Source organism: Thauera sp., from assembly GCF_034003485.1.
In the GTDB taxonomy this organism is placed as follows: Bacteria; Pseudomonadota; Gammaproteobacteria; order Burkholderiales; family Rhodocyclaceae; genus Thauera.
Map to the genome: position 1 here is coordinate 1 of NZ_JAVEYL010000028.1, position 50,101 is coordinate 50,101.

Sequence of the window (50,101 nt, forward strand, 5' to 3'; positions counted from 1 at the left end):
ACGTTGAGGCTGGAGCTGAGCGGCACCGGCCCGCCGCTGCCGTCGGGGTTGATGATGGGCGGCGCGTTCTCGCTGCCGGCGCGCAGGTCGATCTGCAGCGGCGCATTGCCGCGCCGGCCGGGCATCCAGATGCCGCCGATGGCCGCGCCGCCGGTGGCGTTCCAGGCCAGCCCGACCTCGCGCAGCATGTTGATCGGGAACTCCACGATCTGGACGTCCATGACGATCATCTTTTCCCAGCCGACCGGGTTGGTGAAGTTGATGATCTGCGGATAACGCCTGGCGAGCTCTTCGATGCGCGCCTGGTCGCGGTTGCTGAGGCTGTCGCCTTCGACCACGACCTTGTCGCCGATGACCGCGCTGCGCGCGTTGGGGATGTTGGCGAGGAAGGCGGCGATCTCGCGATTGACGCGCGGGGTCTCGGCAGGGACCACGTTGACCTTGACCCGGCGGTTGCGGCCATGGGCGGTCCAGATGTGCAGCGAGGACACGCCGACGTCGTTGGCGATGAGCAGGACCTCGCGGTCGTCGAGCACCGCGGCCGACAGCACCTTGCCGTTGCCCACCGCCAGGCGCCCGGCGTTGGGTTCGGCGAGGACGCGGGTTTCGCCCTGGAACATCGTGAGCTCGGGCATGGCAGCAGCGAGGGTGGCGGGCGCGAAGCACAACGCGAGGAGGGGGAGCAGGGTTCGGAGCAGGCGGCGCATCGGGTCGGTCGGGATGGGTGGAGGAGGGCTCGGGGAGGAGGGCTCGGGGAGGCGCGGGATGGTCGTGGTCGCGGGGCTGGGCGAAAAAACTGAATCAGTCTTCTGGCGCCTCGGCGCGCGACATCATCTTCAGCCCGCTGGTGATCGGGCCGCCGCCGTAGATCACCGGCACCGAGCTGATGCCCTTGCCGTCGCCGGCCGGCAGGCCGAGCAGCTTGCGTGCGTCCGTGATGGCGCCCGATACGGCGGCGAGGTCGCCGGGCGCGCGCAGCAGCGCGGTGACGCGGCCCACCTCGCGCGCGGCGATGACGCGCTTGGCGTCCTCGGGCGAGGTGTCCAGCGTGATGGTGGTGTAGCTGCGGACCTGGCCTTGGGCATCGCGCGCCTCGGGGTCGGCGTGGCTGCCGGTGGCGAGCACGGCGACGTTCTGCAGCAGCGTGAAGGTGAAGCTGCGCGTCTCGTCGCGCGCCGAGACGACGATGTCGATGCGGTCGCCCGGCTCGACCATGCCCGACAGCGAGCTGATCTCGTCCACCGGCACGGTGACCGCGCGCTGGCCCGATTGCAGGCGGGCCGAGAAGGTGGGCGCGCGCCGCCCCTCGAGCTGCGCCCACAGGATCGGCTCGCCGGCCGCGGCGGGATAGGCGAGCGCGAGGCTCTCGGCGCGGCTGTACTGGTCGGGCGCGATCGCGCCGGAATGCGCCCAGGTGCGCGGGATCTCGCGCACGGCCACGGAGTCCGCCGTGATCGACGTGCCCGCCGGCAGGCTGGTCTTGGCGACGACGACCTGCACCGTGTCGACCTCGGTTGCGCGTGCGTCGATCTCGGCCATCCGCTCGGACAGGTAGTTGCTTGCGGCGTAGGCGGCGAGCCCGCCCAGTGCGAGCGCGACGGCGAGGACGAGCCAGTTCTTGCGCGTGTTGCGCGTGTTGCGCGTGCTGGGCGGGCTGGCGGGGTTGGGCGTGTTCGTGGCCATCTTGTGTGCTTACAAAGGGAGGGAGATGAAGCCGCTCTGGCGGTCGAAGGCGGTGCGAACGGCGGCGAGCAGGGTGTCGACAACCGAGCCCTCGTCGCCCAGCCCGAAGCCGATGAGCATCGCCAACACCAGCAGGGCGGCGAGGTATTCGGCGAGCGCCTGTCCGCGCGCGAAGATTTTGCGGTGGTGTGTCATGGCTGCCTCGAGAGCAGGGTGAGCACGGCGCTGGTGGTGCCGTCGCGCCGCACGAGGACGAGCTGCGCCTCGCCCGCGGCGCCGCTGAAGGCCTGCGCGAGCGCGTCGTCGTCGTTGGCGAGCGGTGGGCCGTCGGGACGCAGTCCGCGGTCTGCGAGGCTTGCGGACAAGCGATCCAGGTTGGTGCGCAGGCTGTGCGGGTTGATGAGCACGAGCTGGCGCGAGGCGAGGCCGCCGTCGATCGACTCCATGTCCGAGAGCAGCTCGGAGCCCGCAGGCAGGGTGAGCCCGAGGGGCCGGCCGGCGCCCTCGCGTGCGGCTCGGCTGTCGGCGACAGCGGTCAGCACCTCGCTGCGCCCGTCCGGCAGCGGCGCGATGCTGACCGTGATGAAGAGATCGCCGCGCGCCTTTGCCAGCACCTGGGTGTGGCCCGTCTGCGAGCTCGCGACCGGGGCGCCCAGCGCGCGCTGGTAGTGGGCGGCCGCGGCGTCGGCCGGGAGCGCGGTGATCACTCGCGTGAGGCGCATCGGCACGCCGTTTACGCGGACGCGCTCGCCTATGGGTTCGATGTGGGCGTCTCGCGGGTGAGCGAGTGTCGGCCATGTGCTGGCGAGGGCGACGGATGGGGCCGCCGCGGCGAACAGCACGAGCAGGGCGAATGTGCACTTCATCGGATGCGATCCGTCGGGACGAAATCGGGGTCGACGCGGCCGATCTCGGGGAGTTGGGCGCCTTCCAGCACGAGCGGGATGAGTTTCAAGGGCGAGACGGTGGCTTCCAGCAGGCCGAACGGGAAGTGGCTCTCGAGGCTCCAGCGCTCTCGGCGCAATGCGCTTCGCACCGCCGCCGGTCCGGATGCGGACCATGGATCGACCAGCACCGTGGTGTGGCGCTCGATCGACAGGCCGAGCGCATCGAAGGGGGCGAGGCCGGCTACGTCTGCGACCTCCACCCGCACCAAGCCGGTGTGCAGGTTATGTGCATCCAGGCCCATGCCCGACGCGAACACCGCGCCCGTCGGCTGCGTCAGGACAGTGCGCTGACTGGCGGCGCCGACATGGGTGGCGAACGACGGCAGCAGCGCATCGCCACGGTGATCGGACCACAAGGGGTTGCGGTGGGCAGCAAAATCGCCCGCCACGTCGCCGGTCTTGACCGGCGCGGCGCTGGCGCTGAAGAAGCGCCGTCGCACCTCGTCGGCCAATTGGGCATCGGATTTCCACGCCTGCAGGCTGCTGCCGTGGTGGACCATGCCCTCGAAGGCCACATAGCGGCTCGCGCTGGCGGTCGTCTGTGCGATGTCGAGCTGCTTGCCCAGCAGCGGTACGATCATAAACAGCGGCAGCAGCACCAGGGCCAGTACCAGGAATTCGACGGTGGACTGACCGCTCACGCCTTGCGCGGTTGAGGGCCGCCTAGTCACGGGTGCGTGCATGGCTGCCTCGTTCGCATCGGTTGACGCCGGTGCGGGTCGCCTCTTCTGCGCACCACGCGGCCATCGACTGGCGGATTCGGGGGTCGGAGAGACCGGGGCCGTCCGCATGGCAGGGGGTGCCGCCGCTGCGTTTGGCCTCGACGGCGCACCATTCCTGGATCAAGGCATTGAAGTGGGTGACGAGCGCGTCGTCGCCGTCCTCGAAGGCGGCGTCATCGACATCATCAAGCCCGTCGTCCGCGTCTGCGCAGGGGTTCGTGCCCGTGCGCGCCGCCTCCTGCGCGCACCATTTCGTGGTCGCGTTCGGGGGCGGATCGTCGAGCGAAGTGTGTTCGCCGGGCTCGAACACGCTCGACGGAATCGCGATCGGACCGTCGAAGCGCACCACCTTCGACCGGATGAGCACGATCGGGCGCCCGTCGACCACGCCGCCGTATTCGGCGCTCAGACTCTCGTTGATCGGCATGCCGATGCCCTCGCGCAGCATGCAGCTGTGGCTCTCGAGAGGGGGCGGCGTGTGGACCCAGTGGCATTCCCGCCCTGCAATGCGGTCCTTGTCGAGGCCGGGTGCGGTTGCGACGGTGACGTCCCCCGCACGCAGTTCCTGCGGAACGAGGTTGTCCAGCGAGAGGGCTTCGCGTAGCAGGTCGATCGTTTCGCGGTCCAGATGGGGATCGGTGCGACGACCCCAGGGCCGAGAGCCGACTCTGGGGTCGATCTCGTGCGTGAATACCGTTCGGGCCTTTTCGCCGTAATGACTGATCCTGGTGACCTGGCGTTGGCGCACTTCCAGGTGACACAGTGAGAGATGGGTGAGCTCCGTCCTGCGCGTGACGATCGACGACTTGCGCAGGCCCGGGTGGTGATGCTCGATGATTTCGAAGTTGCCTACGGTGTCGAGATCGCCACTGAATCTGAACGGGATGCCTTCGCGAGCGCAGACCCCCTGGGCGCCAGGGACTTGGAGATGGGCGACTTCACGCGCCGTCGGCACTTCGCCCTGGCGATGAATCTCGTAGCCGCCTTCGATGGCATCTGTGGCAGTGGCGCTGGTGGCCGTCGTCAACAGCGCAGCAGCGATGTGCAGGGTCAAACGGCGGCGAAAACGGCAGCGAAGCGGGCGCCATGCGCGGCGGGGCAGCGAGTGCATGTGATCGAAGTGATGCGTCATGGGAGCTGGACACCGCCCTGGCGCAACTGCGCCTGGGCGCGAGCCGCGGCGGACACCGGCGCGAGGCGTGCCTGCCAGTAGGGGTTGAAGAGGCTGCCGAGCTCGTTGCGCCCGGGATGGCGGGTGTTGCCGGCATCGGGACGTTCGAAGAAGACTTCCACGCTCGAGATCGCCGCACTGACCCCGCCCACCATCGCGCCGTCGTAGAGTTGCAGCTGTCCGGCCGGCTTGACGCTGCTCGCGCCGCCCGAGAAGCGCTGTGCGGCGGCGGATTTGGTGACACGGATGGTGAGCCGGGTCGTGGGGTCGGCCATTGCCAGCGCACGGTGCGACAGTTCGCGGAAGGTGGGGATGGCGCCGCCGCCCGAAGGGGCGGGTGATGGGTCGAAACCGATGGCGACGCCGTCGGGTGACTCGGCGCGCAAACTGGCTCGCGGATTGGTGTTGCGCGAGCCGGCGTAGCTGTAGGCGCCATCGGTCAGTTCGTCATCGGACATGGCCGAGCCGTAGCCGATCGGCCGCTCGCTGCGCCGGCAACGCCAGCGGCGCACACGGTGGTGATGCGCAGAGAGCGTATCCATGGACTTCCAGCCATCGATCAGGTCGATCAGCTCGGTGCTGCCGCGCTTGCGCAACTCGATGCCGTGGCACAGCACGACGAGGCCGAAGTTCCAGTTGCGGCTTTGCAGGAAGGTTTCGCGGCTGTCATGGACCAGCGTGCCCATGCGGCGGCGCTCGTCGCGCGTGGCGTAGGAGCGGGTGAAGCTCACGAGGTCGTCGCCGATCGGTAACGGGTCGACGACCACTTGCGGGTCGTTGTCATGGGCGACGCGTTGCATCAGGGCAAGGCGGCTTGCCACGGCAGGTGCGTCTCCAGGGCCGTGCATGAACTGTTGCGACAGCGCCAGGGCCTGTATTGCTGCGTCATGGCGCCCGACCGCACCGGCCAGCGCAGGGGTGAGCGTGTCCATGATCGACTCGAAATGCGCCATTGCCTGCGCGAGTGCGTTGCCGACCCCGGGGATCAGATGCAGGTATGGGCCGATCGTGCTCGCCGAGGTGCCCATGTATTTCGCCCACGAGGCCAGCCCCACCGCCTGCCCGATCGCGATCTGGTTGGCGATGATCGCGCGGTTGGCGTAGGCGTCGTAGTTGAGCAAGCGCGCCTCGAACACGCCCGCGCTGTAGGCGACCGCGTCGGCGGTATTGGTGAGGCGCAGCTTTTCCTGCACGAGCTGGCCGATGTTGAACATGTAGAAGAGGGTGGCGGCAACGGCGATGAGCAGGACGAGCGCGAGGGGCAGGATTTGCCCTCGTTGTGGTCTCAAATCGTTTTCGTGCATCGCCCCCGTCGCTCCCATCGCGTCCATGTCCACCCTGCAGCGGTCCTGCCGCAGGGTGTTGGTCGGCCTGCCTACTTGCCGACCTGGTTCACATAGGTGTCGAGGGTGTGCTTCTGGTCGCCGACTGTCCTGGCCTTGTCGGAGGCGGTCTGCGCCGCGGTCTTGGCCGCGGTGCCGTCCTTGCCGGACAGCTCCTGCGCAATGGCGGCGGTCTGGTTACGGACGGTCTGGCCGAAGTATTGATACACCGCGATCGCGGCGACCGCGATCATCGCGACGATGATGATGTACTCGGTCATGCCTTGACCGCGCTGGGTCTGGTGCCGGGTAAGGTGCCGGATGCGCTGCTTTGCGGGTGCTGACATGATCGTGCCGTCCGTGGATGAAGTGGGCATGATGATGTCAAATGAGAAATGCATAGTCAATATGCAAATTGCGTTATGGCGCTCCCACGGAAAGCTGCCCCCACTGGCTGTGCGACGCCGGGAACGAAAAAGCCCGCTGCAGGATCGCTGCAGCGGGCTTCGAGGTGGGATGACGCAGTAAAAGAGGCGGTCAGCGTGCGATCGGCTTGTAGCGGATGCGCTTGGGCTTGGCACCTTCCTCGCCCAGGCGCTTGCGCTTGTCCTCTTCATACTCCTGGTAGTTGCCTTCGAAGAAGAACCACTGCGAATCGCCTTCGGCTGCCAGGATGTGGGTGCAGATGCGGTCGAGGAACCAGCGGTCGTGCGAGATCACCAGCGCGCAGCCGGCGAACTCGAGCAGCGCATCTTCGAGCGCGCGCAGCGTTTCCACGTCGAGGTCGTTGGACGGTTCGTCGAGCAGCAGCACGTTGCCGCCCTGGATCAGGGTCTTGGCCAGGTGCAGGCGCCCGCGCTCGCCGCCCGACAGATTGCCGACGATCTTCTGCTGATCGCCGCCCTTGAAGTTGAAGCGGCCCAGGTAGGCGCGGCTGGGCATCTCGAAGCGGCCGACGGTGAGGATGTCGGCGCCGTCCGAGATCGTCTCGAACACGGTCTTGTCGTTGGCCAGGCCCTCGCGGGTCTGGTCAACCGCGGCGATCTTCACCGTGGCGCCGATCTCGACCTCGCCCGAATCCGGCGTGTCGCGACCTTCGATCATCTTGAACAGGGTCGACTTGCCCGCGCCGTTGGGGCCGATGATGCCGACGATGGCGCCCGCCGGAATGCTGAAGCTGACGTTGTCCATCAGCAGCTTGTCGCCGAAGGCCTTGCTGACGCCGTGGAACTCGATGACCTTGTCGCCGAGGCGCTCGCCGGGCGGGATGAAGATCTCCTGGGTCTCGTTGCGGCGCTGGTATTCGACGCTCGCCATCTCCTCGTAGCGCGCCAGGCGCGCCTTCGACTTGGCCTGGCGTGCCTTCGGGTTGGAGCGCGCCCATTCCAGTTCGGTCTTCATCGCCTTCTGGTGCGCGGCTTCCTGCTTGGATTCCTGCGCCAGGCGGTCGCCCTTCTGCTCCAGCCACGACGAGTAGTTGCCCTTCCACGGGATGCCGTGGCCGCGGTCGAGTTCGAGGATCCACTCGGCGGCGTTGTCGAGGAAGTAGCGGTCGTGGGTGACGGCCACCACTGTGCCGGGGAAGCGGGTGAGGAACTGCTCCAGCCACTCGACCGATTCGGCGTCGAGGTGGTTGGTCGGTTCGTCCAGCAGCAGCATGTCGGGCTTGGACAGCAGCAGCTTGCACAGCGCCACGCGGCGCTTCTCGCCACCTGACAGTTTGCCGATCACCGCGTCCCAGGGCGGCAGGCGCAGCGCGTCGGCGGCGATCTCCATCTGGGTCTCGACGTCGCTGCCGGCGGTGGCCAGGATGTTCTCGTACTTCGCCTGCTCCTCGGCGAGCTTGTCGAAGTCGGCGTCGGGCTCGGCGTAGGCGGCGTACACCGCTTCGAGCTTCACGCGCGCTTCCATGATCTCGCCGAGCGCGGACTCGACCTCTTCCTTGACGGTCTTGGTGGCGTCGAGCTCGGGTTCCTGCGGCAGGTAGCCGATACGCTGGCCGGCGAGCCACTGCACCTCGCCGTCGTATTCCTTATCCACGCCGGCCATGATGCGCAGCACGGTGGACTTGCCCGAGCCGTTGAGGCCGAGCAGGCCGATCTTGGCGCCGGGGAAGAAGGAGAGGGAAATGTCCTTGATGATCTGACGCTTGGGCGGAACGATCTTGCTCACGCGCAGCATCGACATGACGTATTGGGCCACTACGGGTACCTCGTTGGCGGTGTTCGGTAAGGCAGAAAAGGCTGGAGTTTACCCGACTGGACGGCCGCAGGCACGCATGGAACTTGCGGCTACCTGATAGGGGTATTACGCTTCAACTGTTTGTAAGAAATGCAGGATGGAGGGAATCGACATGCGCACCACACTGACGAGCAAGGGGCAGGTGACGATCCCCAAGCACATCCGCGACGCGCTGCACCTCGAGCCCGGCTGCGCGATCGAGTTCCGCATCAACCGTGAAGGCGAGATTGTCTTGACGCGGCCCGGTGCGTTGCGCGAAGAGAACGGTCGCTTCGAACGCTTGCGCGGCAAGGCCGACGTCAAGTGGCGGACGGACGAACTGATGACATTGTTGCGTGGCGACGACTGATGCTGTTGGTCGACACCAACGTGCTGATCGATGTGCTGGAAGACGACCCGCATTGGGCGGATTGGTCCATCGCCATGCTGCGCCAGCAATCGCAACTGCACCGATTCGCGATCAATCCGGTCATCTATGCCGAACTTTCCTTGACCTTTTCGACGGTCGAGGCGCTCGATGAGGCGGTAGGGGGCTTCGGTGTCGATGTCTGCGAGATCCCCAGGCCGGCGCTCTTTCTCGCAGGGAAGGCGTTCGTGGCGTACCGCAAGAACGGTGGCCAGCGCCCCAACGTGCTGGCGGATTTCTTCATCGGCGCCCATGCGGCAGTGGAAGGCTGGCCGATCCTGACGCGTGATCCGCGCAAGTACCGGCAGTATTTCCCTTCGGCCGAACTCGTGACGCCTTGAATCGTGTCGGGCGCGTGCGCCCTTCGCGTTGGCGCACGCGCATCCGGGCCTGCGCACGCGGTCTCCTTCGCTACAGCATCGCCTCGATATCCTTCACCAGTTCCTCCGGCGTGGTCGTCGGCGCGTAGCGTTCGATGCGCTCGCCGTCGGGGCTGACGAGGAACTTGGTGAAGTTCCACTTGATTGCCTCGGTGCCGAGGATGCCCTTGGCGTGCTGCTTGAGGTGCTTGTACAGCGGATGGGCGCCGTCGCCGTTGACGTCGATCTTGGCGAACAGCGGGAAGCTGACACTGTAGTTCTTCGCGCAGAAGGCGCCGATCTCTTCTGCGCTGCCCGGCTCCTGGGCGCCGAACTGGTTGCACGGAAAGCCGAGCACGACCAGGCCGCGGTCCTTGTAGGTCTGGTACAGCTTTTCCAGGCCAGCGTAATGCGGGGTGAGGCCGCACTGGCTGGCGGTGTTGACGATCAGCAGCACCTTGCCGGCGTATTCACCGAGCGTGGTGGTGCCGCCGGCAAGGCGTTCGACTTCGATGTCGTACAGGCTGGAGCTCATGAGTTTTCTCCGGAGGCGGGGCGGGCGGTGGAAAGGCGCGTTTCGATCTCCGCAGCCGGCACCGGGCGGCTGATGAGGTAGCCCTGCAACTGGTGGCAACCCTGGGCGGTCAGGAAGTTGCGCTGTGCCTTGGTTTCCACACCCTCGGCGATCGCTTCCAGGCCCAGGCTGTGCGCCATGCCAATGATGGCGGCGGCGATCTTGCCCTCGGTGCCTGCGGTGCTGATGTCGCTGACGAAGCTGCGGTCGATCTTGAGCGCATTGACCGGGAACTGGCGCAGGTAGTTCAGCGAAGAGTAGCCGGTGCCGAAGTCGTCGATCGACAGCCGCACGCCCATGTCGCGAAGGCGGATCAGGGTGTGAATGGTGCGATCGATGTCGCGCATCAGCATGGTTTCGGTCAGCTCGAGCTCGATCAGGCTGCGCGCGAGCCCGGCGCTGTCGATGGCTCGGGCCACGCGCGAGACGAAATTCAGCTGAGCCAGCTGTTGCGCAGACAGGTTCACGGCGATCGGCACCACCTCCAGCCCCGCGTCCAGCCACGCGCGCTGCTGGCGGCAGGCCTCGTCAAGCACCCAGTCGCCGATCACGTTGATGAGGCCGGTTTCCTCGGCCAGCGGGATGAAGCGCCCGGGCGCCACCATGCCGAGCTCAGGGTGCTGCCAGCGCAGCAAGGCCTCGAGGCCGAGCAGGCGCCCGCTGCGTGCGCACACCTTGGGCTGATAGTGCAGCAGCAATTCGCCGCGATCGGTGGCGCCGCGCAACTGGTTCTCGAGCAGCAACTGGCCGAGCGAGGCGGTGCTCATCTCCGCCGAGTAGAACTCGAAGCCGTTGCGGCCGGCTTGCTTGGCACGATGCATGGCGGCATCGGCGTTGCGCAGCAGGATCGATTCCGTGCCGCCGTCCTGGTCGTAGAGCGCGATGCCGATGCTGGCGGTGACGGTGATGCGGTGCTCGCCGAGCTGGCAGGGCAGGGCTACCGCATCGAGGATCCGGCGCGCGACCGTGGCCGCATCCTGCGCGTTGCCCGCATCGGGGAGCACGAACACGAATTCGTCACCGCTCAGGCGCGCGAGCGTGTCGGTTTCGCTGATGGCGGCGCGGCAGCGCTCGGTGATCTGCAGCAGCAGGCCGTCGCCGCTCTCGTGGCCGAGCGTGTCGTTGATGGTCTTGAAGCGGTCGAGGTCGAGCAGCAGCACGGCGAGGCCACACTTGTCGCGCCGGGCCTGCAGCAGGACTTGGTGCAATCGGTCTTGCAGCAGGGCGCGGTTGGGCAAATTCGTCAGTGGGTCGTGGTGCGCCAGATGCAGGATGCGCGCCTCGGCTTCCTTGCGCTCGGTGATGTCCGAGAAGATGCCGATGTAGTTGAGCGCCTCCCCCTCGGCACTGCGCACGGCGGTGATCGACAGCCACTCCGGATAGATCGAGCCGTTGCGCCGGCGATTCCAGATCTCGCCCTGCCATTGGCCGCGGCTATCGATCGCGGTCCACATGCGGCGATAGAAGCCGGCGTCCTGGCGCCCGGAGTTGAGGATGGCCGGCGAATGGCCGATGACGTCGTCCAGGCTGTAGCCGGTGATGCGGGTGAATGCAGGATTGACCGCGATGATTACCGCCTGCGCGTCGGTGATCAGCATGCCCTCGCTGGAATTGGTGAACACCGTGGCATAGCGCCTGAGTTCGCCTTCGGCATGCTTGAGGGCAGTGATCTTGTGAGCGAGATCCGCATTGGTCTCGGACACGGCGAGCGTGGCCTTGCGCAGGCGGATGGCGGTGACAAGCAGGTAAAGGCCCAGACTCAGTGCTACCAGCAGAAGAAGCACGCGATGCGTCTGCATTCGCGCCGTCGCCGCTTCGTAACCCGCCGTGTAGGTCGTGACCAGCAATTCACCCTGTCGTGCCGTAGCCAGCCCGAGGAGCTCATGTGTGATGGCGTCCAGGTGCCGGCGACGCGCGAGCGCCGCAGCCGCATCGTCTTCCTTGGCCTCGGGGCCTGCGCGCTCGGTACGCTCGTTCGCGCTGGCGCCGAGTTCCTGGCGCAGCGTGTCGATCAGGGCCTGCTTGCGGTCCTGCAGTTCTACGTAACGCTGGATCTGAACGAGCACCCGCATCGTGTCTGCACTGTCCAGGAAGGTGGGCGTGGCGCGCAGCGCCTTGATCAGCGCTCGGATGCGCACGGTGCGTGCATCGACCTCGGTCCAGCCCGGATCCGCATCGCCCAGGCGCCGGGCGACGGCGGCGGTGTCGAGTTCGGCGTCGAGTTGGCGAATCTCGCGCAGATCGCGGGCGTAACGCAGATGTTCGCGCGTGGTGACCGCTCCCGCTTCGATGAAGATCCAGCCGATGAAGGCGAGGCCGAGCAGCACCAGCACCAGCACGCGGATGCTGGTGGAGGTTCTCAACAACTGGGCGACGGCGAGGCGCGTCATGAGGCGCGCTCAGCAGTCCGGACGGGCGAGGAGGCGTGGGAGAGGAGGAGGTCGGCTTGAATCACGGGCCGCGATGCTATCGGCAGCCGATCTTCGAGATTTGATCTAGATCAACAAATTCCGGATAGGACATGTGCGTTTGCGGCCCGCGTCTGCATTCATTTCTCCACAAACGCGCGCTCGATGACGTAATCGCCCGGCACGCCGATGCGCGGCGACATCGCAAAGCCATGCGCGTCGAGCAGGTCGCAGCAGTCCTTGTTCATCGCCTGGCTGCCGCAGATCATCACCCGGTCGTGCGCTGGATCGAGCGCCGGCAGGCCGATGTCGGCAAACAGGCGGCCGGACTCGATCGCGTGGGTGATGCGGCCCGTGTTGCGGAAGGGCTCGCGGGTGACTGTCGGGTAGTAGATGAGCTGCTCGCGCACCTGCGCGCCGAAGAACTCGTTCTGCGGCAACACGCGGGTAATGAAGTCGGTGTAGGCTAGTTCCGACGCGAAGCGCACGCCATGCACCAGCACCACCTTCTCGAAGCGCTCGTATGTCTCCGGGTCCTGGATCACGCTAAGGAAGGGCGCGAGCCCGGTGCCGGTGGCGAGCAGGTAGAGGCGCTTGCCGGGGTTGAGGTCGTGCAGCACCAGCGTGCCGGTGGGCTTCTTGCTGACCACGATCGGGTCGCCCTCGCGCAGATGTTGCAGGCGCGAGGTCAGCGGGCCGTCGGGCACCTTGATGCTGAAGAACTCGAGGTGTTCCTCGTAGTTCGGGCTGGCGATGCTGTAGGCGCGCGTCAGGGGCTTGCCCTCAACATCGAGCCCGATCATCACGAACTGGCCGTTCTCGAAGCGCAGCCCCGGGTTACGGGTGGTGCGGAAGCTGAACAGGGAGTCGTTCCAGTGATGGACGCTGAGGACGCGTTCGGTGACGAGATTGCTCATGGTTTGGGTCTCTGCCGGAGTGGGCCCCGGGGCCGTTTGACGATGGGCAGATTCTAGGCAGCTTCTCTTAGTGCTAAGGTGGATAATTCTTCTATCGCTTACCTATCGAGTCGATATGCGATTCACCCTTCGCCAGATGCAGGTCTTCGTCGAGATCGCGCGCAGTGAGAACGTCTCGCGCGCGGCCGAGGCGCTGTCGCTGTCGCAATCCGCCGCCAGCGCGGCATTGGCCGAGCTCGAGAACCAGTTCGACCAGCAGCTCTTCGATCGCAAGGGCAAGCGCCTGCGCCTCAATGACCAGGGCAGCCTGCTGCTGCCGCATGCGGTGGAACTGCTCGACCGCGCTTCCGAGATCGAAGCCTTGCTGCGCGGCGAGCGCGGGCTGGGCAGCCTGCGCGTGGGCGCGACGCTCACCATCGGCAACTATCTGCTGCCGCTGATCGTGTCGAATTTCCTGCAGGCTCACCCCGAGAGCCGCGTCCGACTGCAGGTGCACAACACGGCCACCATCGCCGGCATGCTGCTGCACCACGAGATCGACCTCGGCCTGGTGGAGGGGCAGGTGGTCGATCCCGAGCTCGAGGTGGAAACCTGGGTTGAGGACGAGATCGTCGTGTTCTGCGCGCCGGGTCATCCGCTGGCCGGGCGCGGCAGCGTCGCCTTTGCCGAGATTGCCGACCAGTCGTGGATCCTGCGCGAGCGCGGCTCGGGCACGCGTGCCACCTTCGATGCGGCACTGCGTCACTGGCCCGGCGGCATCGTGCCCCGGCTCGAGCTCGAACATACCGAAGCGGTGAAGCGGGCGGTGGAGAGCGGGCTGGGGCTGGGCTGCCTGTCGCGCCTTGCGCTGCGCGACGCCTTCCGTCGCGGCAGCCTGGTGGCGCTCGAGACGCCGGAACTCGACCTGCGCCGGAGGTTCAGCTTCGTGTGGCATCGCGGCAAATATCACAGCGCGGCGATGCGGCGGTTCCTGGAGGACTGCCGCGCCTTCACCGCGGGCGCCAGGCGCAGCGATCAGATCCCGCTGCCGCCGGTGGCTTGAACCGATCAGGTCGTCCCGCGCCGGCGGAAGTCGCGCAGCCGGAAGCCAAGTGCAAACAGGGTCGCGAAATACGCCATCGCCCCCGCGCCCACCACCAGCGCCAGCCGACCGGCGCGCTCGAGCCCGCCGATCTCGGTCCACAGTGCCGCCGGCCCGCTCGCAAACCACAGCACGCCGCCCATCACCACCAGCGCCGCCAGCAACTTCAACGCGAACACACCCCAGCCCTGCTGCGGCATATACACCTGGCGCTTGCGCAGCCCGCGGTAGAGCAGCGCCGCGTTCACGCACGACGCCAGCCCAATCGACAGTGCCAGCCCCGCGTGGCGCAGCGGCAGGATGAAAGCGAGGTTCATCAACTGCGTGGCGATCAGCGTGATGATCGCGATCTTCACCGGCGTGCGGATGTCCTGGCGGGCGTAGAAGCCGGGCGCCAGCACCTTCACCAGGATCAGCCCGGTCAGGCCGACGCTGTAGGCCACCAGCGCGCTGCGCGTGTGCATCACGTCGGTGGCGGAAAACGCCCCGTAATTGAACAGCGTCGCCACCAGCGGCACCGCCAGCAGCGCCAGTCCGAGCGCCGCCGGCAGGGTCAGCATCAGGGTCAGGCGCAGGCCCCAGTCGAGGAGCGACGAGAATTCGTCTGCCTTGTCGTCGGCGTGCAGCCGGGACAGGCTCGGCAGCAGGATCGTCCCCAGCGCAACGCCCAGCAGCCCGGCGGGAAACTCCATCAGGCGGTCGGCGTAATACAGCCACGACACGCTGCCGCTCTCCAGGAAGGACGCGAAGATCGTGTTGATCAGCAGCGAGATCTGGCTCACCGACACGCCCAGGATCGCCGGCGCCATCAGCTTCATGACGCGGCGCACGCCGGGGTCGGACAGGTTGAAGTCGAAGCGCGGCAGCATGCCGATCTTCATCAGCGGGCGGATCTGCAGCGCGAGCTGCAGCAGCCCGCCCAGGAACACCGCCCACGCCAGCGCCAGCACCGGCGGATCGAAGTACGGCACCGCCAACAGCGCCATGCCGATGAAGGCGAGGTTGAGCAGCACCGGGGTGAAGGCTGGGATCGCGAACCGGCTCCAGGTGTTGAGCACGCCGCCGGCCAGCGCCACCAGCGACATGAAGAAGATGTACGGAAAGGTGATGCGGGTGAGCTCGACGGTGAGCTCGAACTTGCCCGGGTCGCCCGCGAAGCCCGGCGCCGATACATAGATGATGAACGGTGCCGCCAGCGCGCCGAGTGCCGCGACCACCGCCACCACCAGCCCGAGCAGGGTCGCCACGCGATTGACCAGCGTATGCGTGGCCTCCTCGCCCTGGCGGTTCTTGTACTCGGCGAGGATGGGCACGAAGGCCTGCGAGAACGCGCCTTCGGCAAACATGCGCCGCAGCAGGTTGGGCAGGCGGAAGGCGACGAAGAAGGCGTCGGTCGCCATGCCGGCGCCGAAGGCGCGCGCGATCACGAAGTCGCGCACGAAGCCGAGAATGCGGGACAGCAGCGTCATGCCGCTGACGGTGGCGAGGGCGCGCAGGAGGTTCATGCCGGTCGGGGGCGGGCGCCGGTCGGGCGTCCAGAAAACACGAAGCGCGCATCATAGCCGCCCGCCGGCGTGCCGATAAGCGCGGTATAAAGCAGGAACTCGAGCAGAGCGCCAGAACGCGCTTGCATTCCTCGGCTTGGGTTCATATAATCACGGACTTTTCTAGAACCACCAATACGGAATTCAAATTTATGGCCAACTCGGCACAAGCTCGCAAGCGCGCCCGTCAGGCGACCAAGGCCCGCGGACACAACGCCAGCCTTCGTTCCCGCCTGCGTACCGCGATCAAGGCCGTGCGTAAGGCCATCGTGGGTGGCGACAAGGCGGCGGCTCAGTCGGTCTTTCGCACCTCGATGAGCACGATCGACACCATCGCGGACAAGAACATCATCCACAAGAACAAGGCTGCTCGTCACAAGAGCCGTCTGTCGGCTGCCGTCAAGTCGATGGCTGCCTGATTCTTGCTGCACGATGTCGGCGCTTCGGCGCCGAAGCAAAAAAAGCGACCTGCGGGTCGCTTTTTTGTTGCCTGTCGCGGATAAAGGGCTTCAGGTCGAACTCGTCGGCGCAGTCTCAGAGCGGCGTGTCGCCGACCCACTCGATCTGCAGGTTGTTGTCGTTGGCGAAGTTCACCATGAACTTGTAGGCCAGCGGCTCGACGTCGTAGAGGCGGGCGTCCACCAGTACGGTCTTGTCGCCCTTGAGCGTGCAGCCCGGGCGCACATACGGTGAATACATCATGCGGTGGTCGGCGCCGAAGGCGGACATCACGCCGCACAGGCGGTCTGCCCAGTCGCTTGGACGGAATTTCTTCCCCTCCCTCGTGACCCCGACAATGATGAAGTTTTCAATCTTCTGGTTCATGTGTGATGCCTTGGCGGCTTCGGGGATGTCCTTGTTCCGGTTCTTGGCTGCCAGAATCAAAACGCGGCGGATTCTAGCAGAAAACCGTATGCCGGCGCCCGCTGGCGGAATGTGAGAGCGCGGCTGTTGGCGAGCCTGTCCCCGCGGCGCTTATGTACAGGGCGCTGGGTTTTGGCTTAACATTCAGCACTGTTCCTGCACGGCGGCACCTGCCGCCGTGCGCGTTTCCTGGCTTCGTTCAGATCGAGGTACCCCATGTCCCATGTCATGAACACCTACGCGCGCTTGCCGGTGGCCTTCACGCACGGCGAAGGCGTGTGGCTGTACGACGAGACTGGCAAGCGTTATCTCGATGCCCTCTCCGGCATCGCCGTCAGCACCCTCGGCCACAACCACCCGCGCCTGGTCAAGGCCATCGCCGACCAGGCTGCGCGCGTCCTGCATACTTCAAACCTTTACGGCATCCCGCTGCAGGACAAGCTCTCGGACCGCATCGCCGAGGCCTCGGGGATGGACGAGGTGTTCTTCTGCAACTCGGGCTGCGAGGCCAACGAGGCCGCGATCAAGCTCGCGCGCATGTACGGCCACAAGAAGGGCATCGACGTGCCGCACATCATCGTCATGGAGCAGGCCTTTCACGGCCGCACCATGGCGACGCTGTCGGCCACCGGCAACCGCAAGGCGCAGGCCGGTTTCGAGCCGCTGGTGCAGGGCTTCATCCGTGTGCCCTACAAGGACATCGAGGCGATCCGCAAGATCGGCGAGCACAACCACGGCGTGGCCGCGGTGATGGTCGAGATGATCCAGGGCGAGGGCGGTGTCAACGTGGCCGACGAAGCCTTCCAGCGCGAGCTGCGCGCCCTGTGCGACGAGAAGGGCTGGCTCATGATCTGTGACGAGGTCCAGTGCGGCATGGGCCGCACCGGCAAGTGGTTTGGCTGGCAGCACGCCGGCGCCATGCCCGACGTCATGACCCTGGCAAAGGGCCTCGCCTCGGGCGTGCCGATCGGCGCCTGCGTCACCGCGGGCAAGGCCAAGGGCCTGTTCGGGCCGGGCAACCACGGCTCCACCTTCGGCGGCAACCCGCTCGCCTGCGCAGCCGCGCTCGCCACCTTCGACGCCATCGTCGACGACAAGCTGATGGACAACGCCGTTGCCGTCGGCGAGGCGATCCGCAAGGGTATGGCCGAGGCGCTCGCGGGCGTCGCCGGCATCGTCGATATCCGTGGCCGCGGCCTCATGATCGGCATCGAGCTCGACCGCCCCTGTGGCGCGCTGATGGGGCGTGCGGCCGAGCAGGGCCTGCTGATCAGCGTGACCTCCGAGCGCGTGGTGCGCCTGCTGCCGGCGCTCACCTTCACCGCGGCCGACGCGCAGACCCTGGTGGCCATGCTGGCGCCGATGATTCGCGACTTCCTCGCAAACGGCTGAGGACTGCCTATGACCTCGATCAAGCACTACCTGCAGTTCAACGACTTCACGCGCGAGGAATACGACTACCTGTTCGCGCGCGCCAAGTGGATCAAGGACAAGTTCAAGCGTTACGAGCCTTACCACCCGCTCTTCGACCGCACGCTGGTGATGATCTTCGAGAAGGCCAGCACGCGCACGCGTCTGTCATTCGAGGCCGGCATGCAGCAGCTCGGCGGTTCGGCGATCTACCTCAACACGCGCGACTCGCAGCTCGGTCGCGGCGAGCCGGTCGAGGACGCTGGCCAGGTCATCTCGCGCATGAGCGACCTGGTGATGATCCGCACCTTCGAGCAGGACATCGTCGAGCGTTTCGCGGCCAATTCGCGCGTGCCGATCATCAACGGGCTGACCAACGAATATCACCCCTGCCAGATCCTCGCCGACATCTTCACCTTCATCGAGCATCGCGGCTCGATCCAGGGCAAGACGGTGGCGTGGATCGGCGACAGCAACAACATGTGCAACACCTGGCTGCAGGCCGCCGAGGTGCTGGACTTCAATGTGCATGTGTCGACCCCGCCGGGCTATGAAGTGGAGCCCGAGCGCGCCGGCCTCTACGGCACCGACCACTTCGAGCAGTTCGCCGACCCGATGGATGCCTGCCGCGGCGCCGACCTGGTGACCACCGACGTGTGGACCTCGATGGGCTTCGAAGCCGAGAACGAGGAGCGCATGAAGGCCTTCGCCGACTGGTGCGTGGATGCCGAGATGATGTCGGTGGCACACAAGGATGCGGTCTTCATGCACTGCCTGCCCGCGCACCGTGGCGAAGAAGTGACCGCCGAAGTCATGGATGGCCCGCAGTCGGTCGTCTGGGACGAGGCCGAGAACCGCCTCCACGCGCAGAAGGCGCTGATGGAATACCTGGTGCTCGGCCGCATTCAGGACTGATCAAGAGAACCCCGCTCCCACGAAACATCGAACACTCACGGCACACACGGGCGTGCGTGCCGGCAACACAGCAGGAAACAGGAAAACAGCATGAGCGACGTCAACAAAGTAGTGCTCGCCTACTCGGGCGGGCTGGACACTTCGGTCATCCTGAAGTGGCTGCAGGACACCTACCAGTGCGAAGTGGTCACCTTCACCGCCGACCTCGGTCAGGGCGAAGAGCTCGAGCCCGCGCGCATCAAGGCGCTCAAGTTCGGCATCAAGCCCGAGAACATCTTCATCGACGACCTGCGCGAAGAGTTCGTGCGCGACTTCGTCTTCCCCATGTTCCGCGCCAACACCGTCTACGAAGGCGAGTACCTGCTCGGCACCTCCATCGCCCGCCCGCTCATCGCCAAGCGCCAGATCGACATCGCGCGCGCCACCGGCGCCGACGCCGTGTCGCACGGCGCCACCGGCAAGGGCAACGACCAGGTCCGCTTCGAGCTCGGCTACTACGCGCTGATGCCGGGCGTGAAGGTCATCGCCCCGTGGCGCGAATGGGACCTGCTGTCGCGCGAGAAGCTGCTCGCCTACGCCGAAAAGCACGGCATCCCGATCGAGATGAAGCACAAGCAGGGCGGCTCGCCCTACTCGATGGACGCCAACCTGCTGCACATCTCCTTCGAAGGCCGCCACCTCGAGGATCCCGCCGCCGAGGCCGAGGAATCGATGTGGCGCTGGACGGTTTCGCCCGAAGCCGCGCCGGACGCCGCCGAATACGTCGACCTGGAATTCGAGCAGGGTGACCTCGTCGCCATCAATGGCACCCGCATGAAGGCGCACGAGCTGCTCGCCAAGTTCAACGAGCTCGGCGGCAAGCACGGCATCGGGCGGCTGGACCTGGTGGAAAACCGCTACGTCGGCATGAAGAGCCGCGGCTGCTACGAGACCCCGGGCGGCACCATCCTGCTCAAGGCGCACCGCGCCATCGAATCGATCACGCTCGACCGCGAAGTCGCCCACCTCAAGGACGACCTCATGCCGCGCTACGCCAGCATGATCTACAACGGCTACTGGTGGAGCCCCGAGCGCCTCGCGCTGCAGGCCCTCATCGACAACACCCAGCAGAGCGTCAACGGCTGGGTGCGCCTCAAGCTCTACAAGGGCAACGTCATCGTCACCGGCCGCGACTCCAAGACCGATTCGCTGTTCGACCCCACCATCGCCACCTTCGAGGACGACGCCGGCGCCTACAACCAGAAGGACGCCCACGGCTTCATCCGCCTCAACGCACTGCGCATGCGTATCGCCGCCAACGCCAAGACCAAGCGCGGCTAATTTTCGTGGGAGCGGGCTTGCCCGCGAATAGCGCTCGCGAGACCGACATTCGCGGGCAAGCCCGCTCCCACAGCACACGCTTTTGCGAGACGAAGCTCACCCGGCCAATTCGACGCGATGAACAACGAAGACCTTATCCTCGGACTCAGCTTCACCGAGTTCGAGGACCTTGCCCTCCAGGTCGGCCTCACCGGCCTGATCCTGTTCATGTTGTTCATCATCTGGAACCTGGGCAAGGAATCCAAAGCAGGCCGCTACGGCATGATGTGGATGTTCCTCGGCCTGGGCATCGGCTTCGTCGGTTTCGTCGCCAAGGCCATCATCCAGAAAGTGCTCGGAATCGAATAAGGAATCTGTACCTCATGGCCATCACCGCCAAGATCGACGGCGTCGCCGTCGCCACCCAGGCCAACGTCTACTTCGACGGCAAGTGCGTCAGCCACAGCATCCAGTTCGCCAATGGCACCAAGAAGTCCGTCGGCGTCATCCTCCCGGCCACGCTCACCTTCAACACCGGCGCGCCCGAGATCATGGAAGGCGTGGCCGGAAGCTGCCGCGTGCGCATGAAGGGCGAGGCAGAATGGAAGGCCTACGGCGCCGGCGAATCCTTCAACGTGCCGGGCAATTCCAGCTTCGACATCGAAGTCGTGGGCGAGCCTTACCACTACATCTGCCACTTCGGCTGACCGGGGGAGGGGAGCCATGCCGTCTTTCGACATCATGTCCGAGGTCGATCAGCCCTCGCTGCGTAACGCCGTCGAGCAGGCCAACCGCAAGATCGAGGGCCGCCACGACTTCAAGGGCACCAGCGCCAAGATCGAACACGCCGAAAAGCTGCTCACCCTCTACGGCGACAGCGACTTCCAGCTCGACCAGATCAAGACCATCCTGCTGCCCGAGATGACGAAGAAGAACGTCGACGTGCGCTGCCTGGATTACGGCGACGTGCAGAAGATCTCCGGCAACAAGGTCAAGCAGGAAGTGAAGGTCCGTGTCGGCGTTGAACAGGACCTGTCCAAGAAGATCGTCAAGCTGCTGAAAGACAGCAAGATGAAGGTCCAGGCCGCCATCCAGGGCGACGCCGTGCGCGTCTCCGGCGCCAAGCGCGACGTGCTGCAGGACGCCATCGCGCTGGTCAAGAAGGAGATCACGGACTTTCCGCTGCAGTACGGGAATTTCCGCGACTGAACCGTTGGTGCCTTGATGAGGGAGTGGCTATGCGGGTCGTTCAGCCCTGCATGGCCACTTTTGCTTTCAGGACGAGAACCCGAGCTAAGCGCGTCAGCGGTCTATTTTTTCGTCAAGCAAACTTGCCAAGATATACAAAAGTTTGTATTTTTCAGCCATGACTGATCCAAAACCAGTGGAGTTCCTGGGTAGTTCGCTTGACGACCTTCGTGCATTCCCAATGGCGGCCAAGCGAGAGGCGGGTCATCAGCTAGACCAGCTGCAGCATGGTCAGGAGCCGGACGACTGGAAGCCGATGAACACCGTGGGCCAGGGCGTGAGAGAGATCAGGATTCGGGATGCGGCTGGGGCGTTCCGGGTCATTTACGTCGCCAAGTTCGCTGATGCCGTCTATGTGCTTCATTGCTTCCAGAAGAAGACGGAGAAGACTCCCAAGACCGATCTGGACTTGGCTGCCAAGCGTTACCGTGACTTGTTGAAGGAACTAGCCCAATGACAAAGCAGCGATTTGCCAACGTCTGGGATGCGATCGAAGACACCCCGGAAGAGGCGGAGAACATGAAGTTGCGCTCTACCTTGCTGACGGCGCTGAAGAATCACATCACGCGCAGTGAAATGACCCAGGCGCAAGCGGCCAAGCTTTTTGGCGTGACTCAGCCGCGTATTTCCGACCTCATGCGCGGCAAGATCAACCTGTTCGGCCTCGATGCGCTCGTGAACATGGCGACGGCTGCCGGGCTTCGCATCGAAATGCAGGTGCTCGACGCAGCCTGAGCTCGGCGGATTCAGTTACCGGATTCCTCCGCCCAAGACGCCCGACACAATCTGCTTGAAGCCCGACAAAAGGCGCGACAAAATGTTGTCGCGCCTTTTGTTTCGGGCGCGCCATTTAATGCAGCTTCTGGCCAGCAGGAACACACCCGATGCCGCGCGCCACGCCGACCGAAGACCTCGAGCTGATCGAATCCATCGTCACCGCCCACGCAAGCGGAATTCGCATTGCCGACCTCGGAGCGGAACTGGCGCAGCGTGGCGGCGTCAGGCTCAACCGTCGCACGCTCCAGCGCCGCTTGCAAAAGCTCATCGATCAGCAGCGCCTGACCACCGAGGGTGAAAGTGTCGCCCTGGTGTACAAGGCCGCCGCGGGCGCCAGGACCTACGCCAGTCGCCCCGCAAACGCCACGGCGATGCTGGCCGCAGAGCCCGAGCTGTACGTGCCGGTGTCCCCCGAAGGCGCCGTCATCCGAGACCTGGTCAGGCGCCCCCTGATGCACCGTCACCCGGTGGGCTACCAGCGCGAATTTCTCGACGCCTACCAACCCGGGACGAGCTTCTACCTGCCCGAAGCGCTGCGGCGCCAACTGCACGAGATGGGTCGCACCTCGGTCAGCGAGCGCCCGGCCGGCACCTATGCTCGAGACATCCTGGGCCGGCTGTTGGTGGATCTGTCGTGGGCGTCATCCAGACTCGAGGGCAACACCTACAGCCGGCTCGACACGCAGCATCTCATCGAATTCGGCCAGGTCGCCCAAGGCAAGGACGCCATCGAAACCCAGATGATCCTCAACCACAAGGCGGCCATCGAGATGCTGGTCGAGGACGCCGACGAGGTCGGCTTCGACGCCTTCACCTTCAAGAACCTGCACGCCGTCCTGGCGCAGGACCTGATGCGCGATCCCACGGCCTGTGGCCGCTTGCGCAGGCGGCCGGTCGAGATCTCCGGCACCGTATTTCATCCGGTCGCCATGCCGCAGGTCACCGAAGACTGCTTCATCGCTCTGCTGGCAAAGGCCGCCGCCATCCCTGACCCCTTCGAGCAGGCCTTCTTCCTGATGGTGCAGTTGCCCTACCTGCAGCCCTTCGAAGACGTGAACAAGCGCGTCTCGCGCATCGGCGCCAACCTTCCGCTGATCAAGCACAACCTCTGCCCCCTGTCCTTCATCGACGTGCCCGAGCGCGCCTACGTCGAGGGCACCCTGGGCGTGTACGAACTCAACCAGATCGACCTGCTGCGCGACGTGTTCGTCTGGGCCTACGAGCGTTCGTGCCAGCGCTACCTCGCCATCAGCCAGACCCTGGTCGCGCCCGATCCGCTGAAGATCAAGTACCGGGAGGCGCTGATACAGGCCGTACAGACGGTGGTCAGAGGCCTCCGGCAAGTGGACCAGCCCCTCCTTGCAGCGCTGGCGCGCGCGCACGCCGACACAGCCGACCAGGCCGCCTTCACCCAGATGCTCGCCACTGCGCTGGATCAACTACACGAAGGCAGCATCGCCCGATATCGCCTGCGCCGCTCGGAATACCAGGCCTGGCAGCAGGCGCGGGCACAGCCGTGAGGCGAAACGCTTTCTCGCGGACAATCCGCGCCTCGATTACACGCAGCAAACCGCCGTCGAACAGCAAGGCACACCCGCAAACCTCAAGTCCGCCCCCCACGCGTCGTTAACCCACACAGTCCCCAACGCACCAAGGATTTGTCATGGACGTCGCATCCATCGCCGCCGCAGCCAGTTCCAATGCCATGGCCGAAGTCCAGCACGAGGCTGCGATCTCGGTGCTCAGGAAGACCATGGACATCCAGCAACAGAGCGCCATGCAGTTGCTGCAGGCCATCCCCCAGCCACCCGCGCCGAGCGTCGGCACCGCGGGCGGCTACATCGACACCTGGGCCTGATGCGGCGGCTCGCGCTCGTCGTCCTGCTGGCGATTGCGCTGCCGCTGCAAGCGGAGGTGCCGGCCTGGACCGACGAGCCGATCGAGCTCGTCCGCCTCATCGAGCGCGCCAATCGCGCCAACACCGCCGGCAACCGCCTCGTCGCCGCACGGCTCTACTGCTCCGCCGCCGCACACGGCAGCCTCGAAGCCCAATACCAGCTCGGCCGGCTCTACCTCGGCCCGCTGCGCGCACGCCGCGGGCACGACACCGGCCACGTGCTGCTCGCCCTGGCCGCCCAGCGCGGCCATGCGCGCGCCGAAACGCTGCTGTCGTCCATCCGTCGACCCCTGCCGGGCGATCTCGACAGTCACCTGCCACCCTGTCTTTACGCCGCAGGGGCGCTCCCGTCCGCAGAGGGCGAGGCGGTCGTGCCGCACGAGGTCGTCGAGCACTACATCGCCGGCCTGCCGCGCAATCACCGCGCGCACGCGCGCCTGGTGCAGCGCCTGGCGCCGCGCTTCGACGTCGATGCGCGGCTGGCGCTGGCCATCGTGCGCGCCGAATCGAACTTCAACCCCAGCGCGCGCTCGCCCCGCAACGCCATGGGCCTGATGCAACTGATCCCGGACACCGCCGAGCGCTTTGGTGTGCGCGACGCCTTTGACCCCGAGCAGAACGTGCGCGGTGGCCTTGCCTACCTCAAGTGGCTGATCGCCCGCTACGACGGTGACATCGCGCGGGTGGCGGGTGCGTACAACGCGGGGGAGGGGGCGGTGGACCGCTTTGGCGGTGTGCCGCCGTATGCGGAGACGGAGGAGTACGTGAGGCGGATTTTGGCGTTTTATAGGGCGCGGCGGCATGTGGCGGGGGGGTAGGCGAGTGCTCGGGGTGAGACCTGACTCGGGACCTAACGCGATCGAGGCTTGATTGATTGTGTGACTGATTTCGCGACCCCGTATGCCCTTGCCCGAGACGGGGCGATTGTTTGTGCCACCATTTGGCCAACTCCTTGAACGATCCGAGTCATGCGCCTTACAAACTGGATTCTCCCTGCCGTCTGCGTTCTGCTTTTTCATCCTTTAGGCGCGTTTGCTGCTGAAGTGGAACTGGCAGGCATCTTTGGCCGGCGTGCAGTGGTTGTCGTCAACGGTGGTGCTCCGCAAACCTTGGCCGTGGGACAACGGACGTATGAAGGCGTCACACTGGTCGACATTCGAGACGCAAGTGCAGTGATTGATGTCGATGGCACGCGCCGCCAAGTCTTCTTTGGCGGCGGGCCGGTCCGAATGGGGGATGCATCCTCGGCGCAATCCGGGTCACCGACCATGCGCCTGGCGTCCGATTCGCGTGGGCACTATTGGGCGCAAGGGGCGGTGAACGGCGCATCGATTCGATTCATGGTGGACACGGGGGCGACGCTGGTGGCAATTAGCGCGGACGAGGCCAAGCGCGCTGGGGTGGATTATCGAGCGGGGCGTCCGATTCAAATCAGCACTGCGAACGGCATCATCACGGCCTATCTGGTCACCCTGGACCGGATCAGCATTGGCGGGATCGTATTGCACGGGGTCGAAGCGAGTGTGCACGAGGGCGGCTTGGGCGTGGCATTGCTCGGGATGAGCTTCATCAAGCGGCTGGAGATGCGCCGCGAGGCGGACCAGCTGGTCCTGCACAAGCGCTATTGAGCGGTCTTGGGGCCTACCTGCCGGCATTGAGCGGGGCAAGGCGGGGCGCGTGAACAGTGCGCCGGTTTCGCGAACAATTCGCAGCGCGCTGGATTGTCGGAAATTCTTACAGTGATGCTGGCCCAGCGCAAATGTGTTCTCGGAAAAGCGCGATAAATACATGATTGCGCAACGTTATTTTTTGTCTTATGGATTAGGCACAAAAAATGCTTCATGGGAAGTTGCGCCGATAAGACTTCACGGCTTTTCCCTTCCGAGGATGTATTCATGTTCAAGAAAAAAATGCTGCCCGTAGCCTTTGCCCTTGCCTCTCTGATGGCTGCAAGTGGCGCTTCGGCAGCGCTGATCACGCCGAGTGTTTCGTTTACCGCTGGTACGTCCTACACGACGGGCGCAGTTGCGGGCATCGTGACAACCGGCTACGACATGGCTGCGGCGCTCGTCACTGCGACCTTCGCCGATCGTCCCGCCGAGAGCCTCTCCTGGGCGGCCATCAACTTGGCGGCGGGGCAGGGCGGTGCGATTTCGACCAACGGCTGGAGCCTGAGCATGAGCGGCAACAGCAACGTGAGTCCCTGGCAGCTCGAATTCGCCACGGACTTCCAGGGGGTCATGGTGGGGCTTTCGATCGACTTGCGTCCTGCGAGCGCGCTCTTCGACGTGGTCGTGACGCCGGAGCGAACTCCCGGTTCGGATGTCGGCAGCAATATCCTTGAGTCGAATGGGGGCATCGGGTCGGCGAACTGGATGGATGGTCCGAACGGACTGATCGTTGCTGGCACCTACGGCAATCGGGTCGGTATCCGCGAAACCACTGGCGACACTTTTTACGGCGATCTGTACCTCACGCTGGACCTCAGTTTCTCGCGGACGACAGGGCGCAATGGGCTCGGGGCGGGCGATCTGCTCGTCTTTCGCAGCGACACCGACCGACTCGCCACTGCCGGGGATCTCGTGATCCCTGGAGAAAACGGTAATGGCAATGGCGGGAATCCGGTGCCGGTGCCGGGGACGCTCGCTCTCCTCGGACTCGGACTCCTGGGCCTGGGCGTTCGGCGGCAACGCAAGTAAACGAGCTGGGTAACACAAACGACTTGGCCGGCTCCACGGAGCCGGCCAAGTCGTTCTTACAGCGCAGCGACCTTACTCGTCGATCTGCTTGAAGCGATACACCGGTTCGCGCGTCGGCTCGACCTTCGGCACCAGCTTCTGCGGCAGGATGGGCGTCTTGCCCTGGCCACCGATCACGAAGGGCACGCGCACGTCGTCAGTGTCAGGGCTATTGTCATCGTCGATCAACACCGTGCCGCCTACCGGCGAGGGCGGGAATCCCGGCGAGATGAAGCTGCTTTGCAGCGGATAGCCCGGAAGGCGGGTGCCGGTCTGGAAATTGATCCGGTAGCCGCGCGCCGTGCCGAGGTCCAGGCAGGCATTGGCCGAAGCGGACTTGGCCTGGAAGGTGTTGAAGAAGGTCTCGCCGGCGATCGTCAGCGGGGTTGTCACCACCTGCTCATAGGGCTCAACGGAGGTGGACAGGTTGAGATACCAGCCCTTGTAGCCCGCCAAGGCGGTCGGGTTGATCGGATCGCTGCCGGTGACGTCCATCATGTTGTCGCTGGCACCCACCCCGTTGGCCACGGTGATGGTCGCAGTCGTCACCTTGGACACGTCGTCGAAGATGCCATAGAAGCGATTCACCACCTTGGCGGCGTTCGACGTTGCCGACGGCTTCTCGCGGTCGCCGGAGCCGATCAGGACCACAACCTGAGCGATGCCGGAGTTTTGCGACGCTAGCGTCACCGTGCTCGGTGCATACAGGAATTTGCGCCACTCGCTCTTGTCGCCGCTGAAATTGCCGACCGCTGCCACCTTGTTGACCGGCCAGTCGGCCACGCCGCCGGTGTAGGCGCCGAAGCTGTTGTTGGGGTCGCTGGTGTTGATCCGCCAGACGTTGCCGCGGGTATCGGCCGCGTACAGCACGTCGACATAACCGTCGCCATTGACGTCGATGCTGGCGATGTCGGCGACGAAGCGGCCGGCGGAACTGTCGAGCTCGCCCGAGCCGACGCCGATGAAGCGGTAGTTGCGCGCCTTGCCTTGCTCAGCGTCGAGCACCACGATGCCCTTGCCCTTGGTGACGCCATCGCAGGTCGCGGGGGTCTCGCTGTCTTCGCAGGCGTCGTAGCCGGCGCCGAACACCACCATCGGCTCGGCAATGCCCTTGACGCGGATGGCGACCGGGGTCGACCAGCTCTGTCCCATCCTCGATTCATCGGCGTCGCTGTAGCGCCACAGCAGCGTCGGCTGGGTCGTCGAGGGCCGGCTGGTGACGTTGAAGGCATAGACCGCATTGCCGCCACGCCGCATCGTGGGGTAGATCCACACCTTGTCGATGGTGGAGGCGTTGCGTTCCAGGTAGCCGCCGATCGAGCCGTCGAAGAACCACGACCGCGGTTCCGGCGTAGGCGTGACGTTGCTCTGATCCATGTGGGCGTATTTCACCAAGGGGCTGTTGGTGCGCAGCCGCTTGAGCTTGCTCCAGTGCTCGGGCGCGACGAAGGCCCACAACTCCTTGCCCTCATCGGCCAGGGTTGCAGCCGCGTCTTCCTGGTTGCCGTCGACCGCCCGCAGCATGCCGTCCCCGGAGCCATAGAAAACGACTACGTCATCGCTGCCATTGGTGCCGTAGTTGACCGCCAGCGGGCGCGAGTGCACCACGTCGCCATGAAGGGTGGGGCGTGGTACGTCGGCCGCCAGTCCGAACTGCTGCCAGCTCGTGAAACCGGTGGCGTTGGTCGAGCCGTCGCCTAGGTTCGCACCCCGCACCCAATTCACGAGGTCGGTGCCTCCGTCGTCCTTGACTGCGGCGCTCAGCCCGGCCGATGTGCTGGTTCTGAAGTCGGTCAGGTCGCCGCTGCACGCACTCGACGAGCAGGTGCGTATGTTGCGCTCCGTATCAGGGTCAAGTTGGCGAAGGCGTTGGGCGGCTGCGCCGCGCTCGACGATCGGGCCGTCCGGGGCGTCGGAGAAGGGCGAGAAGTCCGAGGTCGTACAGTTCGAAGGGGCGCTGAAGCCGGTCACGGTCTGCCAGTAGGTGCCGCTGTCGGTGGTCCAGAAACTGGTTGCGCAATGCTGCAGGAAGCCGGTGTTCTGTGAATCCACGGCGATCTTGCCAGCCTTGTCGGTCAGCGCCAGCAGGTCGCCGCTGAGTGCAAAGCGGAACTGCTTGAGGTTGCCCATCCAGCGCTGCTGGGAATTGCCGTCGGGGCGGAACACCCCCATGAAGACCTGGTTCAGGAAGCTGCCCTGGGTGTTGACGCTGACCGGCAATGAAGCCGCGGCGAAGACGCTGTTCACCGAGGCGATCTGGGTGAGGATGTCTTCGAAGGCCGAGATCAGACGATAGAGATCGCCGCCGACCGTGAAGTAGCCACCAGGGCCGCTCTGGTCGGCCATGGATTTCAGCAGGGCGGATTGCTCTGCGTCCGGCTTTGCGTTGTGAACGTCGACGGTGAACATCCGGATGTTCTGGATGTCGGGTTCAGGGCTGACGTCAGTCTGGTACAGGAAGGCCGCCCACTCGTCTGCAAAGCGCACCTTGTCGGACGACTTCAGGGGGACGGGGTAAATCTGCGGGGGGCTATAACCGAGCCGGAAGAGCGTCTGAGTGGTCGGCCGAGTACTCGTGCCACCACTATTCGCCTCCAGATTCGGAAAAGCGTTCCCGATCAGCACGATGAAATTGTTTCCACACAGGTTGTCCCCGGTGAGCGGGCTCTTGTAGGTCGTCTTGGCGCCGTCGACGAAGGCGCCGCTATCTTCGCGGTTGAGTGGGTTGGAGTAGCGAACCGGGCCGAAACTCGTGTCCCCGGGGTCTTTGCCTGGGGTGCCGGCTGCTGCCCCTGCCGGGTTTGTCCATCCGCCGAAGTACTTGAAAGCCTCGTAAAGGGCGAGCCCATATGAGGCGCTGGATGGGCCCTTGAAGTCGGGCGTGGTGATCTTGGCGTCGATGTTCGTCAGATCGTCGAGCAGGGTCTTGCAGTGCGCGGAGTCTTTGTCGAGCAGCGCGATGCGGTGCCGGATGTAACCCGAGGCCGCAGAGCCCTCATCTTTGGGCCCTTTCGTGCCCTGGTCGTTGAACAGCATGAGCCCGGCATTGACCTTCATCTTCCCGTTGGGGCCGCACACGAGTTCGTTGAGGACCAGCTTGAGGGCGCGCAACTCGACCTGGCCCTGTGTAAGGCTGCAATCGTTCGTCTTCTTACATTCACCGGGCCCGAAGATCTTATCGGCGTAATCCAGGCATTTGGTTGGATTGGCGGAGGTTGCGCACTTGGCCCGGGCGCCCAGCTTGTTCCAGTCTTGTTCGTTGGTCGCCCAGTTCGAGGTGTTGTCGATGAAGAACAGCACATTCGGTGCGCCAACCGTCCCGCTAACCCCGGCATAGAGATCAATGTCCTCGGCGTGAGCGAAAGCGCCCAGCAAGGCCAGGGCGAGTGCCGAGCGGCGCAGGATCGAAGGGAGTAATTTCATTTTTCCGACTCCAGGGTCTTCAAATAGGGGTGTCGAACAGGGCTCAGTCGCAGCTGTCGAGCTCAAGCACCGAGCGCCTGACATTGACGCCTTGCGTGATCACCGCATTGGCACCAAGGAGGCGTGCGTCGGAGGTCTGCGCCTGAACCTCGTACAAGGCCGACGCACAGAGGGAGTCCCCCGAACTGCTGGCGCCGCTGCCGGTGTCGACGATCGTCATCTGGGTCTGGCCGCCGCCGAAGCAGGAGGCGTTGATCGCGGAAACGAAGTTCGTGCCCCCCTGGCTGCTGATCAGTTCCTCGTTCTTGAGGACACGGATCCGCTTGCACTGCAACTGACGGACGGTGACGTCGATCGCGGTGGTGGAGGCGGCCACCATGTCGTTGAGGCCGATATTGACCTTCTCGATCCGTCCCGCGCCTTCGTAAACTTTCCAGGTGTTGGCAGAGTCGTTGAGGACGAGGTCAAGCGCATAGTTGGCCGCGGCCTCGGCTTCCACCCGTAGCTGTTCGTTATTGACCACCTGGGTGTGGCGCGTGCCGAGGCGGATCATGGTGATGGCAATCAGGCTCATCATCACCAGCATGACGATCGAGGTGATGAGCACGATCCCCTGCTGTGCGGAGATGTTGCGATTCGAGGTGTTCATCATTTCGCCTTGCGCAAGGTGGGGCTGACGAAGGAGATGTAGCTGGAGCTCACGCTGCGTCGATAGGCCTTGGTGAGATCCAGGCCGTCGGTAGCCATGTCGTCGAGTTCAAAGCTCTGTGTCAGGCCGCTCGGGCGTCGATCGCTTTCGGTCTCGGAACGAGCGACGAGCCAGACGCGCACGCCAACCACATCGGCCCATTCTGCTGCGGTAACGGCAGAGGCCGGCTCGAATCGATCGGGCGAGCCGTCACCGCTCGTGTCGACCGCGTAGGCGAGTTGTATTTGTTCGATGTTCTCTACGAGCGGCACGGTCACGTTCCCGCCAGGCCTGATCTCGAGGTAGCTCAGTACGTCGTTCTGATTTACGTAATAAACCCGCCGGATGAGCTCCCTCGCTGGCGCGGTGGAGGTGCAGTTCTTCGCCCTGAGGGTCAGTTGTGCGATTCCGGCTGCATTCCCCTGTTTGAGCCGGTAAGCATCGCCATCGTCAATGCATTCTGCGACCTGAAGGTACGCCCGCGTGCTCAGCACAGCTGTACAGCCGCCCGCACCGGCTTCGCAGGTGCTCGCGCGCTGCACGAAGATCGCGTCTGTCCCGGCTTTCCTGCCTGCCAAGCACGTTGCGTCTGCTTGCCCTTGGTTCCATCCGTAAACATGCCCACCGCCAACAGCAGCGGCCGCACAGGGCGCGCCTAGTGTGGACGTCGTACTCAGATCTTTTGTCCAAGTGCCATAGAACCCCGCCTGCGACAGCTCCCGCGTCAGCAGATCCATCGCGTAGCGCGCATTCTCAAAGGCGTCGGCGCTGGACTGGACTTCGCGCCGAGCCCCCGAGGAGCCGATGAAGAGCGTGCCGATGGCGCCGATCATGATCAGGCCGATGGTCAGCGCCACCATCAGTTCAACCAGGGTCAGGCCGGCCTGCGTGCGTGCGGGGCTTGCCGCCGCGCGATGGGCGCGAAGGTGCGTCATCGTCTTCCCTTCACGCTGGCTCGAAAGCGCGCCCATGTCGCCGACGGGATCGCTCGTCGGCACAGCGAGCCACGGGGTGGATGTTCGCAGTGGCCTGGCTGTGCGCCACGATTGTCCGCGTTTCGTCTCGAATCGCATGATGTGGTCCGCCGTCATTCGGTGAAGATCGGCCCACCGGCCGTCGAGTCCTTCTTCAGGTCTGGAATCAGAACCCGAACGGACAAACCGCGGCGGAGTCCGGTGCCGTAGTCGACGCCCGACGCACAGCGCCCCGCGGGAGAGTCGGCGGCCGGTTCGCTGCCTTGGACCACGCCTCGCCAGACGACGGCCACATAGATGTCGGCGAGTGCATTCCCTTCTGCGGGCTCGACACGGATCAGGCAGCCGCGGGCGTCGGTCATCGCACCGACGCCACGTTCGCCTTCAACGGCTGCGCTGCCCTTGAGCATTTCACCCCAATCACAGAGGTTGCGCAGCGCGTCCGAAAAGTCCGTGCACGTGGCGTCCTGTGCGAATGCGGTTGAACCGGTACCCATGAAGACGCTCCCGTCCGTCGAGCTCCGGTTGCTGCCGGTGACGTATTGGGTGACGTCGCCGCGGGCGTTGAGCAGGCGGTTCTGCATCTCGCGCGCCAAGGCGAGCGCCTGGCCGCGCTGATAGGACTCGAACTCAGTGGTCGTGGCCTTGGTCTGCATGCCGAGGACGCCGAGCAGACCGACCACAACGATGATCATCGTGACGAGGACCTCGATCATCGAGAAGCCGCCCTGTAACTTCGTCGCCTTCATGGTTATGGACATGCTTGCTTCTCCATGCTGAGCCGCCCCATCCCATTGATCGAAAGGCAGTGCTGGATGGATGTCCCGGTGGCCTCAATTTCGAGCTTGATCGTGGTGCTTGGATCCAGACGGCCATATGCATTGAACTGAAAGGTTTCGCCGGCCGATGCAACCCCAGATATCGGTTCCTGGACGAGTATCTCTAGTGCGCCGACCGCGGTGCTCACGCTCCAGCCTTCCGCAATGTCATCGAACTCGAAGCTGACGGCAGTGTTGCGCTTGATCGCCTCACTCCGCGCCAGCCACAGGGATTCATTGAGCGCCGAAGTTGCCGCGCTCAGTCGTTGTGACGCGAGCATGTCCTGAAACGAGGGCGCCGCGATCCCGGCCATGATGGCGACAATGGCGATCACGATCATCAACTCGACGAGTGAGAAGCCTGCTTGATCCCGGCTTCCGTTCGACGCTGTGGTGCGTGTCGGCAACACGGCTATTTACCCCAGTAGCCTGCAGCGGACGGTTTCTTCTCGCCGAGTTCGTTGATCTCCAACTCTTGCTCCTTACCACCTGCGGCCTGCGCGCCAGCGGGCGTTGCTTTCACCGAAAAGGTGGTGGCGGAGGGTGCTTCAATGGTGAACGTGTAAAGCCCGTTCAATTCCGGGGGGGCGGAAAAGCCGAGATCGGTCTCGCTGGCTGTAAAGGTGCGGCGCGACAGCAGATAGGTGTGTTGCTTGCTGGCAATGTCCATCAAGGCCGACTCGGCGGTCGCCCGCCTTGCCTTGCGAACGTACTCCGTATAACTCGGGTAAGCGATGGATGCCAATATCCCGATCACCGCGACGGCAATCATTAGCTCGATGAGGGTGAAACCTCGGACGCGCTGGGTCAGCTTTTTCATGCTGGCATGGTTCCTCGTTGCGCTGCAGGGGTGACTATCAGTTTTCGATTGAATTTTGAACGCTGCCGGCTGCGGCGGATGTGAACTGTGCAGCACTGCCTGCGAGATTCTTCTGCTTCGCGGCCGGCGGTCGGGCCTTGGTACGGCGTGTGCTTGCCGGAGCAGATGTCGCAGGTGCGTGCATGCTTTGTGTGCAGCCTATCGTCTTCAGGACTCGGCGGACCAGTGTGGCGGGACCAGCGGTCACTTGGCAGGGTTCAGTGGTCGTCCTCCCTGAACGACTGGCGGAACCGTATGTCTCCAGCGCTATTGGAAGCATATGGGTGAGGCAGTTTGGCGCGCTCAAAGGGCAGGCCAAGGGCGCTGGGGAGGAGTTTTCTGCCCCGTCGCACCGAGCCTTCTCCGATCGGGATAGACTCTTGCGCTTCGCGTACTTGGATTACTCGAGAAAACTTGAGGGCGTGGGATTTGTTGCAGCGGAGCTATCAACTACAACTGCAGGAACTCAGGCGCGGTCTTCTCATGCCCGAACGGCATCCGACGGCGGACTGGCCCGAGATTCTGGAACGTGAGGCGCACAAGCCGGCAGCGGTCCTGCTTCCGCTGGTGTTGAGGGACGACGCTCCGTCGCTGCTGCTGACCAAGCGCACAGACCACCTCCACCATCACCCCGGCCAGATCAGCTTTCCGGGCGGCCGGGTGGAAGAGGCCGACACCTCCCCAATCGACACCGCCCTGCGCGAGACCGAAGAAGAGATCGGCCTCCACCGCCGCCACATCGAGCTGATCGGCACCTTGCCCGATTACCTCACCGGCACGGGCTTTCGCGTGACGCCGGTGGTCGGTCTGGTGACGCCGCCGTTTGAATTGACGCTCGACGCCTTTGAGGTGGCCGAGGCGTTCGAGGTGCCGCTGTCGCACTTCCTCGATCCCGCGAACCACGAGCAGCACAGCATCATGCACGAGGGGCGCCTGCGGCACTTCCACGCGATGCCGTATCAGGGCTACTTCATCTGGGGCGCGACGGCGGGGATCATCATGTCGCTATATCGGGTGCTGCGGGGGTGAGTCTCCGTGCGTGGTGGAACCACCCGATCGGCGTGCAGTTCAGCCGCGAAAGGCGCGCAGTGGTGCGCTTCGAGGTCGAGACGCTTTGATGGTCCGCATGACACGTCCGTGTTGCCTTGGCTTGCGGGGCTTTGTGTTATCTTGCCGGCAGCTTTCGCGCGCCCTGTGGGGCTGTTTTCCACCGCCACTTTCCCGGTTTGCATGACGCTTTTTGCGCTGATCCTCGCGTTGATTCTCGAGCAGGTTCGTCCGCTGGGTGCTGCGCTGCGCGTGCTGGCGCCGGTGGGGGCGATTGCCGACGGCATGTCCCGGCGCCTGAACGACGGCAGCGTAAGCCACGGCCGTGTTGCCTGGCTGCTGATCGTGGGTTTAAGCACCTTCGCTACGGCAATGGCGTACTGGCTGCTGTGGGAACTTCACCCGCTGTTCGCCTTCGTGTTCAACATCGTGGTGCTTTACCTGTGCATGGGCTTTCGCCACGAGAGCCATTCCTTCACCGAGATTCATCTTGCGCTGCGCATGGGCGAACTCGACCGTGCGCGCACCCTGCTGGCGGCGTGGCGGGGCGGGCGTTACGACGAGGCCAGTGCGAGCGAGATTGCGCGCCTGTCGATCGAGATGGCGCTGGTGGCGGCGCATCGCAACCTGTTCGGGGTGGTGTTCTGGTTCGTGATCCTGCCGGGGCCGAGCGGCGCGGTGATGTATCGCGTGGCGCGTATGCTGGCCGAGACCTGGGGCAGGTGCCGGGATGCGGAGTTCGGTGCATTTGGCGTGCCGGCGCAGCGCGCGTTCGATGCGCTCGACTGGTTGCCGGCGCGCATTACCGCCACGGTGTTCTCGGTGGTGGGCAATTTCGAGGATGCGGTTTATTGCTGGCGGTCGCAGGCGGTGCTGTGGCCCGAGAGGTCGTCGGCTATACTGATTGCAAGTGGCGGCGGCGCCTTGGGCGTCAGGCTCGGCATGCCGGTTCATGAGTCCGGCGGAATCGTCGACCGCCCCGAGATGGGGCTGGGAAGCGAGGCGGGCGTCGATCACATGCAAAGCACGGTGGGCCTGGTTTGGCGGGCACTGCTGGTGTGTTTGTTCCTGCTTGTCCTGCTCGCGGCTGCGGGTTGGGTGGGTCGGTGACATGTTTTGATTTCAACAAGGGAGTGGGTTATGGCAAATCGTGAAGTCGTTGTTCTGAGTGCTGTTCGTTCGGCCGTAGGTGGTTTTGGTGGCTCGCTGAAGGATATGGAGCCGTCGGACCTCGGTGCGGTGGTGATCAAGGAGGCGATCGCACGCGCTGGTGTGGACCCGTCGGCAGTGTCGTTCGCATCCGTCGGCCACGTCATCCCGACCGACTCCCGCTATGCCTACGTGTCGCGCGTCGCCACGATCAACGCCGGCATGTCGATGGATTCCGTCGCCTTCCAGGTCAGCCGTCTGTGCGGCTCGGCGCAGCAGGCCATCGTGAGCTCGGCTCAGGCCATCATGCTGGGCGATGCCGACTTCGCCATCGGCGGCGGCGTTGAAGTGATGTCGCGCGGTGCTTACCTGATGCCGACGCTGCGCAATGGCGCGCGCATGGGTGACACCAAGGCGATCGACTCGATGGTGGCCGTGCTGACCGACCCGTTTGGCGTTGGCCACATGGGCATCACTGCCGAGAACCTGTGCACCAAGCACGGGATCACCCGTGAAGAGCAGGACGCGTTTGCGCTCGAGTCGCAGAAGCGCGCCGCCGCGGCAATCGCCGAGGGCCGCTTCAAGAGCCAGATCGTTCCGATCAGCTTCGAGACCCGCAAGGGCACCGTGGTGTTCGACACCGACGAGCATCCGCGCATGGCCACCATGGAAGCGCTGGCGAAGATGAAGCCGGCGTTCAAGAAGGACGGTTCGGTGACCGCCGGCAACGCGTCGGGCATCAACGACGCCGCCGCCTTCCTGGTGCTGGCCGACGCTGCCAAGGCTGCTGCCGGTGGCCACAAGCCGATCGCCCGCCTGGTGTCGTACGCGATCGCGGGTGTGCCCAACGAGGTGATGGGCGAAGGCCCGATCCCCGCAACCAAGCTCGCGCTGCAGCGCGCCGGCCTGAAGCTGGACCAGATCGACGTGATCGAGTCCAACGAAGCCTTTGCGGCGCAGTCGATCACGGTGAACCGCGGCCTCGGCCTCGACACCGCCAAGGTCAACCCCAACGGCGGCGCCATCGCTCTGGGCCACCCGGTGGGCGCGACCGGCTCGGTGATCATCACCAAGCTGCTGCATGAGCTGATCCGCGTGAATGGTCGCTATGGCGTTGCCACCATGTGCATCGGCGGCGGCCAGGGCATCACCACGGTGTGGGAACGCGTGTAAGCGCAGTTTTCGCCTGATAAGAACCCGCGCGGCCGCGAGGCTGGCGCGGGTTTTTTTATCCGTGTCAAGTTGCGGACATAACTCTGGACATTATGAAGCAACGTGCTAGCCTAAGCCGATGAGAGTTATAGATATGTTTGTAATTTGAAGATGCATTTTTCTCGACATTATGCGCACCAGGAATCTTGAAGTCCGCCAGCGGCTGATCGCACTCCTGCGGCGAGGGCCTGTGCGTGCGGCCGATCTGGCGCGGCAACTTGACGTGTCGGCGCGAACGGTGTTGCGTCTGTTTGAAGAGTTGGGCACGGACGTATGCCGTGGCGGGGCGACGGGTAGAACGCGGTACGCTGCGTGCCGTCCGTTGCGTGGTTCGTCGGCACCGATTCCGGTGTTTCATGTCGATGCCGACGGTCGATTGCAGGAGGGTGGAATCCTGCGCCTACTCCAGCCCGAGGGTGCGTGGTGTGCGCTGGTCAGGCTCGGCTTTCCGGTCGATGACGACGCACGAGACGGCTGGTGGCCCGGATTGCCCTATCCGTTGTACGACATGCAACCGCAGGGATACCTCGGGCGCCAGTTCGCCCGCCAGCTTCACCTGGATCTCGAGGTGCCCGACGATCCTCGCGACTGGGGCGATGACGAAATCGCCTGGATCCTGAGCCGCCGCGGCGCTGACCTGCCCGGTCACCTGATTCTCGGCGAGCAGGCGGCGCGGCTGTGGCAGGGCGAGGTGCTGGCGCCTACGCCGGTCCTCACCGAGTCGGCGCTGCTCGCGGCTTATCACGACTCGGCGGAGCGCAGCGTGTCGCTCGGTATCGCGGGGAGCAGCGCGGCGGGCGAGTTTCCGAAGTTCCTGTCGCTGCGCGAGCTACCGGGTCAGCGCACGCCGCATGTGCTGGTGAAGTTTTCCGGTGCGGGGGAGAGCAGCCAGCGCTGGGGCGATTTGCTGGTCAGCGAGCACCTTGCATTGAGCGCGGCGCAGGGGCTGACGGGCGTCGAGGTAGCGCGAACTCGCATCCTTGCCAGCAAGGGACGAACCTTCCTCGAGTCGGAGCGCTTCGACCGGCTGGGTCGTTTCGGTCGGCTGCCGGTCGTCAGCCTGCAAGCGGTCAGCGCGCATCTTCTGGGCTTGGGTGCGCGCGACTGGCGAGAATATGCCAAGGCGCTGGTCGAGGCAGGGTTTTTGTCTCCGGAAGACGCGGCGAGCATCGACCGGCTGTGGTGGTTCGGGCGCCTGATTGCAAACGGCGACATGCACCTTGGCAACTGCGCTTTCCGCGTGGCCGATGGCCGGCTCACGCCCGCGCCCGCCTACGACATGGTGCCGATGGACTACGCCCCGCTGCCCGGCGGCGAGCTGCCCACGAAGGTATGGCAACCGCCCTTGCCGCTCCCCGGAGAACGCGCCATCTGGCTGGAGGCCTGCAGGCAGGCGCTGGTCTTCTGGAACGCGGCCGCTGGCGACAGCCGGATCTCCGAGCCCTTGCGCGAGGTGTTCCGCGATAACGCGAACCGGCTCGAAGATGCAGCGGGCCGCGTGTGAGCACGTTCAACCCGCATCCCTCAGCCCTCGTCCTTCTTCAGCTTGATTGACGCCGAGTTGATGCAGTAGCGCAGGCCGGTGGGTTGGGGGCCGTCTTCGAAGACGTGACCGAGGTGGGCGCCGCATTGGTGGCAGAGCACCTCGGTGCGGACCATGAAGTGGCTGCGATCGACCGCGCTCTCGACGTTGTCGGGCTCGGCGGCGGTCCAGAAGCTGGGCCAGCCGCAGCCGGCGTCGAACTTGTGCTCGGAGCGGAACAGCGGCGCGCCGCAGCACACGCAGTTGTAGGCGCCCTTGTCCCAGACGTCCCAGTACTCGCCGGTGAAGGCACGCTCGGTGCCTTTCTCCCGGGCCACCTGGTACTGACGGTCGGTGAGCTGGCGGCGCCATTCGGCGTCGGGTTTCTCGATCTTGCGGCTCATGGGGGCTCCTTGCTCAATGCAGATGGCGCGGCATCTGTTCGGCGTGGTCTTCGGGCATTTCGGCGTGCGCGACTTCGCCCTCGGGCGAGGGGTAGAGCGGGGCGCCGCAGTCGTCGCAATACTCCATCGGGAACTGGTGGTCGAGGAAGACGACGTCGTTGACGCCCGATTCGCGCAGCACGGTTTCGATCTGTGCGACACAGTCGGTGGTCTCGTCCTCGGCGCCGAGCAGCGGCCACACCACGCCGTGCACGACGGCATCCTGGCCGCGCACGGTGAAGCCGATGCGGTATTCCTCGAGGGTGCGTTCCCAGAACGGGGCAATGACCGCGCGCAGATTGGCGGCGGGGGTTTCGAGCGTGGTGCCGAGGAAGGCCACCGAGGCGCGCACCGAGTAGGGCCGGCTGTCCTTGTCCGCGGCACGGCTGGCGGCGAAATAGGATTCGGGCAGCACCAGGTCCACCGCACAGCCCGGCAGCAGTGGGGTGAGACAGGCGCCGCCCTGGGCGCGCCACTGCTCGAGCGAGGCGTCGCGGCTGCCGTCGGGTTCCTGCCAGCGAAACAGCGGGGCGCCGCGCGGCACCGCCACGGCGGCGAGCAGGTAGCGCGTGTCGGACAGGAACTGCGCGGTCTCGGGCATGCCTTCGGTTTCGATGTGCAGGTCGAGGTTGTCGAGCGCGGCGCCGCAGATCACCTTGGCAAACTCCGCCGTCGAGCAGTAGCCCTGCGGCAACTGGTCGGGGCTGAAGATGAAGTCGGCGACCGACAGGTGCGCGCCCTTGGCAAGCACGTGGGCCTGCAGGTGGACACGCAGGTTGGCGAGCACTGCGGGGGCGATGCTGGTGGCGGCAATGCGGTAACGCGACCACGCCAGCACCGGGGCGGTGATCAGCACCACGTCATGCTCGGGGAAGGCGCCTGCGGCGCACTCGGCACGCGATTCGATGTTGTCGGCGAGATCGTCGTAGGCGCGGGGCTCGGCGCTGTAGAGGTGGTCGAGCGCGGTGTTGAGCACCTCTTCGTCGTTGTCGGTCAGCGTCTGGTCGATGAGGGTGGAGAGCTGTTGCTCCCAGTAGCGGTCTTCGACCCGGCTCCCGGATTCGGCCAGGCCGCTCGCGAGTCGGACGAGTTGTTCGGCAGTGCGGCCAAGGCCACCGCGGCGCTTGAGGCGCGGTCTTTTCATTGGGAACTCCTGTTGCTTGTTGTTGTGCGGTGTCGTTGTGCGGTGTCGATCAGAAGCTCGGACGTTCGACGCGGACGGTCTGCAGGATGGTGGCGGAGATTTCTTCGATCGACTTGGTGGTCGACTCCAGCCAGCGGATGTTTTCGCGGCGCATCAATTTCTGTGCGGCGTCGATCTCGTAGCGGCAGTTTTCCAGCGAGGCGTAGCGGCTGTTGGGGCGGCGTTCCTGGCGGATCTGCGACAGGCGTTCGGGCGCGATGGTGAGGCCGAAGAGCTTGCTGCGGTATTTGTGGAGCTCGCCGGGGAGCTTGTTACGCTCGAAATCTTCCGGGATCAGCGGGTAGTTGGCGGCCTTCACGCCGAACTGCATGGCGAGGTAGAGGCTGGTGGGAGTCTTGCCCGAGCGCGACACGCCGACGAGGATGACGTCGGCCTCGGCGAGCTCGCCATCGCTGGAGATGCCGTCGTCGTGGGCCATGGCGAAGTTGATGGCCTCGATGCGGTGCTTGTAGTTGAGGCTGTCGGCGATGCCATGGAAGCGGCCGACGGCATGCGTGGAGCGCTGGCCAAGCTCGGCTTCGAGCGGCCCGATGAAGCGGTCGAATAGGTCCAGGAACAGTGCGTCGGCCTTGTGCAGTGCATCAACCGTAGCCTGATTGACGAGCGTGCTGAACACGATTGGGCGCACGCCGTCGTCGATTGCGGCCTCGCGAATCTGTGTCGCGCACTCGATTGCCTTGTCGATGTCGTCGACGAACGGAGCACGGACCTGGCGGAATTTTTCCTCTGGAAACTGCGCAAGGAGGCTGTGTCCCAGTGTTTCTGCGGTAATGCCGGTGCCGTCGGAGATGAAGAAGACGGTGCGGCGGCGAATGTCGTTCATGATGTCGAACCTTGATGCGGCCCCTGCCGGGGGCGACGCGTATTGGGGCAAACCCTGTGATGCGGCACAGCACAAAAACCCGTTAAACTCTCGGCTTCGATATTTTGCTTTCTCTCCAACATTTGCGGAAGCCACTCATGACACGATACGTGATTCCTTTCAACGAACTGCGCATGACCGACGTCGAGCAGGTTGGCGGCAAGAATGCCTCCCTCGGCGAGATGATCAGCCAGTTGCCCTCCAGTGTTCGTGTCCCGGGTGGTTTTGCGACCACGGCCGAAGCCTACCGCGAATTCCTCGCCCACAACGGCCTGGCCGACCGCATCAATGCCGCGCTCGACGCGCTGGACGTGGATGACGTCGACGCGCTGGCCAAGACCGGCGCGCAGATCCGCGAGTGGATCATCGAGCTGCCCTTCCCGGCCAAGCTCGAAGCCGAGATCAAGACCGCCTACGAGGCGATCACCGCCGAAGGCGAGGGCAGCTTTGCCGTGCGCTCCTCGGCCACTGCCGAAGACCTGCCCGATGCGTCCTTCGCCGGCCAGCAGGAAACCTTCCTCAACATCCACGGCTACGAGAACATCCTGCACGCGATGAAGGAAGTGTTCGCGTCGCTGTACAACGACCGCGCGATCGCCTACCGCGTGCACAAGAACTTCGCCCACGCCGACGTCGCGCTGTCGGCCGGCGTGCAGCGCATGGTGCGTTCGGACTCGGGCGCCTCGGGCGTGATGTTCTCGATCGACACCGAGTCGGGCTTCGACCAGGTGGTGTTCATCACCGCCTCGTACGGCCTGGGCGAGACCGTGGTGCAGGGCGCGGTGAACCCGGACGAGTTCTACGTGCACAAGCCCACCCTGGCGCTGGGCAAGCCGGCGGTGATCCGCCGCAACCTGGGCTCCAAACTGATCAAGATGGTGTTCACCGACAAGGCCGTCGCCGGCAAGTCGGTGCGCACGGTCGATGTGCCCGAGGCCGACCGCAACCGCTTCTCGCTGACCGACGAGGACGTGCTCGAGCTCGCCCGCTACGCGGTGATCATCGAGAAGCACTACGGTCGCCCGATGGACATCGAGTGGGGCAAGGACGGTGTCGACGGCAAGCTCTACATCCTGCAGGCGCGTCCCGAGACGGTTAAGAGCCAGGATGCAGGCCTGGTGATGGAGAAGTACCGCCTGAAGCAGTACGGCAAGTCGCTCACCCATGGCCGCGCGATCGGCCAGAAGATCGGCGCCGGCACCGTGCGCATCGTCAGCGATGCCTCCGAAATGAACCGCGTGCAGGCCGGCGACGTGCTCGTCACCGACATGACCGACCCGAACTGGGAGCCGGTGATGAAGCGCGCGAGCGCCATCGTCACCAACCGCGGCGGCCGCACCTGCCACGCGGCGATCATCGCCCGCGAGCTCGGCATCCCGGCAATCGTCGGCTGCGGCAACGCCACCGAGGTGCTGGAAGAGGGCGACTCGGTCACCGTGTCCTGCGCCGAAGGCGACACCGGCTACGTGTACCGCGGCAAGCTGGAGTTCGAGATCATCACCACCGATATGGGCAACCTGCCCGAGATCCCGGTGAAGATCATGATGAACGTGGGCAACCCGGAGCTCGCCTTCGAGTTCGCGCAGATCCCCAATGGCGGTGTCGGCTTGGCGCGCCTGGAGTTCGTCATCAACAACATGATCGGCATTCACCCCAAGGCCATCCTCGAGATCGGTCAGGTGCCGGCCAACCTGCGTGACGAGATTCACCGCCGTTCGCGCGGCTATGCGACGCCCAAGCAGTTCTTCATCGAGAAGCTGGTCGAAGGCGTGGCCACCATCGCCGCGGCGTTCTACCCCAAGCCGGTGATCGTGCGCATGTCCGACTTCAAGTCGAACGAGTACCGCAAGCTGCTCGGCGGCGAGATCTACGAGCCGGAAGAAGAAAACCCGATGCTCGGCTTCCGTGGCGCGTCGCGCTACATCGCCCACAGCTTCCGCGACTGCTTCGAGATGGAAGTGGCGGCGATGAAGAAGGTGAGGAACGAGCTCGGCCTGACCAACGTGCAGATCATGATCCCGTTCGTGCGCAACGTCGAAGAGGCCAAGGGCGTGGTCGAGCTGCTGGCCGAACATGGCCTCAAGCGCGGCGTGAACGATCTCAAGCTGATCATGATGTGCGAGATCCCGTCGAACGCGATCCTGGCCGAGCAGTTCCTCGAGCACTTCGACGGCTTCTCGATCGGCTCGAACGACCTCACCCAGCTCACCCTGGGTCTGGACCGCGACTCCGGCCTGGTGGCGCACGCCTTCGACGAGCGCGACCCGGCGGTCAAGCAGTTGCTGTCGATGTCGATCCAGGCCGCGAACAAGCTCGGCAAGTATGTGGGCATCTGCGGCCAGGGGCCGTCGGACCACCCCGACCTGGCCGAGTGGTTGATGGACGAGGGCATCCAGACCATCTCGCTGAACCCGGATACGGTGGTCGATACCTGGCTGAAGCTGGCAGCACACCGCGCAGAGTAAAGCGCGCGATTCGCATCGCTGACGGGGCGTGGACCGAATGGGTCTGCGCCCCGTTTTTTTGTGACTCATGCGACGCAGTGCCGACACCCGCGGGGCGCGTAGCCGGTAATATTTCGCGGTCGATGCACTTCCCGTAGTCGAGGCACTCATGTCGAGCTTTGCATCCGCGTCACCTGAGGGGGCCAGCGCTGCCGCTGTAACCGGCATGCATGAGGGCGCGGGACTCGCATGCCCCGAGTCGGTGGGTGCGCTCGAGTGCAGGCTGCGACGGCAGGCGCAGATGCTGTCGGTGCTGAGCACGCTGCAGCGCGGGTTTCTGGTGGGTAATTCGTCGCGCGAGACCTTCGAACACATGCTCGAACAGCTCGTCGTACTCACCGGCAGCGAGTACGGTTTCATCAGCGAGGTCCTGTACGACGAGGCCGGCGCGCCGTTTTTGCGCATGCATGGGCTGAGCGACATCTCATGGAGCGAGGCGTCGCGCAGTGTGTTCGAGCGCATGCGCACGGGCGGCTTCGAGTTCCACAACCTCGACTCGCTGTTCGGCGCAGTGGTGCGCACCCAGGCCCCGGTGATCGCCAACCGCCCCGCAGCGGACACGCGCAGTGGTGGCGTGCCTCCGGGTCATCCGGAGCTGAGGGCCTTTCTGGGGCTGCCCCTGTTTCACGGCGGACAGATGATCGGCATGGTTGGGCTTGCCAACGCGCCCGGTGGTTACGATGAGGCGCTGCTGGCCGAACTCGAGCCGATGACCGCAACCTGCGCGAGCATGATCATCGCGCTGCGCATCGAGCAGGAACGCAAGCGCGTCGAAGACAGCCTGAACCGCCGGATCGCGTTCGAGCGCCTGGTGGCGCGGATCTCGTCCGAACTCATCCTCGCCCGTCCCGACGAGCTCGACGTTCACCTCGCGCGCGTGCTGCAGGAGGTGGGTTCGTTCGCCGACGCCGATCGCGCCTACGTCTTCCAGGTGAGCGCGGACGGGCTTTCGCTCAGCAACGCCTACGAGTGGTGCGCGCAGGGCATCGCGGCGCAGATCGACAATCTGCAGAATCTTCCCTTCGACGACGCGATGCTGTTCTGCCGCACGATCAAGCGCTTTGCGATCGTCGACTATCCGAGCGTCGGACGGCTCCCGGTCGAAGCCGCCGTTGATCGCGAGGTGCTCGAGGCGCAATCCATCCAGTCGCTGCTGGCGGTGCCGATGGTGGCGAACGGGCGTCTGGTGGGCTTCATCGGGCTCGATTCGGTGCGCAGCGAGCGCGTCTGGCTGGACGAGGAAAAGACGCTGATGACGCTGGTGGGCAACGCCTTTACCGGTGTGCTCGAGCGCAAACGCGCCGACGACAGCCTGCGCACGAGCGAGGCGCGCTATCGCTCGGTGGTCGAGAGTGTCAAGGAGGTGATTTTCCAGCTCGATGAGGTGGGGCGGTGGGTGTTCCTCAACCGCTCGTGGACCGACCTGACCGGGTATGCGGTCGCGGACACACTGGGCCGGAACTGTCTCGACTACGTGCATGCCGATGACCGCGAGCGGCACATGGATGTCCTGGAGCAGGTGTTGAGCGGAGAATTGGAAACCTGCTCGGAGGCGGTGCGCTATCTGTGTACGGGGGGCGGCTACCGCTGGCTCGAAGTGAGCGCGCGGCCGGTGGTCGATGCCGGCGCACGCGTGGTGGGGCTGTCGGGCACGCTCAACGACGTCACCAACCAGAAGGAGCACGAATCCCGCCTCGAGTACATCGCGCACTACGATTCCCTGACGGGGCTTCCCAATCGCGTGCTGCTCAATGACCGCCTGCAGCGCGGCATGGCTCAGGCCCGGCGGCGGGCGCAGCAGCTCGCACTGGCCTACATCGATCTCGACGGCTTCAAGGCCGTCAATGACACCCACGGCCACCACGTCGGCGATCAATTGTTGATGATGGTTGCTGCGCGCATGAAGACCACGCTGCGCGAGGGCGACACGATCTCGCGCCTGGGTGGAGACGAGTTCGTCGCGGTGCTGATCGACCTGCCCGACACCGAATCCTGCCTGCAGCTGACCCAGCGCCTGCTCGCCGCGGTAGCGCAGCCGGTGCCGCTGGCGGGGCACGAGATGAAGGTGTCGGCGAGCATCGGTCTGACCCTGTTCCCGCAGCCCGAAGATGTCGATGCCGATCAGCTCTTGCGCCAGGCCGATCTCGCGATGTACCAGGCCAAACTTGCCGGCAAGAATCGCTACCACGTCTTCGATACCGCCCAAGACCGCAGCCTGCGCGGCCAACACGAGAATCTCGCCCGCATCCGGCGTGGTCTGCGGGCAGGCGAGTTTCGCATGGTTTATCAGCCCAAGGTGAACATGCGCACCGGTGCGCTGGTGGGGGCGGAGGCCTTGATCCGCTGGGCGCATCCCGAGCAGGGCGAGCTCGAACCGGCGAGTTTCCTGCCGACGGTGGAGGGACACCCGCTGGCGGTCGAGCTTGGCGACTGGGTCATCGAGCAGGCGCTGGCGCAGGTCGCGGCGTGGAAACGGGAGGGGCTGGAGCTGGCGGTGAGCGTGAACATCAGCGCGCGTCACCTGCAGGCGCCGGATTTCATGATGCGGCTGCAATCGGCGCTGGCGCGGCACCCCGAGGTATGGCCGGGCAGCCTTGAACTGGAGGTGCTGGAGACGAGTGCGCTCGAGAGCATCACACAGATGTCGCGCATCGTGGAGGCGTGTGCCGCGATCGGCGTGTCATTCGCGCTGGATGATTTCGGGACGGGCTATTCGTCGCTCGCCTATCTCAAGCGCCTGCCGGCGGCGCGGCTCAAGATCGACCAGGTGTTCGTGCGCGGGATGCTGGAAGACGCCGAGGATCTGGCGATCCTGAAGGCGATCCTCGGGCTCGCCAGTGCCTTTGGGCGCGAGGTGATCGCGGAAGGCGTGGAGACGATCGAGCACGGCGAGCTGCTGCTGCAACTCGGCTGCGACACCGGCCAGGGCTACGGGATCGCGCGGCCGATGCCGGCCGGGCAGATTCCCGAATGGGCGGCGAGCTGGTCGCCGCCCCCGTCCTGGGTGCTTATGCCGCGGTGAGGTGGGTGCTTACGCCACGGTGACCGGGATCTTGCCGATCCTGGCCTGCCATTCCTTCGGGCCGGTGTTGTGCACGCTGGTGCCGTTGGCGTCGACTGCGACCGTCACCGGCATGTCCTGCACGGTGAATTCGTAGATCGCTTCCATGCCGAGGTCCTCGAAGCCGACGACCTTCGCTTCCTTGATCGCCTTCGACACCAGGTAGGCCGCACCGCCGACGGCCATCAGGTAGGCCGACTTGTTGTCCTTGATCGCCTCGATTGCGACCGGGCCGCGCTCGGACTTGCCGATCATCGAGATGAGGCCGGTCTTCTCCAGCATCATGCGGGTGAACTTGTCCATGCGCGTGGCGGTGGTGGGGCCGGCGGGGCCGACGACCTCGTCACGCACCGGGTCGACCGGGCCGACGTAGTAGATGACGCGGTTGGTGAAGTCGACCGGCAGCTTCTCGCCCTTTTCCAGCATGTCGGCGATGCGCTTGTGTGCGGCGTCGCGGCCGGTGAGCATCTTGCCGTTGAGCAGCAGGATCTGGCCCGGCTTCCACGCGGCGACTTCTTCCTTGGTGAGTGTGTCGAGATTGACGCGGGTGGCGACGTTGGTGTCGGCCTTCCAGGTGACCTGCGGCCAGTCCTCGAGCCTGGGCGTCGGCAGATCGGCCGGGCCGGAGCCATCGAGGTGGAAGTGCACATGACGGGTGGCGGCGCAGTTGGGGATCATCGCCACCGGCAGGCTGGCGGCGTGGGTCGGGTAGTCCATGATCTTGACGTCGAGCACGGTGGTGAGGCCACCCAGGCCCTGGGCGCCGATGCCGAGTGCGTTGACCTTGTCCATGAGCTCGAGACGCAGCGCTTCCACGCGGCTGAGCTGGGCGCCCGCGGCGGCCTTCTCGCGCAGCTCGTGAATGTTCACCGGGTCCATCAGCGATTCCTTGGCCAGCAGCATCGCCTTTTCGGGCGTGCCGCCGATGCCGATGCCGAGGATGCCGGGCGGACACCAGCCCGCGCCCATGGTCGGCACGGTCTTGAGCACCCAGTCGACGATGGAGTCGGACGGGTTGAGCATGACCATCTTTGACTTGTTCTCGGAGCCGCCGCCCTTGGCCGCGCAGATCACCTCGACGTGATCGCCCTCGACGATCTCGTAGTGGACCACCGCCGGGGTGTTGTCCTTGCTGTTCTGGCGCTTGCCCGCCGGGTCGAGCAGCACCGAGGCGCGCAGCTTGTTGTCGGGGTCGTTGTAGGCGCGGCGCACGCCTTCGTTGATCATCTCCTGGACGCTCATCGTCGCGTCCCACTGCACGTTCATGCCGACCTTCAGGAACACCACCGCGATGCCCGTATCCTGACAGATCGGACGATGGCCTTCGGCGGCCATGCGCGAGTTGGTCAGGATCTGCGCGATCGCATCTTTCGCCGCCGGGCTTTCCTCGCGGGCGTAGGCTTCGCCGAGCGCCTGAATGTAGTCGAGCGGATGGTAGTAGCTGATGTACTGGAAAGCATCCGCGATCGACTGGATGAGGTCTTCTTGGCGAATGATCGTCATGGCGCTTGGTCTCCGGAATGACATGGGGGCAGAATGACGCAAACGGACCGAGTGGTCCGGAAAAGCTCAGGATTCTATCACCGGGGCGGCGTGCTCGTGTCTGGCGCGGCTGTGTAAGTCCTGTGTAAGATAGATATTCTTAAAATGCCGAGGTTTCAAAGGCATTCGAGCGCCAGGGAGAGCGAAGGTCGTCCGGCCTCACTCCAATCCTGGCGGTTTATAGGCTGGATCCAACCAGCCCACCCGCAAGGGTCAGCTTCAACCATTTGAACAGTTGAGGAGAGGTGAGCATGTCCAACGATCAGCAAGTCCGCATTTACAACCCCTCGGAAGAGATGGTCAAGAACGCCGCAGTGTCCGGCATGGAAGGGTACCGTGCGCTGTGCAAGGAAGCCGAGGACGACTACGAGGGCTTCTGGGCCCGTCGCGCCAATGAAATGCTGGACTGGAAGGTGCCCTTCACCCAGGTCCTGGACGATAGCAACGCCCCCTTCTTCAAGTGGTTTGCCGACGGCAAGCTGAACGTTTCGTACAACTGCCTCGATCGCAACGTCAATAACGGCCTGGGCGACAAGGTCGCGGTGATCTTCGAAGCCGACAACGGCGAAGTCACCAAGGTCACCTACAAGGATCTGCTGGCTCGCGTCAGCAAGTTCGCCAACGCGCTACGCGGCATGGGTGTGAAGAAGGGCGACCGCGTCGTCATCTACCTGCCGATGTCGATCGAAGGCGTCGTCGCCATGCAGGCTTGCGCCCGCATCGGCGCCACCCACTCGATCGTCTTCGGCGGCTTCTCGGCTCAGGCCCTGCGCGACCGTATCGAAGATGCCGGCGCCGTTGCGCTGATCACCTCCGATGGCCAGCACCGCGGTGGCAAGGCCCTGCCGCTCAAGCCGATCGCCGACGAGGCGCTGTCGCTGGGCGGTTGCGACACCATCAAGAACGTCATCGTGGTCAAGCGCACCGGCAGCGACTGCAACATGGTCGCCGGTCGTGACACCTGGTTCCACGACGCCTGCGCGAGCCAGTCCGACGTGTGTGAGCCGGAATGGGTCGAGGCCGAGCATCCGCTGTTCATCCTCTACACCTCGGGTTCCACCGGCAAGCCGAAGGGCGTTCAGCACTCGTCCGGCGGCTACCTGCTGCAGGCCGTGATGTCGATGCGATACACCTTCGACATCAAGCCGAACGACATCTTCTGGTGCACCGCCGACATCGGCTGGGTCACCGGTCACACCTACATCACCTATGGCCCGCTGGCCTGCGGCGCGACCGAGATCGTGTTCGAGGGCGTGCCGACCTACCCGGACGCCGGCCGCTTCTGGAAGATGATCCAGGACCACAAGGTCAGCATCTTCTACACCGCGCCGACCGCGATCCGCTCGTTGATCAAGGCGGCCGACAACAACCCGACCGTGCATCCGAAGCAGTACGACCTGTCCAGCCTGCGTCTGCTGGGCTCGGTGGGCGAGCCGATCAACCCGGCGGCCTGGGAGTGGTACTACGAGAACGTCGGCAGCGGCCGCTGCCCGATCGTCGATACCTTCTGGCAGACCGAGACCGGCGCGCACATGATCACGCCGATGCCGGGCGCCACGCCGATGGTTCCGGGTTCGTGCACGCTGCCCTTCCCGGGCATCATGGCTGCGGTGGTCGACGAGACCGGTACCGAAGTGCCCTGGGGACAGGGCGGCATCCTGGTGGTCAAGAAGCCGTGGCCGTCGATGATCCGCACCATCTGGGGCGACCCCGACCGCTTCGTCAAGTCCTACTACCCGGCCGACTTCCAGGGCAAGCTCTACCTGGCGGGCGACGGTGCGATCCGTGATCTGGAAACCGGTTATTTCACCATCACCGGCCGTATCGACGACGTGCTGAACGTCTCGGGTCACCGCATGGGCACGATGGAAATCGAGTCGGCGCTGGTGGCACACGAGAAGGTTGCCGAGGCGGCCGTGGTCGGTCGTCCGGACGACCTGACCGGTGAGGCGATCGTCGCCTTCGTGGTGCTCAAGGGTGCGCGTCCGACCGGCGATGAGGCCGCGAAGATGATCAAGGAACTGCAGAACTGGGTGGGCCACGAGATCGGACCGATCGCCAAGCCCAAGGACATCCGCTTCGGCGAGAACCTGCCGAAGACCCGCTCGGGCAAGATCATGCGCCGCCTGCTGCGCCAGCTTGCCAAGGGCGAGGACGTCACCCAGGACACCTCGACGCTCGAGAACCCGCAGATCCTGGAACAGCTCAAGGGCTGATTTCCTGCCGGCCGGGCCGCAGCGGCCCGGCCGCGACCGAACGACAGGAGGAGG

Annotated in this window: 48 protein-coding genes; 24 read left to right on the forward strand and 24 right to left on the reverse strand. The window is 64.9% G+C overall.

Going from position 1 to position 50,101, the window contains the following annotated elements:
• The 9 genes from RBT54_RS14575 to ettA all read right to left on the reverse strand — a co-directional run.
• Positions 1-707: pilus assembly protein N-terminal domain-containing protein (locus RBT54_RS14575; protein WP_320367782.1), on the reverse strand; the 707-nt coding region annotated here is incomplete at its 3' end.
• A 94-nt stretch (positions 708-801) separates the two neighbouring features.
• Positions 802-1,683, reverse strand: coding sequence for a Flp pilus assembly protein CpaB (cpaB, locus tag RBT54_RS14580; RefSeq protein ID WP_320367783.1), 882 nt, complete (start codon positions 1,681-1,683; stop codon positions 802-804).
• A 9-nt stretch (positions 1,684-1,692) separates the two neighbouring features.
• On the reverse strand, positions 1,693-1,878 hold the full coding sequence (locus RBT54_RS14585) for a hypothetical protein (RefSeq protein WP_320367784.1): 186 nt from the start codon (positions 1,876-1,878) through the stop codon (positions 1,693-1,695).
• Complete coding sequence (locus RBT54_RS14590) at positions 1,875-2,549, reverse strand: hypothetical protein (RefSeq protein ID WP_320367785.1); 675 nt, start codon at positions 2,547-2,549, stop codon at positions 1,875-1,877. The genes RBT54_RS14585 and RBT54_RS14590 overlap by 4 nt, the downstream gene beginning before the upstream one ends.
• Positions 2,546-3,271, reverse strand: a complete 726-nt coding sequence (locus tag RBT54_RS14595) for a hypothetical protein (protein ID WP_320367786.1) — start codon at positions 3,269-3,271, stop codon at positions 2,546-2,548. The genes RBT54_RS14590 and RBT54_RS14595 overlap by 4 nt, the downstream gene beginning before the upstream one ends.
• Positions 3,272-3,293: 22 nt before the next feature.
• The gene (locus RBT54_RS14600; protein WP_320367787.1) at positions 3,294-4,484 is read right to left on the reverse strand and encodes a hypothetical protein; all 1,191 of its coding nucleotides are present in this window, start codon (positions 4,482-4,484) and stop codon (positions 3,294-3,296) included.
• Entirely contained in the window at positions 4,481-5,812 is a 1,332-nt protein-coding gene (locus RBT54_RS14605) for a pilus assembly protein TadG-related protein (protein ID WP_320367788.1), read from the reverse strand. Before RBT54_RS14605 ends, RBT54_RS14600 begins: the two co-directional genes overlap by 4 nt.
• Positions 5,813-5,898: 86 nt before the next feature.
• Positions 5,899-6,222 (reverse strand): hypothetical protein, encoded by a 324-nt coding sequence (locus RBT54_RS14610; protein WP_320367789.1) that lies wholly within the window; start codon positions 6,220-6,222, stop codon positions 5,899-5,901.
• A 160-nt stretch (positions 6,223-6,382) separates the two neighbouring features.
• Positions 6,383-8,047 carry an energy-dependent translational throttle protein EttA gene (gene ettA / locus RBT54_RS14615; RefSeq protein WP_320367790.1) on the reverse strand — a complete coding sequence of 555 codons (1,665 nt, stop codon included), beginning with the start codon at positions 8,045-8,047 and terminating at the stop codon, positions 6,383-6,385.
• A 151-nt stretch (positions 8,048-8,198) separates the two neighbouring features.
• On the opposite strand from ettA, the gene RBT54_RS14620 reads away from it, so the two are divergent.
• On the forward strand, positions 8,199-8,435 hold the full coding sequence (locus RBT54_RS14620; protein WP_320367791.1) for an AbrB/MazE/SpoVT family DNA-binding domain-containing protein: 237 nt from the start codon (positions 8,199-8,201) through the stop codon (positions 8,433-8,435).
• Positions 8,435-8,833, forward strand: a complete 399-nt coding sequence (locus RBT54_RS14625) for a type II toxin-antitoxin system VapC family toxin (protein ID WP_320367792.1) — start codon at positions 8,435-8,437, stop codon at positions 8,831-8,833. The genes RBT54_RS14620 and RBT54_RS14625 overlap by 1 nt, the downstream gene beginning before the upstream one ends.
• A gap of 70 nt (positions 8,834-8,903) precedes the next feature.
• Here RBT54_RS14625 and RBT54_RS14630 read toward each other — a convergent pair whose 3' ends face one another.
• The 3 genes from RBT54_RS14630 to RBT54_RS14640 form a co-directional block, all read right to left on the reverse strand.
• Entirely contained in the window at positions 8,904-9,386 is a 483-nt protein-coding gene (locus RBT54_RS14630) for a glutathione peroxidase (RefSeq protein ID WP_320367793.1), read from the reverse strand.
• On the reverse strand, positions 9,383-11,815 hold the full coding sequence (locus RBT54_RS14635; protein WP_320367794.1) for an EAL domain-containing protein: 2,433 nt from the start codon (positions 11,813-11,815) through the stop codon (positions 9,383-9,385). The genes RBT54_RS14630 and RBT54_RS14635 overlap by 4 nt, the downstream gene beginning before the upstream one ends.
• A gap of 158 nt (positions 11,816-11,973) precedes the next feature.
• Entirely contained in the window at positions 11,974-12,750 is a 777-nt protein-coding gene (locus RBT54_RS14640) for a ferredoxin--NADP reductase (protein ID WP_320367795.1), read from the reverse strand.
• A gap of 115 nt (positions 12,751-12,865) precedes the next feature.
• On the opposite strand from RBT54_RS14640, the gene RBT54_RS14645 reads away from it, so the two are divergent.
• Positions 12,866-13,792: a LysR family transcriptional regulator gene (locus RBT54_RS14645; protein ID WP_320367796.1), complete on the forward strand. Its 927-nt coding sequence runs from the start codon at positions 12,866-12,868 to the stop codon at positions 13,790-13,792.
• A gap of 5 nt (positions 13,793-13,797) precedes the next feature.
• On the opposite strand, the gene murJ is transcribed toward RBT54_RS14645, so the two are convergent.
• Positions 13,798-15,336, reverse strand: coding sequence for a murein biosynthesis integral membrane protein MurJ (murJ, locus tag RBT54_RS14650; protein WP_320367797.1), 1,539 nt, complete (start codon positions 15,334-15,336; stop codon positions 13,798-13,800).
• Between the two features lie 191 nt (positions 15,337-15,527).
• On the opposite strand from murJ, the gene rpsT reads away from it, so the two are divergent.
• Positions 15,528-15,794: a 30S ribosomal protein S20 gene (gene rpsT / locus RBT54_RS14655; protein WP_320367798.1), complete on the forward strand. Its 267-nt coding sequence runs from the start codon at positions 15,528-15,530 to the stop codon at positions 15,792-15,794.
• A gap of 115 nt (positions 15,795-15,909) precedes the next feature.
• Here rpsT and RBT54_RS14660 read toward each other — a convergent pair whose 3' ends face one another.
• Positions 15,910-16,200 (reverse strand): DUF3579 domain-containing protein, encoded by a 291-nt coding sequence (locus RBT54_RS14660; protein WP_320367799.1) that lies wholly within the window; start codon positions 16,198-16,200, stop codon positions 15,910-15,912.
• A 255-nt stretch (positions 16,201-16,455) separates the two neighbouring features.
• Here RBT54_RS14660 and RBT54_RS14665 point away from each other — a divergent pair, with 255 nt between their 5' ends.
• The 13 genes from RBT54_RS14665 to RBT54_RS14725 all read left to right on the forward strand — a co-directional run bounded on the left by RBT54_RS14665 (position 16,456) and on the right by RBT54_RS14725 (position 26,484).
• The gene (locus tag RBT54_RS14665) at positions 16,456-17,631 is read left to right on the forward strand and encodes an aspartate aminotransferase family protein (protein WP_320367800.1); all 1,176 of its coding nucleotides are present in this window, start codon (positions 16,456-16,458) and stop codon (positions 17,629-17,631) included.
• 9 nt (positions 17,632-17,640) lie between these two features.
• Positions 17,641-18,564 (forward strand): ornithine carbamoyltransferase, encoded by a 924-nt coding sequence (gene argF, locus RBT54_RS14670; RefSeq protein WP_320367801.1) that lies wholly within the window; start codon positions 17,641-17,643, stop codon positions 18,562-18,564.
• 90 nt (positions 18,565-18,654) lie between these two features.
• The gene (locus tag RBT54_RS14675; protein WP_320367802.1) at positions 18,655-19,884 is read left to right on the forward strand and encodes an argininosuccinate synthase; all 1,230 of its coding nucleotides are present in this window, start codon (positions 18,655-18,657) and stop codon (positions 19,882-19,884) included.
• Positions 19,885-20,001: 117 nt separating this feature from the next.
• A complete protein-coding gene (locus tag RBT54_RS14680; RefSeq protein WP_320367803.1) occupies positions 20,002-20,232 on the forward strand; it encodes a DUF2788 domain-containing protein in 231 nt (76 codons plus the stop codon).
• A 14-nt stretch (positions 20,233-20,246) separates the two neighbouring features.
• A complete protein-coding gene (locus tag RBT54_RS14685) occupies positions 20,247-20,570 on the forward strand; it encodes a pyrimidine/purine nucleoside phosphorylase (RefSeq protein WP_320367804.1) in 324 nt (107 codons plus the stop codon).
• A gap of 16 nt (positions 20,571-20,586) precedes the next feature.
• On the forward strand, positions 20,587-21,072 hold the full coding sequence (locus RBT54_RS14690; protein WP_320367805.1) for a YajQ family cyclic di-GMP-binding protein: 486 nt from the start codon (positions 20,587-20,589) through the stop codon (positions 21,070-21,072).
• A gap of 142 nt (positions 21,073-21,214) precedes the next feature.
• On the forward strand, positions 21,215-21,568 hold the full coding sequence (locus RBT54_RS14695) for a type II toxin-antitoxin system RelE/ParE family toxin (protein ID WP_320367806.1): 354 nt from the start codon (positions 21,215-21,217) through the stop codon (positions 21,566-21,568).
• The gene (locus tag RBT54_RS14700) at positions 21,565-21,846 is read left to right on the forward strand and encodes a helix-turn-helix domain-containing protein (protein ID WP_320367807.1); all 282 of its coding nucleotides are present in this window, start codon (positions 21,565-21,567) and stop codon (positions 21,844-21,846) included. The genes RBT54_RS14695 and RBT54_RS14700 overlap by 4 nt, the downstream gene beginning before the upstream one ends.
• Before the next feature lie 149 nt (positions 21,847-21,995).
• Complete coding sequence (locus tag RBT54_RS14705) at positions 21,996-23,408, forward strand: Fic family protein (RefSeq protein WP_320367808.1); 1,413 nt, start codon at positions 21,996-21,998, stop codon at positions 23,406-23,408.
• 143 nt (positions 23,409-23,551) lie between these two features.
• Positions 23,552-23,746, forward strand: a complete 195-nt coding sequence (locus RBT54_RS14710) for a YjfB family protein (protein WP_320367809.1) — start codon at positions 23,552-23,554, stop codon at positions 23,744-23,746.
• On the forward strand, positions 23,746-24,603 hold the full coding sequence (locus tag RBT54_RS14715) for a lytic transglycosylase domain-containing protein (RefSeq protein ID WP_320367810.1): 858 nt from the start codon (positions 23,746-23,748) through the stop codon (positions 24,601-24,603). Before RBT54_RS14710 ends, RBT54_RS14715 begins: the two co-directional genes overlap by 1 nt.
• A 150-nt stretch (positions 24,604-24,753) precedes the next feature.
• A complete protein-coding gene (locus tag RBT54_RS14720; RefSeq protein ID WP_320367811.1) occupies positions 24,754-25,413 on the forward strand; it encodes a TIGR02281 family clan AA aspartic protease in 660 nt (219 codons plus the stop codon).
• A 267-nt stretch (positions 25,414-25,680) separates the two neighbouring features.
• The gene (locus RBT54_RS14725; RefSeq protein ID WP_320367812.1) at positions 25,681-26,484 is read left to right on the forward strand and encodes a PEP-CTERM sorting domain-containing protein; all 804 of its coding nucleotides are present in this window, start codon (positions 25,681-25,683) and stop codon (positions 26,482-26,484) included.
• 72 nt (positions 26,485-26,556) lie between these two features.
• Here RBT54_RS14725 and RBT54_RS14730 read toward each other — a convergent pair whose 3' ends face one another.
• From RBT54_RS14730 to RBT54_RS14755, 6 genes are read right to left on the reverse strand one after another with little or no spacing between them, the layout of a single operon-like run.
• Positions 26,557-29,946, reverse strand: coding sequence for a pilus assembly protein (locus RBT54_RS14730; RefSeq protein ID WP_320367813.1), 3,390 nt, complete (start codon positions 29,944-29,946; stop codon positions 26,557-26,559).
• A gap of 43 nt (positions 29,947-29,989) precedes the next feature.
• A complete protein-coding gene (locus RBT54_RS14735) occupies positions 29,990-30,595 on the reverse strand; it encodes a hypothetical protein (protein WP_320367814.1) in 606 nt (201 codons plus the stop codon).
• Positions 30,595-31,707 (reverse strand): PilW family protein, encoded by a 1,113-nt coding sequence (locus RBT54_RS14740; RefSeq protein WP_320367815.1) that lies wholly within the window; start codon positions 31,705-31,707, stop codon positions 30,595-30,597. Before RBT54_RS14740 ends, RBT54_RS14735 begins: the two co-directional genes overlap by 1 nt.
• Before the next feature lie 14 nt (positions 31,708-31,721).
• On the reverse strand, positions 31,722-32,369 hold the full coding sequence (gene pilV / locus RBT54_RS14745; RefSeq protein WP_320367816.1) for a type IV pilus modification protein PilV: 648 nt from the start codon (positions 32,367-32,369) through the stop codon (positions 31,722-31,724).
• The gene (locus RBT54_RS14750; protein WP_320367817.1) at positions 32,360-32,836 is read right to left on the reverse strand and encodes a GspH/FimT family pseudopilin; all 477 of its coding nucleotides are present in this window, start codon (positions 32,834-32,836) and stop codon (positions 32,360-32,362) included. The genes pilV and RBT54_RS14750 overlap by 10 nt, the downstream gene beginning before the upstream one ends.
• Before the next feature lie 2 nt (positions 32,837-32,838).
• Entirely contained in the window at positions 32,839-33,246 is a 408-nt protein-coding gene (locus RBT54_RS14755) for a type IV pilin protein (RefSeq protein ID WP_320367818.1), read from the reverse strand.
• Positions 33,247-33,768: 522 nt separating this feature from the next.
• Between RBT54_RS14755 and RBT54_RS14760 the strand changes: the two genes are divergently transcribed.
• The 4 genes from RBT54_RS14760 (at position 33,769) to yjjJ (ending at position 38,197) form a co-directional block, all read left to right on the forward strand.
• A complete protein-coding gene (locus RBT54_RS14760; protein WP_320367819.1) occupies positions 33,769-34,314 on the forward strand; it encodes a CoA pyrophosphatase in 546 nt (181 codons plus the stop codon).
• A 201-nt stretch (positions 34,315-34,515) separates the two neighbouring features.
• Positions 34,516-35,442, forward strand: coding sequence for a CobD/CbiB family protein (locus RBT54_RS14765; protein ID WP_320367820.1), 927 nt, complete (start codon positions 34,516-34,518; stop codon positions 35,440-35,442).
• A 30-nt stretch (positions 35,443-35,472) separates the two neighbouring features.
• Entirely contained in the window at positions 35,473-36,654 is a 1,182-nt protein-coding gene (locus tag RBT54_RS14770) for an acetyl-CoA C-acyltransferase family protein (RefSeq protein ID WP_320367821.1), read from the forward strand.
• 169 nt (positions 36,655-36,823) lie between these two features.
• On the forward strand, positions 36,824-38,197 hold the full coding sequence (gene yjjJ, locus RBT54_RS14775; protein WP_320367822.1) for a type II toxin-antitoxin system HipA family toxin YjjJ: 1,374 nt from the start codon (positions 36,824-36,826) through the stop codon (positions 38,195-38,197).
• Positions 38,198-38,217: 20 nt separating this feature from the next.
• Here the strand turns inward: yjjJ and msrB are convergent, their stop codons facing one another.
• Genes msrB through RBT54_RS14790 form a run of 3 tightly spaced genes read right to left on the reverse strand, consistent with a single transcriptional unit; the run spans position 38,218 to position 40,685 of the window.
• Complete coding sequence (gene msrB, locus RBT54_RS14780; RefSeq protein WP_320367823.1) at positions 38,218-38,619, reverse strand: peptide-methionine (R)-S-oxide reductase MsrB; 402 nt, start codon at positions 38,617-38,619, stop codon at positions 38,218-38,220.
• A 13-nt stretch (positions 38,620-38,632) separates the two neighbouring features.
• Positions 38,633-39,802 (reverse strand): DUF2863 family protein, encoded by a 1,170-nt coding sequence (locus tag RBT54_RS14785; RefSeq protein ID WP_320367824.1) that lies wholly within the window; start codon positions 39,800-39,802, stop codon positions 38,633-38,635.
• 49 nt (positions 39,803-39,851) lie between these two features.
• Positions 39,852-40,685 (reverse strand): pyruvate, water dikinase regulatory protein, encoded by an 834-nt coding sequence (locus tag RBT54_RS14790; RefSeq protein ID WP_320367825.1) that lies wholly within the window; start codon positions 40,683-40,685, stop codon positions 39,852-39,854.
• A gap of 137 nt (positions 40,686-40,822) precedes the next feature.
• Here RBT54_RS14790 and ppsA point away from each other — a divergent pair, with 137 nt between their 5' ends.
• Both ppsA and RBT54_RS14800 read left to right on the forward strand, forming a co-directional pair.
• A complete protein-coding gene (gene ppsA / locus RBT54_RS14795; RefSeq protein ID WP_320367826.1) occupies positions 40,823-43,189 on the forward strand; it encodes a phosphoenolpyruvate synthase in 2,367 nt (788 codons plus the stop codon).
• A 280-nt stretch (positions 43,190-43,469) separates the two neighbouring features.
• Positions 43,470-46,250 carry an EAL domain-containing protein gene (locus RBT54_RS14800; RefSeq protein WP_413788461.1) on the forward strand — a complete coding sequence of 927 codons (2,781 nt, stop codon included), beginning with the start codon at positions 43,470-43,472 and terminating at the stop codon, positions 46,248-46,250.
• Between the two features lie 9 nt (positions 46,251-46,259).
• On the opposite strand, the gene RBT54_RS14805 is transcribed toward RBT54_RS14800, so the two are convergent.
• On the reverse strand, positions 46,260-47,792 hold the full coding sequence (locus tag RBT54_RS14805; RefSeq protein WP_320367828.1) for a fumarate hydratase: 1,533 nt from the start codon (positions 47,790-47,792) through the stop codon (positions 46,260-46,262).
• 290 nt (positions 47,793-48,082) lie between these two features.
• On the opposite strand from RBT54_RS14805, the gene acs reads away from it, so the two are divergent.
• Entirely contained in the window at positions 48,083-50,047 is a 1,965-nt protein-coding gene (gene acs / locus RBT54_RS14810; RefSeq protein ID WP_320367829.1) for an acetate--CoA ligase, read from the forward strand.
• Positions 50,048-50,101: the final 54 nt, after the last annotated feature.

Excerpts from the sequence above, each read along its gene's own strand:
- cpaB (WP_320367783.1), bottom strand. The coding sequence starts at position 1,683 with ATGGCCACGAACACGCCCAACCCCGCCAGCCCGCCCAGCACGCGCAAC.
- RBT54_RS14585 (WP_320367784.1), bottom strand. The coding sequence starts at position 1,878 with ATGACACACCACCGCAAAATCTTCGCGCGCGGACAGGCGCTCGCCGAA.
- RBT54_RS14590 (WP_320367785.1), bottom strand. The coding sequence starts at position 2,549 with ATGAAGTGCACATTCGCCCTGCTCGTGCTGTTCGCCGCGGCGGCCCCA.
- RBT54_RS14600 (WP_320367787.1), bottom strand. The coding sequence starts at position 4,484 with ATGACGCATCACTTCGATCACATGCACTCGCTGCCCCGCCGCGCATGG.
- RBT54_RS14610 (WP_320367789.1), bottom strand. The coding sequence starts at position 6,222 with ATGCCCACTTCATCCACGGACGGCACGATCATGTCAGCACCCGCAAAG.
- RBT54_RS14620 (WP_320367791.1), top strand. The coding sequence starts at position 8,199 with ATGCGCACCACACTGACGAGCAAGGGGCAGGTGACGATCCCCAAGCAC.
- RBT54_RS14625 (WP_320367792.1), top strand. The coding sequence starts at position 8,435 with ATGCTGTTGGTCGACACCAACGTGCTGATCGATGTGCTGGAAGACGAC.
- RBT54_RS14630 (WP_320367793.1), bottom strand. The coding sequence starts at position 9,386 with ATGAGCTCCAGCCTGTACGACATCGAAGTCGAACGCCTTGCCGGCGGC.
- RBT54_RS14635 (WP_320367794.1), bottom strand. The coding sequence starts at position 11,815 with ATGACGCGCCTCGCCGTCGCCCAGTTGTTGAGAACCTCCACCAGCATC.
- RBT54_RS14640 (WP_320367795.1), bottom strand. The coding sequence starts at position 12,750 with ATGAGCAATCTCGTCACCGAACGCGTCCTCAGCGTCCATCACTGGAAC.
- RBT54_RS14645 (WP_320367796.1), top strand. The coding sequence starts at position 12,866 with ATGCGATTCACCCTTCGCCAGATGCAGGTCTTCGTCGAGATCGCGCGC.
- murJ (WP_320367797.1), bottom strand. The coding sequence starts at position 15,336 with ATGAACCTCCTGCGCGCCCTCGCCACCGTCAGCGGCATGACGCTGCTG.
- rpsT (WP_320367798.1), top strand. The coding sequence starts at position 15,528 with ATGGCCAACTCGGCACAAGCTCGCAAGCGCGCCCGTCAGGCGACCAAG.
- RBT54_RS14660 (WP_320367799.1), bottom strand. The coding sequence starts at position 16,200 with ATGAACCAGAAGATTGAAAACTTCATCATTGTCGGGGTCACGAGGGAG.
- RBT54_RS14665 (WP_320367800.1), top strand. The coding sequence starts at position 16,456 with ATGTCCCATGTCATGAACACCTACGCGCGCTTGCCGGTGGCCTTCACG.
- argF (WP_320367801.1), top strand. The coding sequence starts at position 17,641 with ATGACCTCGATCAAGCACTACCTGCAGTTCAACGACTTCACGCGCGAG.
- RBT54_RS14675 (WP_320367802.1), top strand. The coding sequence starts at position 18,655 with ATGAGCGACGTCAACAAAGTAGTGCTCGCCTACTCGGGCGGGCTGGAC.
- RBT54_RS14680 (WP_320367803.1), top strand. The coding sequence starts at position 20,002 with ATGAACAACGAAGACCTTATCCTCGGACTCAGCTTCACCGAGTTCGAG.
- RBT54_RS14685 (WP_320367804.1), top strand. The coding sequence starts at position 20,247 with ATGGCCATCACCGCCAAGATCGACGGCGTCGCCGTCGCCACCCAGGCC.
- RBT54_RS14690 (WP_320367805.1), top strand. The coding sequence starts at position 20,587 with ATGCCGTCTTTCGACATCATGTCCGAGGTCGATCAGCCCTCGCTGCGT.
- RBT54_RS14700 (WP_320367807.1), top strand. The coding sequence starts at position 21,565 with ATGACAAAGCAGCGATTTGCCAACGTCTGGGATGCGATCGAAGACACC.
- RBT54_RS14705 (WP_320367808.1), top strand. The coding sequence starts at position 21,996 with ATGCCGCGCGCCACGCCGACCGAAGACCTCGAGCTGATCGAATCCATC.
- RBT54_RS14710 (WP_320367809.1), top strand. The coding sequence starts at position 23,552 with ATGGACGTCGCATCCATCGCCGCCGCAGCCAGTTCCAATGCCATGGCC.
- RBT54_RS14715 (WP_320367810.1), top strand. The coding sequence starts at position 23,746 with ATGCGGCGGCTCGCGCTCGTCGTCCTGCTGGCGATTGCGCTGCCGCTG.
- RBT54_RS14720 (WP_320367811.1), top strand. The coding sequence starts at position 24,754 with ATGCGCCTTACAAACTGGATTCTCCCTGCCGTCTGCGTTCTGCTTTTT.
- RBT54_RS14725 (WP_320367812.1), top strand. The coding sequence starts at position 25,681 with ATGTTCAAGAAAAAAATGCTGCCCGTAGCCTTTGCCCTTGCCTCTCTG.
- RBT54_RS14730 (WP_320367813.1), bottom strand. The coding sequence starts at position 29,946 with ATGAAATTACTCCCTTCGATCCTGCGCCGCTCGGCACTCGCCCTGGCC.
- RBT54_RS14735 (WP_320367814.1), bottom strand. The coding sequence starts at position 30,595 with ATGAACACCTCGAATCGCAACATCTCCGCACAGCAGGGGATCGTGCTC.
- RBT54_RS14740 (WP_320367815.1), bottom strand. The coding sequence starts at position 31,707 with ATGCGATTCGAGACGAAACGCGGACAATCGTGGCGCACAGCCAGGCCA.
- pilV (WP_320367816.1), bottom strand. The coding sequence starts at position 32,369 with ATGTCCATAACCATGAAGGCGACGAAGTTACAGGGCGGCTTCTCGATG.
- RBT54_RS14755 (WP_320367818.1), bottom strand. The coding sequence starts at position 33,246 with ATGAAAAAGCTGACCCAGCGCGTCCGAGGTTTCACCCTCATCGAGCTA.
- RBT54_RS14760 (WP_320367819.1), top strand. The coding sequence starts at position 33,769 with ATGCCCGAACGGCATCCGACGGCGGACTGGCCCGAGATTCTGGAACGT.
- RBT54_RS14765 (WP_320367820.1), top strand. The coding sequence starts at position 34,516 with ATGACGCTTTTTGCGCTGATCCTCGCGTTGATTCTCGAGCAGGTTCGT.
- RBT54_RS14770 (WP_320367821.1), top strand. The coding sequence starts at position 35,473 with ATGGCAAATCGTGAAGTCGTTGTTCTGAGTGCTGTTCGTTCGGCCGTA.
- yjjJ (WP_320367822.1), top strand. The coding sequence starts at position 36,824 with ATGCGCACCAGGAATCTTGAAGTCCGCCAGCGGCTGATCGCACTCCTG.
- msrB (WP_320367823.1), bottom strand. The coding sequence starts at position 38,619 with ATGAGCCGCAAGATCGAGAAACCCGACGCCGAATGGCGCCGCCAGCTC.
- RBT54_RS14785 (WP_320367824.1), bottom strand. The coding sequence starts at position 39,802 with ATGAAAAGACCGCGCCTCAAGCGCCGCGGTGGCCTTGGCCGCACTGCC.
- RBT54_RS14790 (WP_320367825.1), bottom strand. The coding sequence starts at position 40,685 with ATGAACGACATTCGCCGCCGCACCGTCTTCTTCATCTCCGACGGCACC.
- ppsA (WP_320367826.1), top strand. The coding sequence starts at position 40,823 with ATGACACGATACGTGATTCCTTTCAACGAACTGCGCATGACCGACGTC.
- RBT54_RS14800 (WP_413788461.1), top strand. The coding sequence starts at position 43,470 with ATGCTGTCGGTGCTGAGCACGCTGCAGCGCGGGTTTCTGGTGGGTAAT.
- RBT54_RS14805 (WP_320367828.1), bottom strand. The coding sequence starts at position 47,792 with ATGACGATCATTCGCCAAGAAGACCTCATCCAGTCGATCGCGGATGCT.
- acs (WP_320367829.1), top strand. The coding sequence starts at position 48,083 with ATGTCCAACGATCAGCAAGTCCGCATTTACAACCCCTCGGAAGAGATG.